Raw genomic sequence first — 57671 nt, 5'->3', positions numbered from 1 at the left:
GTTGTATCTTATTCTGCGCAATCGGTGCGTTGTTTATGAGCAGCTTAAAGAATCGTTAGGAGATTAGGATGAATAGTTCAGCTTTAATCATGATGATCGTTGCAATCACCTTGTTGTGGGGCGGATTGGCACTTTCAATTATACATTTGATGCGTCATCCCGAACAAAAGGACGATAGCGTATAAAAATACGTAGATCAGAATTCAGAAAGCCATACATCGATGTATGGCTTTCTTGTTTGTGTTAGGCAATCTTCTGGATACGACAATAATAAAAACCATCACCTGATTGATCAGAAGGTAAAAGCTGACGACCATGCATCTGCTCAATGCCCCAATCCGCAGTGATTTTGATCTCTTTGGCATTTGGATGTTCAGCAAAGAATTTGACCATTTGATGTTCATTCTCTGTTTTTAAAATTGAGCAGGTGATGTAGAGCAATGTGCCACCGACTTTAAGCTGTTGCCACATCTGTTGCAAAATTTGTTGCTGTAGCGCAACCGTTTGAGCAATGTCTGTAGATTGTCTGAGTAGGCGAATATCTGGATGGCGACGAATGACACCTGTTGCAGAACACGGCGCATCCAGCACGATGCAATCGACAGGTTCTTGCGCCTGCCACGTGGTGGCATCAGCAACTAAAATCTCAACATTATCTAGATTTAAAGCCAAGCGCTCTAGGTTCTCACCAATACGAACAATACGTTTAGGGTCTTGGTCGATCGCAATCAGCTTTTTAGGATTAAACCGTTCTAGAATATGTGCGGTTTTACCCCCTGGCGCAGCACATGCATCGACCACAACTTTGCCATCTAAATCGGGTAACAGAGTGGCACACAACTGCGCATGTTCATCCTGAACTGAAAATCCGCCTGCTTCGAAACCTGGTAAAAGCGTTATATTGCCAGTTTGCCTAAGAACAATACCGACATCAGAAAATTCGCATTCACGAGCATCGATTTGCTCTTCATCCAAAATATCTAGATATTCGTCACGACTGACTTGGCGTTCATTGACGCGCAGAGTCAGTGGCGCGACTTGTTTTAAGGCTTGGCAGAGTGGCTCTACTTGCTCAGGCCAATCTTTTTTGAGTCGTTTGAATAACCAACTTGGTAAACCATGGGTATTATTCAAAGCTGTTTCAAATTCATCTGTTTCACGTGAAACACGACGCAGAATCGCATTGACCAAACCACTCATTGGCTCGAAACCGAGTTGCTTAGCAGCATTTACCGTTTCTGAAATTGCAGCATGTACAGGAATACGTGTACATAAAATTTGATATAAACCAAGATATAAACAACTTTCTAGGGCTTCATTGTCTAACGGTTTGGTGAGCAATGGTAAGGTAATGGCTTTTAAAGAATACCATTGGCGTAAACAACCTAAAGTAAGCTCGTGATATAAACCACGGTCACGTTCAGAAACCATATTGATATGTTGATTCAAAACGGAAGACAAAGATTGCCCATTTTGAACAGCCAAAAGTGTTTTGATCACCTGCGCACGCAGATTCAAATTTTTTGCAGATGATTGATTTGATGGGTTCATGGGAGAATTTGTCCAATGTTCAATTTTTGTGTTTGGGCAATTTGTACAGGATTAAGCGCCTTACCCCCTGACCACTGTAAACTGGTTAAGCACACGGTACTGTTATCACCACAAGCGACATGTACACCTTGTTTATCAATCGCTAAGATTTCACCGATTTGCGCATCTGCTTTGCTATGTTGAGAGCGCATAGATCCCCAAACACGTAGCGCATTATTTTCATCAAGCTGGATAAAAGCCACAGGCCAAGGATTGAAGGCACGAATATTGCGATCGATTTGGATTGCCGTTTGTGTCCAGTCGATGCGTGCTTCTGTTTTGACTAATTTGTGTGCGTAAACAGTGTGTGTTTCATCTTGCACTTCACGTTTGGCAATGAAGTCCTGTAGGCTTTGTTCTGATTCAAGTACGGTACAAATGGCTTCAGCACCTTGCGTTGCCAGTTTGTCATGCAATGTTGCAGAGGTATCTGTTGCAGTGATTGGGCAATAGGTTTTATACATCATATCGCCTGTGTCCAAGCCGGCTGCCATTTGCATGATGGTAATCCCTGTTTCATCGTCACCAGTGGCAATGGCACGTTGAATCGGTGCAGCACCACGCCAACGAGGTAACAGAGAGCCGTGAATATTTAAGCAACCGTATTTGGGTGTATCTAATACGGATTGTGGCAAGATTAGGCCGTAAGCAGCGACCACCATGACATCCGCGCCTAAAGCTGCCAAATCTTGTTGAGCAGCTAAACCTTCTTCAGTCGACGCTTTAAAATGCAGTGGTTGAAAAACAGGTAAACCATGTTCAAGTGCGAGTTGCTTTACAGGAGAGGGTGTTAGTTTTTGCCCACGTCCTGATTTACGATCAGGTTGAGTGTAAACCGCTATAATCTGGTGTGATGTTTTTAATAATGCCGCCAATGCGGTTGCCGCAAATTCGGGCGTACCAGCAAAAATGATTTTCACGAAGATAATCCAAAGAAAATTTACCGCAAATTATAAGCCAAAAAGCCCATAGCCCCTAATTGAACGGAAGGAATAGCTTTTGAGCAAAAAAAGATAGGTTCTGTGGTCATCAGTTAAGCGATAACTTGTAGTATGATGGGTTTAGCTCAGTATCATTTCGCCAGAGAGAATGTCCCATTCATCTCGAGCACAAACTTGTTGGGAATACAAAATGCCTGATTATCGTTCGAAAACATCAACACATGGAAGAAATATGGCTGGCGCGCGCGGTTTATGGCGTGCGACAGGTATGAAAGATGAAGATTTTGGCAAACCAATTATTGCGGTGGTCAACTCATTTACCCAATTTGTTCCAGGCCACGTGCATCTTAAAGATCTAGGGCAACTGGTTGCGCGAGAAATTGAAGCATCGGGTGGAGTTGCTAAAGAATTTAATACCATTGCTGTTGATGATGGCATTGCGATGGGTCATGACGGCATGTTGTATTCATTGCCTTCGCGTGATTTGATCGCGGACTCAGTGGAATACATGGTCAATGCACACTGTGCTGATGCAATGGTATGTATCTCGAACTGTGACAAGATCACACCGGGCATGTTGATGGCAGCGATGCGTTTGAACATTCCAGTGGTGTTCGTATCAGGCGGCCCAATGGAAGCGGGTAAAGTTAAATTCCGTGGCGATGAGAAGGCGATTGACCTTGTCGATGCGATGGTAGTTGCGGCAGACGAAAGCTATACCGATGAAGAAGTCGCAGCGTTCGAACGCTCTGCATGTCCTACTTGTGGTTCATGTTCAGGTATGTTTACCGCCAACTCAATGAACTGTTTAACGGAAGCACTTGGTTTATCGCTTCCAGGCAATGGTTCAATCGTGGCAACCCACGCCAATCGTGAAAAGTTGTTCTTAAGAGCGGGTCGCTTAGTGGTTGAACTTGCGAAACGTTATTATGAACAAAATGATGACAGCATTTTGCCACGTTCAATTGCAACTAAAGCTGCGTTTGAAAATGCAATGACGCTTGATATTGCAATGGGTGGTTCAACTAATACGGTATTACATTTACTTGCAGCTGCACATGAAGCTGAAGTTGATTTCACCATGGATGATATTGATCGCTTGTCTCGCCAAGTACCAGTGTTGTCTAAAGTTGCCCCTGCAAAATCTGATGTGCATATGGAAGATGTGCACCGTGCAGGTGGCATCATGGCGATCTTAGGTGAGCTTGATCGTGCCAATTTATTGAATACCTCATGCCCAACTGTACATGAAAAAACCCTCAAAGATGCTTTAGACAAATGGGATATTATTCGCACTGAAGATGCGGATGTATATGAGTTCTACCGCTCTTCACCGGGTGGCATTCCAACGCAAGTAGCATTCTCGCAAAACCGTTATTATTCAACACTTGATGGTGACCGTGAAAAAGGTGTGATTCGTAATGCAGAACACGCCTTCTCTAAAGATGGTGGCTTGGCAGTGCTTTACGGCAACATTGCGTTAGATGGGTGTATCGTAAAAACTGCAGGTGTGGATGAATCAATCCTCAAATTCACAGGCACAGCACGTGTTTTTGAAAGCCAAGATTCCGCTGTGGAAGCGATTTTGGATCATAAAATTGTGGCAGGTGATATTGTTGTGATTCGCTACGAAGGCCCACGTGGTGGACCGGGTATGCAAGAAATGTTGTATCCGACCAGTTACTTGAAGTCGAAAGGCTTAGGTAAGGATTGTGCCTTGATTACCGATGGCCGTTTCTCAGGTGGTTCTTCAGGTTTGTCAATTGGTCACGTATCACCAGAAGCGGCTGAAGGCGGTGCAATTGGTTTGGTTGAAGATGGCGATACTATTCAAATCGATATTCCAAACCGTACCATTCACCTCGATGTTGATGATGCCACCATGGCGCATCGTCGTACCGTTCAAGAGGCAAAAGGTTGGCATCCTGCCGAAGAACGTAAACGTAAAGTTTCTAAGTCATTGAAGATTTACGCGTTGCATTCAACTAGTGCAGCCAAAGGTGCAGTACGAGTTTTGTAAGCCAACTCAGTCCCTCTTACTTGCGATGCTATAATCGCATCTCAGGGGGACTTTTTTTTCATTTTATAAGATACTGAATAGCCTTATTTACTCACTTGTTTGATTGCAAGTCTGAGTACAACCTACCCATCATCTATTTGAGACCATTAGAGGCGATCGACATGTCTTTGTTACGTCGTTGGTTTGATCCCATCCGATCGAGTTGGTTTTACCAAAAACCTTCGCGTCAGGCGGTACTACCTACGGAGCAGGGTTTAAGCATTTACCTACGTTTAGACGATGTCTATAGCTATCTAGCTGTACAGCAATTGGCTCAACTGAATGAGATCTTGAGTGATGAGCTGAAGCCATTAAAGGTCATCATTTCCAAACAAGATGCTGAACCACCAAATGGAATGTCACCACAGGACTGGCAGCGTTACTGTTTAAATGACGCTAAGATTTTGGCGAAACAACATCGTTTTGGCTTTGATGAAACACCCGAAATTCCTCGTCCAGAAGCATTACAACAAGCAGAAACGATTCTAAGAAATACACCGTTAAGAGAACAGAATTTTTTGCACTTGCTGGAAGATGTTTTTCATATGTTATGGCAACAGCAATATGGAAAACTACGTACTTTATATGCAATGGCGAGTCGACATCAAAAGCCACAGGATTATCCTGAGCGGATTTTTAAAGATGTTCCTGTCGCTGCCAGCTATTTCGAATTGAGTGAGCGGAAGTACCACGCGGTTGATGATTTATTGCGTTTAACACGACGGTTAAAACAACAAAAATTATTAACGGGAACACCTATTTTTCTGATTAATCATATCGAATGGCGTGAGCATTTAATTAACGATACCGAATCCTTAACAGAAATTCAGGCCATGCATGCTGAATTAGATTTGTATATCGCGCTTGAAGATCCAATGAGCTGGTTATTATTGGCGTATATCAAAGAAGAGCTTGCAGATTATTACAATATTCAGCTCACGATTTATCCATTGAGTTATCAAGGGCGTGATTGGTTTGACTGGAGCTTGGCGACGCGTGTTTCAAAACGAACAGAAGTGATGTTTACGCCGTTTTGTCGTCCAACCAAAGAAGCCACCTATGATATGGCGAAGCTATTCTATAGTGTGCCGAAAGACGAGCAAGTGGATTGTATTCATCAAATTTTGGAGGCAGTTTGGACGCGAGGTAAAGATCTTTCGTTCAAAGCACACTTCCAACGCATGCAGCGACATTTGGGTATCAAGGAGTTGACAGAGCAGGATGTTGAGTTGCTATTAAAACAAAATGATGAACTTTGTCAGCAGAAACATCAACCTGATTTTCCTGTTTTAGAACTACGTATAGATGAGCAAAGCTATGTGTTTAATAGTTTGTATCGAGTTTGGATGATTGAAAGTATTTTAAGTAATGTACTCGAAGAAAAATACAAAATGGCCTCAAGCTCTCATTGAGGCCTCCTTCCAAAATAAAGAATAGGGTAAGTTTCTGTTTTTGCTTAACATGATTTCGATAACAGATCGGAGTTAAGCAGTGACTTTTTTAGCCATTATCGTGTTGGTTTTTGCTTTTGCGGGCATGATTAAAGGCATGATTGGTCTAGGTCTACCCGCGGTTTCAATGGGATTGCTCACCATTGCGATGAGTCCATTTCAAGCAGCAGCGTTGCTCATCGTGCCTTCTATGGTCACTAATATCTGGCAACTTTTTGCTGAAGGACAAGTGTGGGCGTTTATTCGCCGTTTTTGGTCTTTATTGCTAGGGATCGTGATTGGTTCGGTTTGGAGTTTTCTACCCACATTGAATCAAAGTCATGGTCAAAGTAGTGAGTTACTTCTAGGCAGTATGTTGGCGATTTATGGGCTTTATGGTTTATGTGTGAATAAACTTCCACAATTGACTGCGCATGAACGCTGGTTATCTCCTGTGATTGGGTATTTGGGAGGGGCTGTGACAGTAGCAACAGGGGTGATCATTATTCCTGTTGTGCCGTATTTACAATCCTTACAGCTTAAACGAGATGAGTTGGTACAAGCACTTGGGCTTACTTTTACGGTTTCTACGATTTGTTTGGCTGTTTTTTTACATCATAACCCGATGTCAGGCGTAGTCTTAGATTATCGATTGTCTATTTTAGCGTTATTGGCGGCATTGATTGGGATGTGGTTTGGAAAAAAAATACGTTATCAGTTAGATGAACAGAAGTTTCGCCGTATTTTTTTTATGGGTTTAGTGGCGCTGGGCGGCTATATGTTTTTACATTGAGCGATCTCTAAGGGCGATGTTGCAATAAAAAATCTGCAAATTGTTGATAACATAATGGAAGTTGCTTGAAATCCTGTGTTGCCAAAAGCAGTTTACGATTTGCCCATGCACCGAGTAATTGCACCGAATGAAAATGATAATTTGCATGTAAGCGCTGTGCAGCACGTGCAGGCATGATGGCAATCCCGACGCCTTTGGTGACCACCTCAGCAATCGCAGAAAAGTTGGGGAGTCGTAGACGATATTGGATGTCAAAACCTAACAATTTAGCTTGGGTGTCAATCGATTGCTGCAAAGAGTGGTGTGGCATCAAACCAATAAAGCTATAGTTCAATGTATCCAGTAGATTGATATGATCATGTTGTGCTAAAGCATGTGAGATCGGACAAATCAACACCAAAGGATCACTGGCAAAGTCTTTGGTTTGTAAGTGTCGGGTGTCAAAAAAACTGGACACTAGACCTAATGTGGCGCTGCCTTGGGTGAGCGCATCAACAATTTCTGAGCTTTCCGCTTCATGCAGGTCTAGATTGATTTCAGGATGATGTACAAGGTACTGTGGCAAAAGTGTGGGTAAATATTCACTCTGTGCCGAAGAATTACACCACAATGTCAAGGATTGAGGTGTGATGTCCCGAAAACGTTGCATGTGTTGCTCTAATTGATTTTTTTGTGACAGAAGGCATTGAGCATGTTCAACGAAAGCGTGTCCTGCGGTAGTCAACTCAACCCCTGTCGCATGCCGAATAAATAACGGAGTTTCAAAATATTGTTCCAGTTTCTTTATCCGCTCACTGGCGGCTTGTAGCGAGATTGCGGAACGCTCAGCACCTTTGGTCAAACTCCCTGTGCTGACGATATGAAGAACCAGTTGCAAATCAAAAAAATCAAAACGCATGAGCGAATGTATTAAAAGTTAAAAATTCATCATACCTTAGATTAATGCAAGATAGCGGGATAATGATATGAATAAAAAAGGCAGCTTAGCGCTGCCTTGAAGTTTAGTTTTTATCTTTTATGCTAAACAATAAGTTTAATAAAATGGCTGCAAAAGTAGCGGTACCAATTCCGCCTAAATTAAAGTTACCGAACAGTAGTTCAAAGTTTCCTGCACCAAGAATCACGGTAACAGAGGCAACAATTAGATTTTTATTATTGGAGAAATCAACTTTATTTTCGATCCAGATTTTAGCCCCAGCAATGGTAATCAAACCAAATACCACGATCGAAGCACCCGTCAATACGGCAGTTGGAATGGTACTGATTACGGCACCAAACTTAGGCGAAAGCCCGAGGAAAATCGCGAATACACCAGCGATGACAAAAATAATGGTGGAATAAACACGCGTGACAGCCATGACCCCAATATTTTCACCATAGGTGGTCATACCTGGTGCACCGACACTCCCTGATAAGGTGGTCGCAACGCCATCCGCGACGAAAGCTTTACCCAGATGAGGCGTAAGATTTTCTCCAGTCATCGCACCGACTGCTTTAATGTGACCCAAATTTTCGGCGACTAAAATTAAGGCAACAGGGGCAATGATCAACATTGCATTCAACTCAAAGGTCGGATGTGAAAAACTTGGAATACCAAACCAAGGCGCCGCTGCGATTTGCGAGAAATCAATGGCTTTGCCGAGTCCCAAAACATTAGTGGCAATCGCATAAATTGCATATGCAACCAATAAACCGACGAGCAGGAGTAAACGCTGTAATAGGCCTTTGGTAAAGACAGCAATCAGTCCCATACTCAAGACCGTGATCAATGCCATCCACATTTCAAAAGGTTGTCCTGCAACGCTTTTGATGGTGATTGGTGCGAGATTTAAACCGATAATCATCACCACAGCACCTGTTACTACAGGTGGCATTAATTTTTCAATCCAGCGTGTTCCTGTCAGCATCACCGCAAAACCAATCAGTGTATACAGTACACCACATGCAATGATGCCACCTAAAGCGACCGATAAATTGGGGTTGGCTCCTGAACCCGTGATGTGTCCTGTTGCAGCTGCGACTACACCAATAAAAGCAAAGCTTGAGCCTAAATAACTCGGAACACGTCCACCTGTCATGAAGAAGAACAGGATGGTACAAATCCCTGACATCAGAATGGCCAGATTTGGGCTAAAGCCCATGAGTAACGGTGCCAATACCGTTGCTCCGAACATTGCAAATGCGTGTTGAACCCCTAGCACCGCACTTTGTAAGGGCGGTAAATATTCATTGGTCGCAACAGGGCGATGATCAATCTTTCCCTGATACGGTTGCCATTTTGGAAACCAACTGGACATAAATTAGACTCATGATGTGATATCAGCGCGTATCATACTCTTTATTAAAACCCGCTTTAACCTATTGATCTGGGAGAGATGGGGAAGATGAGGCTTTGAAGTTTGATATTTTTACCTTTTGGTAAAATATGTTTCAAAATAACTTATCGGATTTATTCTTTATTTTGCTTAGATTGCTTGAAAAGTTAACTATCTTATTTTCAAAATAATTTTTTAAATTTTTTCTAAAAATTTTCATAGAAATGGAATATTTTGCCAATGCTGCCATCAACAGCGATGATTTCTGTTGATGGCAACCTTGTGTATAAGGGCTTAGCCTGTGTTGCGTAAGCCTGCTGCGATCCCCGCGATGCTCACCATCAAGGCATGATCAACAGGGCTATGTTCGGTCTGATGCTCAGCCAGATAAACACGACGACGTTTCATCAATTCTGCTTGTAGTAAATGCAAGGGGAGTAAATAAGGCTTGCGCACCTGCATTGATTGATCCAATACCTCATTGTTGCTCAGTAGTTTTGATTCACCTTTGAGTCTCAATAAGGTATCCACCGCATTTTGCAAGCGTTGGCGCAGTTCTACGCCCAATACTTTGAGATCCTGATCCTGTGTGAGATGAGATTCGTAATACAAGGCAATATCAGCATCGGATTTGGACAACACCATTTCCAACATATCAATCAACGTTTGGAAATAAGGCCACTGCTCCAGCATCTCATCCAAGGTTTTCTTGTGTTGTTCGTGAACTTGATTAATCGCCGTGCCTGTACCGAGCCAAGCGGGAAGCATCAAGCGAATCTGGGTCCATGCGAATACCCACGGAATTGCACGAAGTGATTCGATTCCACCACTGACTTTACGTTTCGCTGGACGAGAACCGAGTGGTAACATTTGCAACTCTAATTCTGGTGTAACGGTTCGAAGATAACGCACAAAGTTTGGATTTTCACGTACGGTCTGACGATAGACTTGAACCGATAAATCCGTCATTTGATTCATCAAAGCGCGCCACTCTTGCTTTGGTACAGGAGGGGGAAGCAAGGTCGCTTCAAGTGTCGCAGCGGTATAAATCTCTAAGTTTTGTAAGGCAATTCCTTCTAACCCAAACTTAAAGCGAATCATTTCACCTTGTTCAGTCACCCGAATCGCCCCTGAGATCGACCCCGGTGGCTGAGAGAATAAAGCTTGTTGGGTTGGAGCACCACCACGACTGATCGAGCCGCCTCGACCATGGAATAAGGTCAGTTGTACGCCATGTTTTTTGGCAATTGCAGTCAATTCTTCTTGTGCACGATATTGTGCCCAGTTGGCAGACATAAAACCTGCATCTTTAGCAGAATCCGAATAACCAATCATGAGTTCATGTTTAGCTTGAATATGCTGTTTGTACCAATGCATATTGAACAAGGTATCCATGGTTTTGGCTGCGCCATCGAGATCTTTTAACGTTTCAAATAAAGGCACTACACGAAGCGGATGTTGAATGCCGGCCTCTTTTTGCAGTAATAAAACTGCCAATACATCGCTTGGATATTCTGCCATGGAGATAATATAGGCACCTAAGCTCTCTGCTGGTTGTTCAGCTAAAGTACGCATGGTGGCAAACACTTCCAATACATCAGGATGCTGAATGAGGCTGCCTTCAGGCTCATTAAAAAATTTTGGAAGTAATGGACGTTTACTTTGAAGTTCTTGAATCAAGAAGTTTTGCCGTGCCTGTTCTGTCCATGACTCAAAATTACCTAAGCCTAAATATTCAGTAATGGCTGAAACAGCTTGGCGATGGCGCCCTGATTCTTGGCGAATATCGAGTTTTAGCAGCTCAATACCAAAGCAGTTCACACGGTAAATAAAATCCAGCAATTGTCCATTGGCAATCTCGGCGAGATTACGGTCCATCAGTGAGCGGTAGCAAAGCAATAAGGGCGCTAACAGTTCATCCTTGGTTCGGATAATATTGCTGTCATCCGCTTCAATGCCCTGAAGACGCTGTCCTAACCAAGTTCGGGTGGCTTTTAAACGTTCACGGGTGTCACGCAAATATTCTCGATAAGGCTCAGGATGAACATAACCCAGCGCATCGGTTAATTCTTGCGAGCAACTTTGGATGGAGAGTTCCCAGCGTAAATTTTCGATATCACGGAGATATAAATCAGCCGCTTGCCAGCGTGATAACCACAGCACCTCTTGAGTCACTTGATGGGTGACATTTGGATTACCATCACGATCTCCACCCATCCAAGATGCAAAACGGATTGGGGCGATGTCGAGTGGTAGAGCTTTTTGACAATGTTGCTGAGTAAGCTCATTCAGCTCACGGATAAATTTAGGCACTGCATTCCATAACGATTGTTCAATGGTTGCAAAGCCCCATTTGGCCTCATCTACTGGGGTTGGACGGTGTTGTCGAATCTCATCCGTTTGCCAAGCAGAACTGATAAGCTGCTTGAGTACTGCGATGGCTTGCTGACGCTCTCTTGGTGTTAACTTTTGTTGATCCAGTCGAGAAAGACAATCGGTAATATCATCATATTTTTGAATCAAGGTGCGACGGCTAATCTCCGTTGGATGAGCGGTCAATACCAATTCAATATTCAGGTCACAAATTTGTTGGAATAGTTGTTGTGCCGAGATTTGTTGTGTTTTGAACTTTTCAAATAGTGGGGCGAGAGGGTTAGGGTTGGGGACTTGCTCGTCAAACTCAGCCTGACGACGATTGCGTACCACATGGTACTGCTCGGCAATATTCGCGAAGTTTAAAAAATGTGAGAATGCACGCGTCAGTGGCAAGATTTCTTCATCTTTTAAACCAAGGAAAAGTTGTTCTAATTGCTTTTCTGCTTCGATTTGACCGTCACGAGCGCCTTTGGCTAATGCGCGAATTTGTTCGATTTGATTAAACAAATCTTGCCCTGCATGTTGTTTTAGGGTCTCACCGAGTAGATTGCCCAATAAGCGGACATCTTCACGTAATGGAGCAGTGATTTGCTGAATCATTCTATTTCTCCTGATGTTCTCATTTGACTATAGCGTGATTGAGCAACAATCCAAGAGCAGAACGTAAAAAAATGTGAAAATTCTCTAACTTTTAGTTTGATATTTAAGCAAAAATATCTCGATTGCTTGTTGGATCACCTGATCTAATTCATCGGCTGAAGGAACCGTATCTAGCCCGAGTAAAACGCTGTGGTGACGTACCCCTAGCATCAACGATATAATGAGTGATGTCTGCTTGAGTGGATCATCTGCCTGAATAAATTGCAGCCTAATCGCTTGCTCAAAAAAATCACACCACACATGGCTCATACGCGTGTGTGATGCATCAAAAAATTGTTTCGTTAATGGACTATTTTCGGCAGCTAATTCAAATAGGACGCGGTCTAACTTAATCGCTTCAGGTAAATAAATAATACTGAGGGCACGATGACACATTAGATAAAGCGCTTGTTCAAAATTGGTTTCTGCTGTGAGTACAAATTCTTTTGCACAAATTGATTCTTCACAGGTTTCCTCAATCGCACAAATAAACAAATTGGCTTTATCTTGGAAGTGGTTATACACCGTCAGTTTAGTCACACCTGCTTCTTTGGCAATTTGATTCATATTGGCAGCGTCATAACCCATTTTTAAGAAAATAGCTTTTGCAGCCTGTAAGATTTTGGCTCTTTTCTCTAAATCTTTGGGACGACCACTTTGATTTTGCACGTTATCTTTCTCTTTAAATTTAACCAAAAATCATAAACCTAGATTTAATTTTTAATTAATGTACTTATGGGTATATTAATTAAAAATTAAACAATTTATGATGGTAACTGTCAACAGACTTATTGTGCCTTAAAAAATTTATTTGAATAAGAGCGAAAAAAGATGAATTTGCTAAATCATGTCATTGTGGGGTTGCTCGTACTCAGCAGTGTCACTTTATCAGCATGCCAAAAAGAGCTTCCTAAAACCGAGGAAATTCCTTATGTCATGGTGACGCAACCGAGTCGTAATCACACAGATCAAAAAAGTTATGCTGGTGATGTACAAGCAAGACAGCAAACTGCTTTGGCGTTTCGTGTCGGGGGACAGGTAACGGAGCGTTATGTTGAGGTGGGTGATCGTGTCAATGTTGGGCAAGTCTTGGCTAAACTTGATGTAAAAGATGCTCAATTGCAAATGAATGCAGCGAAGGCACAATTACAAAGTGCTGAGGCGGCAGCCAAAATTGCTACAGAAGAATACCAACGATACCAGCAATTGTTACCTGTCAATGCGGTGAGCCGTTCACAGTTTGATGCCGTGAAAAATCAATATGAATCCGCTCAAGCAAATTTGCAGCAAGCGCGCTCTAACTATCAAGTTTCTGCAAATCAAACCGGTTATAACCAGCTGATCTCCAATAAGAAAGGGGTGATTACTCAGCGTCAAATTGAGATTGGACAGGTGGTGGCTGCGGGACAAGCAGCATATCAGTTGGCGATTGATGGCGAGCGTGAGGTCGTTTTTGGTGTACCTGAACAAGCAGTAAGTGCAATCAAAGTTGGACAACCTGTGTGGGTAACTTTATGGTCACAACCCGATGCTCGTTTTGCTGCAAAGGTTCGTGAAGTATCACCAGCAGCAGATCAATCCCGTACTTTCACTGTTAAAGTTTCCTTACTCGAAGGTCAGTCCAGTATCCAGTTGGGTCAAAGTGCTCGCGTATTCTTTGTATCGAATGAAAATGATGTATTGAGTGTACCTTTATCGAGTGTTACTGCGACGGATCAACAGGCCTATGTATGGGTGGTCAATACGGATAAAACATTACGTAAAGTTCCTGTGACTTTAGGTGCTTATGCACGCGATAGTGTGCCCGTTGTTTCTGGTTTAAAGGCAACAGATTGGGTTGTTGTTGGGGGGGTACATTTGTTACGAGATCAACAAAAAATCCATCCAATTGACCGTGAAAATCGCGAAGTTCGTTTTAAAGCGGGGGGTTAAACATGAAATTTAACCTTTCAGAATGGGCACTCAACAATAAAGGAATTGTGCTCTACTTTATGTTGGTACTAGGCATTATTGGCATAATGTCTTATTCGAAACTCTCTCAAAGTGAAGATCCTCCATTCACATTTAAAGTGATGGTGGTGCAAACCTTCTGGCCTGGAGCAACTGCAAAAGAAGTTTCGACGCTGGTCACAGATCGAATCGAAAAAGAACTGATGACGACAGGGCAATATGACCGCATTATGGCGTATTCACGTCCTGGGGAGTCATTGGTTACCTTTGTGGCAAAAGACTCTTTGCCTGCGAATCAGATTCCTGATGTCTGGTACAACGTCCGTAAAAAGATCAATGATATTCGTGCTGAGTTGCCAAATGGCGTACAAGGACCATTTTTCAATGATGAGTTTGGTGATACTTTCGGCAATATCTACGTTCTGACAGGTCAGGATTTTGATTATGCGGTAATGAAAGAATACGCTGATCGTTTGCAGTTACAACTGCAACGCGTCAAAGATGTGAGCAAAGTTAACTTAGTCGGTTTGCAAGACCAAAAGATTTGGATTGAGCTGTCAAATACCAAGGCAGTGCAACTCGGTGTGCCGGTTACTGCGATACAAGAAGCGATACAAAAGCAAAATGACATGGCCAGTGCGGGTTTCTTTGAAACAGGTACAGATCGTATTCAGATTCGCGTCAGTGGACATCTACATAGTGTGGATGAACTAAGAAAAATGCCGTTGTTGGTCGGGGACAAAACCATCCAACTCGGTGATGTCGCAGATGTGTATCGTGGTTTTAGCGAGCCTGCTCAGCCACGTATGCGCTTTATGGGTGAAAATGGGATCGGTATTGCTGTCTCGATGCGTAAAGGTGGAGACATTATTGCTCTGGGCAAAAACCTTGAAACCGAATTTACCCGCCTACAAAAAAGTTTACCCCTCGGGATGAAACTGCAAAAAGTCTCTGATCAACCTGTCGCAGTAAAACGCAGTATCCAAGAGTTTTTAAAAGTATTGGCCGAAGCCGTAATCATCGTGTTATTGGTGAGCTTTTTCTCTTTGGGTTTTCGCACTGGACTGGTGGTGGCATTGTCAATTCCGCTGGTGTTGGCCATGACATTTGCGGGCATGAGCCTATTTGATGTCGGGTTGCATAAGATCTCGCTAGGGGCGCTGATTCTCGCGCTTGGCTTGTTGGTCGATGATGCCATTATCGCCGTTGAAATGATGGCGATTAAGATGGAGCAGGGCTACAGCAGACTCAAAGCAGCGGGTTTTGCATGGCAGACCACCGCCTTTCCGATGCTAACGGGGACATTGATTACCGCAGCAGGTTTTTTACCGATTGCAACTGCACAATCGGGAACAGGTGAATATACCCGTTCGATTTTCCAAGTGGTGACGATTGCCTTAGTGGTGTCTTGGATTGCAGCGGTATTATTTGTACCGTACTTGGGTGAAAAATTATTACCTGATTTTAGCAAGCAACAGCAAAAGGCTGCATGGTATCTACGTTTGTGGGCACGACTACGTAAGCAGCCAGCACCAGTCGTACAGGCGCATGGTGCACATCATGATCCCTATCAAACCAAATTTTATCAGTCTTTCCGTAGGGCTGTAGAAATCTGTATTACCTATCGCAAGACGGTCATTGCGACGACGGTTGGCATATTTGTACTTTCAGTGATGATGTTTAAGTTTGTGCCACAGCAATTCTTTCCACCCTCTAACCGCGCTGAAATTTTAGTGGATTTAAAACTTGAAGAAGGTGCATCTCTGACTGCGACTGAGCAAGCTGTACAAAAAGTAGAGCAGTTCTTGGCCAAGCAAGAGGGAATTGATAATTATGTGGCTTATGTGGGAACAGGCTCACCTCGTTTCTATTTGCCTTTAGATCAACAACTCCCGCAGGCGAGCTTTGCGCAATTTGTCGTTTTGGCTTCATCTTTGGATGATCGAGATGAAATTCGTCGTTCTTTAGAACAACAGATTAAGCAATTGCTGCCACAAGTGCGGACGCGTGTTTCATTGTTAGAAAATGGTCCACCTGTGGGGTATCCATTGCAATATCGAGTTTCAGGTGAGGATTTAGCAACCGTACGTCAATGGGCACAAAAAGTTGCACGAGTGGTGGGTGAGGATCCAAATACCACCAACGTGCATCTGGATTGGGGAGAGCCGAGTAAGATTATTGCAATCGAGATTGATCAAGATCGTGCGCGTCAGATGGGAGTGAGTAGTGTCGATTTGGCAAACTTCCTCAATGCTTCGGTGACTGGGGCTGTCATGAATCAGTATCGTGAAAAACGTGAATTGATTGAAATCCGTTTACGTGGTGATGAGACGGAGCGTGCAGAAGTTGCCTCTTTAGCCAGTTTAGCTGTACCGACCAGTAAAGGAACAACTGTACCATTGGCACAAATTGCACAAATTGAGTCACGTTTTGAAGAGGGATTGATTTGGCATCGTAACCGTTTACCCACCATTACTGTGAGAGCAGATATCCGCACACAACTTCAACCAGCCACCGTGGTTCAACAATTGGCGGATCAGATGCAAACTTTGCGTGAGGATCTTCCAAGTGGTTATCTACTTGAAGTGGGCGGAACGGTTGAAGAGTCGGCACGAGGTCAGAGCTCTGTCAATGCCGGTATGCCATTATTCTTAGTCGTGGTGATGACATTGTTAATGATCCAACTTCGTAGCATGTCTCGAGCAACGATTGTATTGCTGACAGCTCCTCTGGGTTTAATCGGAGTTGTCGCGTTCTTATTATTGTTCAATAAACCTTTTGGTTTTGTGGCCATGCTAGGAACAATTGCGCTGTCTGGTATGATTATGCGTAACTCGCTGATTCTGATTGACCAAATTGAACAGGATATTCGAGCAGGACAAGCAGCTTGGGACGCAGTGATCGATGCAACTATGCGTCGTTTTCGTCCAATTGTGTTAACCGCACTTGCCGCAGTGTTAGCAATGATTCCGCTCTCCCGCAGTATTTTCTTCGGGCCGATGGCGGTGGCGATTATGGGGGGATTGATTGTTGCAACATTACTCACCTTATTTTTCCTTCCTGCACTCTATGCAACATGGTTTAAGGTTAAGAAAGCAACACCTAGCACATAATTTTTTTGCGAATAGAGGTGCGAAATATTGAAAATTTCAATATAGTAGCACCTATATTTTAATATTAAAAAATAATGGAATCCCATTGCATAGTCGATTTGGCAAAATGTGATGAATGAGGTGATATCAAGCATGGGGCAAGATAAGGTTGAGCAGCATCGCCGTTACGTGGCGATTTCTTACGTGTTCATGTTTCTTGCATTGTTTACAATCGTATTTGCGGCCTTCGCCTATGTATTAGCGCGAAAAGTTGCTGTTGTGGATGATGCAGAGGTATGGATTCATGCGCACGCACTCTGGATTATGCGTAATGTGCTGTTATTCATCATAATGGCTTTTTTTGCTGCTTTGTGGTTTATTCCATTGTTCTTCTTTGCATGGGACAGCACACTTTGGGTAACTGCCTTGACGGTTGCTGGTGTGGTATTTAGTGCAATTGCATGGCTATTTTTACTCAATGCGTGGTTAAAAGGCATCGCTAAGTATTTTAGAAACAAGGCAGTTTTCTAAATTTATTGTTTTTTTATCGGAATTACCCTTGTAAATAGATAAGATCGTCCTTATTAAGGCTCTGTTGGCTTTTATAAATAAAATGCCAGCAGAGCCTATTTTATGTTTTTTTAGATTTAAATACATTCCGTGAGGAGCATCGCCAACCATGGCTAAACGTGATTATTATGAGGTTTTAGGCGTTTCGAAAACCGCAAGTGATGATGAGATCAAGAAAGCCTATCGTAAGTTGGCGATGAAGTATCATCCAGATCGAAATCCTGACAACGCTGAAGCAGAAGAAAAATTCAAAGAAGCATCGGAAGCTTACGAAGTACTTTCGGATAGCGAAAAGCGTAGTATGTACGATCGTGCTGGGCACAGTGCTTTTGAAGGCGGCTTTGGTGGTGGCGGTGGCTTCGGTGGCGGTTTTAGCGCAGAAGATATTTTTAGCCAGTTTGGTGATATTTTCGGTGGTGCTTTCGGTGGTGGCGGTCGTCAACAACAACGTCAACGTCGTGGTTCAGATCTCCGCTATGTGATGGAACTGACGCTCGAAGAAGCGGTAAAAGGGGTGAAAAAGACCATTACCTTTACTGCACCTGCACCATGCGAAACCTGTGATGGTAAAGGTTCGAAAAATCCAAATGACGTTGAAACCTGTCGTACATGTCACGGTACGGGTCAAATCCGTATGCAACAGGGTTTCTTCTCGGTTCAGCAAACCTGTAGTACTTGTCGTGGACAAGGAAAAATCATTAAGAACCCATGTAATACCTGTCATGGTTCAGGGGTAGCAGATCGTCAACAAACTCTTGAAGTCACCATTCCAGCGGGTGTGGATAATGGAGATCGCGTACGCTTAACCGGTAAAGGTGAGGCGATTCGTGATGGTCAGTCTGGTGATTTATATGTAGAAGTTGTCGTGCGTGAACACGAAATCTTCCAGCGTGATGGTGCAGATCTTTATATGGATGTGCCTGTTAGTATTGCCGATGCTGCTTTAGGTAAAGAAATTGAAATTCCAACGCTTGAAGGGCGTGTCAGCTTGAAGATTCCTGAAGGTACGCAAACAGGTAAACTGTTCCGCTTACGTGGTAAAGGTGTCCGTCCAGTACGTAGTAGCATGGTTGGTGATTTACTATGTCGTATCGTTATTGAAACGCCTGTGAACTTAACCAGCCGTCAGCGTGAGTTATTAAAAGAATTACAAGCATCTTTGGATGGAGATGGTCATGCATCGTCGCCAAAGAAAAAATCATTCTTTGATCGCCTATTTGATTAATCGGCATCAACAAAAAAAACCTGCTTCGGCAGGTTTTTTTATGGGAATTTTTTAGCGGAATGTGAGAGTTTTGCTATAGTAGCAGGATTGTTTAAATAAAAGACTGGGAAATATTATGTCAACTTCTCCACGCATTGGGATCTTGGGTGCAGGCGGACGCATGGGGCGTATTCTGATTCAAGCAGTACAACAGGCTGGCTATCAACTTGCCGCAGCAGTAGAGCGTCCTGAAAGCAGCTTGGTTGGTGCAGATGCGGGTGAGCTTGCAGGCATTGGCAACATCGGTGTCAAAGTTGTGGGAAGTTTGAGTGAAGTGCTGAAAGACTGTGATGTGGTGATTGACTTTACCGCACCTGTTGCGACTGAACAGCATTTAAAGCTTTGTCGTGAAGCCGGTGTGGCGATGGTGATTGGGACCACAGGCATGTCGGATGAGCAAAAGGCATTTTTAGATGAAACTGCAACACATACCCCAGTCGTATATGCTGCAAATTATTCAGTGGGTGTAAATGTATCAATTAAATTACTTGAGTTGGCTGCAAAGGTATTCGGTGATACGGTTGATATCGAAATTATTGAAGCCCACCACCGTCACAAAGTAGATGCACCATCAGGCACAGCCTTTATGATGGGTGAGGCGATTGCGGATACTTTAGGTCGTAACTTAAAAGAAGTAGCGGTTTATGGCCGTGAAGGTTATACAGGACCTCGTGATCGTCAAACGATTGGCTTTGAAACCATTCGTGGTGGTGATATCGTAGGCGAGCATACGGTGATGTTTATTGGCGAGGGTGAGCGTGTTGAAGTGACACACAAAGCTACAAATCGTATGAACTTTGCTGCAGGTGCGGTACGCGCTGCTGCATGGGTAGTAGGACGTAAAGCTCAAAAATATGATATGAAGGATGTTTTGGGTTTTAATGAAATTGAAGTATAAAATCTTAAATATTACGTGATAAAAGAGCTTGTAATGTCGATCTTTAGGCGATACAAGCTCGAGTAATGATGAAAAGAATTGAGCATGACATGAAAAAAAAATATATCGTTCTTGCTGCGTTACTTAGTACCGCGAGTCTAGTCACCAGTGCTGCAACAGCGCCTAAACTCAGTTTACACCGTAATGACATTAAAGTTTGGACCTATCAAACAGAAAATAATCCAGTCATTCAATACAAAGCAGAAACCACTTTTGATGTGCCATTAGAACGTGCTGTGGCTGTGGTATTGGATGTTGAACGCACACCACAATGGGTACCCTACGTAGGCAAAGCGCAATTGTTATCACGAGACGATCAAAAAGGTGAGTTCATCTTATATATGGTTTTGGATTTTCCATTTCCGCTAAAAGATCGTGATGTGGTGATTAAAGGAAAAATGAATAAGAATGCGGATGGCAGTATTAGTATCAAAAATCAGGCAATTAAGCATGATTATCCAGTGCAACCCGATATTATTCGTTTGAGTCGTTATGAAGGGGATTGGATTTTCCAAAAAGTGGCTGACAACAAAGTGAAAGTTTCAACCCGTGGTTATGCTGATCCAGCAGGTGCAATTCCATTAAGTTTTGTGAATATGTTTGTACAACAGCAGCCTTATCAGATGCTGATGAAAATGAAAAAAGAAGTACAAAACCCTTTATATAAGCAACCGACATTACCGGATTTGCTAAAATAATCATAATAAAAAGCCTGATTTTACATCAGGCTTTTACTCGTTTAAGTTTGAGAACACTGTTGATACCGCGTATTTTTTTTAGTGGCTAATTTTATTTGGATGAAAACTAAAACTAATCCAATCGCAGCCAGTAATGCTCCAATCATTGAAACTGCAGCATAATTTAAACCCAAACTTAAGACGGCACCTCCTGCTGCTGCACCGATGGCGTTGCCCAAGTTAAATGCGCCGATATTGACTGAGGAAGCGAGTCCAGAAGCCTCTCGTGCAACAGATATCACACGCATTTGAAGCGGTGGTACGATTGCAAAGGCTGCAGTACCCCAAAGTACTAAACCAATCGCTGCCCCTAACTGTGTTTGAGCCAAGATTGGGAAAATCACCATTAAGCCAATCAGTAATCCTAAGAATCCGATCAGCGTTTTATCCATCGATACATCTGCAAATTTTCCTCCAAAATGATTGCCAAGAGAGAAACCAATTCCAATTAAGACCAACATCATGGTGATAAAGCTCGGTGACGCATGGGTAAATTCGACTAAGCTCGGGGCAATGTAAGTGTAGAGAGTAAACATTGCTGAAGCCCCGAATACAGTGGTGAGCAGTGCTAATACCACAGGTAAACGGGTGAGGACTTTCAGTTCCATTTTTATATTGGGCTTTTGCCCGACCGAACCGACGGGTAGGGCTTTCCACAGCGCCAGCATGGTAATCAGACCGAGCGCTGAAATCGCAAGAAATGACATGCGCCAACCAATATTTTGTCCTACCCATGTGGCAAGTGGTACACCGCCGATATTTGCAATGGTCAGCCCCATAAACATACTTGCAACCGCACTGGCTTGTTTATTTGCAGGAACGACACTTGCGGCAACCACTGATCCAATTCCAAAAAATGCACCGTGGTTCAAGCTGGTAATCAACCGCGCCCCCATTAAACTCATATAGCTGGGTGCAAAGGCTGCTATAAGGTTTCCAATGGTAAAAATCGCCATCAACAGAATGAGTGCATTGCGGCGCGCATAGCCACAAAACCAGAGTGTCATGATTGGAGCGCCTATCATGACACCTAATGCATAACCTGTGATGAGTAGACCTGCACTGGGGATGGATACCCCTAGATCGTTGGCAATATTAGGCAATAGTCCCATAGGGGAGAATTCGGTTGTACCTATTGCAAATGCACCAATCGCTAGCGCGAGCAAAGTAAAATGAACGTGACGGTTCATATTATTGATCCCATTCAGGTGCCTATTGTTCAGGATTGACTTCACGACCATTACGTTCAAGCTGAGCAATCAATTGCATTTCTTCAGAACTCAGCGTTAGATCTTGTGCTTTTAAGTTACTGATTAAATTTTCACGTTTGGTTGAAGAAGGGATCACGGCATAACCCTGCTGTAAAGCCCAAGCCAATGCAACTTGTGCGGTGGTTGCTTGATGTTGTGCTGCGATTTCAAGCAAGGTTGGATCATTCAGGACTTTGCCATAGGCAAGCGTCATGTAAGAAGTCACATCAATGTGTTGCTGAGTTAGATAATTCGCAAGCTTCAGATTTTGTAGATAAGGACTTAATTCAATTTGATTGGTCGCAATGTGTTCGGCACCAATGGTGTCAATCGCTTGCTGGGTTAAGGCAATATTAAAGTTCGAGATCCCTATTTGCTGAGTCAAACCTTGTTGTTTTGCTTCTAATAGCAACTGCATCACTGCTGGAATGGATACACCCAATTGTGGTGCGGGCCAGTGAATCAAGGTAAGGTCGACCGCATCAGTGCGAAGTTTCTGTAAGCTGTCTTTTAAGCTTGGGATCAATTTTTCTTCTGCAAAGTGATCAACCCAAATTTTTGTGGTTAAAAATAAATCTTGGCGTGCAACACCACTTTCGGCAATCGCTTGCCCGACTGCGGCTTCATTCTCATAAATTTGTGCTGTATCAATTGCACGATAACCGACTTCCAACGCCGTTTTAACTGAATCAATCACCACTTGATCTTTAAGACGGAAAGTACCTAAACCAAACTGTGGGATATGCATGCTTCACCTCATCTTGTTGTGCTCGATAGAGCCTATTTTGTTGATGATGTGATTGTGCGACGATTATTGTTGCTAAAAAATAGATGAATTTGCAAAATATAGTTGACTCAATATCAATAATGATCCGCTATGAAATCAAGTATTGAAGAACTACTGGCTTTTATTACCATTGTCGATACAGGTTCTTTTGTTGCTGCAGCAGAGCGGTTAGGACAAACTGCATCTGGACTCAGTCGTTCGCTCAGCCGTTTAGAATCAAAATTAGATGTTACTTTACTCGAGCGCACGACGCGGAAATTAAAATTAACGCAGGAAGGCCAACAGTTTTTAAATCACGCGCGTAAAATTCTCAATGATCTCAACGCAGCCGAAGAAGCCTTACTTCGATCTGATCAGGATACGTCTGGCATCATTCGGGTAGACTCAGCCGTACCCTTTATCTTGCATGTGATTGCACCGTTAATGCAGTTATTTCATCAACGCTACCCAAATATCGAGATTGAGTTAAATAGTAATGATCAGGTGATTGATTTACTTGAACATAAAACCGATGTCGCATTTCGTTTCGGTGAGTTACATGATTCAAGTTTGCATGCCAAATTGGTGTGTCAAAGCCGTTTATATCTTGTTGCTAGCCCTGCATATCTTACTCAGCGTGGTACGCCACAACATCCGCAACAACTGGTGATGCATGATGTGATTGGTTTTACTCGTCCACTTTATATCAATAAATGGCCGATAAAAGTCGATGGTGAATACTTTGTGGCGCAATCGAGTATTAAAGCGTCGAGTGGAGAAACGGTACGACAATTATGTTTACGTGGTTTAGGTATCGCCCGATTATCTGAGTTTGAAATCTGGAAAGATTTAGAAGAGGGTCGCTTGGTGGCTTTGTTTGAAGACCAAATCGAACATTCTTATCAACGCATCCATGCGGTTTATTATCAACAAGAACATTTACCCAAACGAGTCCGCCTATTTATCGAATTTTTGACTGAGCAACTTGAACAAGGTTTCTCGGTATGTCGTTAGTTGCATCAGGTAGTTGAACCTCTAAAACACGAACCTGTTTACCTGCTGCCTGAATGAGCGACACCATAATCTGTTGCTGTTCTAAAGTACACTCCAACTCAACGGTTGGCAAAAGCAGACCTGATAAAATCAGTCCATTTTCATTGGGTTTTTTATAGGTCAGCTTGATTGTATGTTGCTGCCCTTGTGTTGGGCTTTGTTCAAGTTTCCAAAACTCATACATTTGTTGGTTTTGAGTGGTTAAATACCCCTCAGCAAGTCTTTTACAGATCTGTTGCTGTTGATAAACGGTCTGGTCGGTAAATTGGCAGCCAGTAAATAGGACGCTACATACTATAAATAAGAGTTTATTTTTCATTGCCTTATCCTCCTGTAGTTGATTTTTATAGCTTAATAGTGTTGTATAAACCAATACAGATACAGAAATTTATAAAAAAGCAGTACAGAATGACTTTTCAATATCAGCGTCTCGCCGAACAGTTGGCACATAAGATTTATCACCATGAGCTGCAACCACAGCAGAAGCTCAGCTCTTTACGTGAGTTTGCACGTCAGCAAGAGATCAGTTTGAGTACGGCACAACAATGCTATGAGTTGTTGGAAGCAAAAGGGCTGATTTATGTCAAAGCCAAGTCAGGTTATTTTGTCAGCTCTAGACAGTATCAAAGTCCTGCGCCTGACAGTCCTCAGTTTGAATCGATGCCACGACAAGTTTCCAATTTGGATCTACAAAATCAAATTCAAACTGCCTCCATTCAAAGCCATTTGACACCACTCGGGGCAATACAACTTTCACCTCATCTCATTCCTGTTGATGGGTTGCGCCGTTCTTTGCAACGGGCGTTGAAGCATTGCCAGCCTGAAGATTTTCTGTATTGCAATAAACAAGGGCATCACGTGTTGAGACAGGCGCTTGCGGATCATTGGCGTGAGGATGGGATTTATATTGCGGCAGAGGATATTTTTATTACCAATGGCTGTTTGCCTGCGATTTCGCTACTGATCCAGCAAATGAGCAAAGAGGGCGATAGTATTCTGATTCCGACCCCGACCTTTAATGGTCAGCTACAAATGCTGGCCAGTTTAAAACGTAAAATTATTGAAATCCCCGCAGACCATCAGGGAATAGATCTAGAACGCTTAGAGCATTTTATGCAGCAGGGCAGTGCCAAACTGTGTTTATTGACGGCAAACTATCAAAATCCGTTAGGATATTGTCTCAGTAACCAGCAGAAACAACGGATTGCTGAACTGGCGCAGCAGTATCAATGTTTCATTATTGAAGATGATATTTATGCGGAGTGTAGTTTCCAAAATGAACGCCCATTACCGATTCGTTATTGGGATCAACAGGGCTATGTGGTCTGGTGTGCATCAGTTTCAAAGTCATTATCCAGTGCTTATCGAGTCGGTTGGTTCTGTTTGGGGCAACAACTTGAATTCTTACGCCCCCAATTATTGGCAAATAACGTTGGTGTGAATACGCCTTTACAGCTTGGTTTGGCTGATTTTATCTATAGTCGTGGTTATAGAGAACATTTAGATCAATTAAGACCCAAGCTCATGCAGCAGGTGGAACAGTATCGTGCCTGTATTTTAGAAACTTTTCAGGGGATTCCGATTGCATTAAGTCAATCACAAGGAGGCTATGCTTTATGGATGCAGCTGCCTGACACGATTACAGGGCTTGATCTATATTATCTCGCACAAGCTAAAGGTATCAATATTGTACCGGGTGAAGTATTTGGTGAAGATCAGCGCTATCGGCATTTTATCCGTTTAAATGCGGGGCATGCTTTTACACAAGAAATCCGCCAAGCGATTCAGCAATTGGCGGATTGGGTAAAACAGAGCTTAGACTCGTCTTCAGCCTAATCAAAATCAGCTTTGAGAACAATTCGATAGCGGGCTTGACCAGAATGAAGTCGCTCAATGGCTTCATTAAGTTGTGACATAGGATATAGTTCAATTTGTGGTGCAATATTTTTACGTGCAGCAAACTTTAAAAGCTGACGTAATGCCAAAGGAGAACCTGTTGGAGAGCCTGTGACAGATTTGGCACCATCAATGAGCGCACCGACTGAAACAGGAACTGGCTCTAAAGTAAGACCTAAGAAATGGAGACTGCCATGGGGTGCAAGGGTGCTCAAATAGGCTTGCCAATTCAGTGTGACATTGACCGTACTTAATAATAAATCAAACTTACCACGTTGTGCTTTAATCGCTTGAGCATCACGACTATTCACGACATGATCTGCGCCCATCGCTTTAAGTTCTTCCGTTTTTTCTGGATTAGAACTAAACGCGGTGATTTCACAACCCCAAGCTTTGAGCAGTTTAATTGCGATATGACCTAAGCCACCAATACCGATCACACCGACATGATGTGTGGCTTGGATTTTATGTTTAAGTAATGGATCAAACACGGTAATCCCACCACAAAGGAGTGGACCCGCACTTTCAGGCGCTAAATCATCGGGTAGAGGAATAACCCATTGCCAACCAGCCCGTACTTTTTCTGCAAAGCCCCCCGCATGACCCACGATGGTCGCCACGTTTTCACCTGTACAGAGCACCTGATTGCCTCCAATACACGGATCACATGCTTGGCAACTTTCAGCTGTCCAACCGATCCCAACACGTTGACCCAGTTTGAGCCCCTTTGCTTCCGTGCCGAGCGCCGTGATTGTGCCAATGATTTCGTGACCAGCAATGACAGGGTAGGTTGAAGAATGCCAATCATTGTTGATGACTGAAAGATCAGAATGACATAAACCACAGTATTCAACTTTGACTTCCACCTGATGGGCTTGTAATTCACCTGCATCAAATTGGTAAGGAACCAGCTGTTCACCTGCTTGCATCGCTGCATAAGCGCGAATTTGATTATTGCTCATGAAAGGACTCCTTTGGAGGGGATCGTTTTATTTAAAATGACAATGGTTTTCATGGTCATTGACCATACCTACCGCTTGCATGAAGGCATAGCAGGTGGTTGGCCCAACAAATTTGAAACCACGCTTTTTTAATGTTTTGGAAAGTATTTGACTGATTTCAGTTTGGGCGGGTGCTTCACGATAATTGATCACATCGTTGTTTGGTGCTTGATGATTGACGAAGTTCCAAAACCAAGCTGAGACATCTTGAACTTCATCTTTGAGTTTTTGCCATGCGATCGCATTGTCTCGAATGGCTTTGAGTTTACCGATATGACGGATTAACCCTGAATCATTGAGCTTATTTTCTAGTTGATCATCGGTGAGTGCTGCGATGTGTGCAACTGGATATTGAAAGAAATGAGTACGATAACATTCACGTTTTTTTAGAACAGTAATCCATGATAAGCCAGCTTGTTGACCTTCAAGGCAAAGCATTTCAAATAAACGTGCTTCATCATGTTCAGCCTTGCCCCATTCTTCATCATGGTAAGCTATATACAAAGGGTCGTTAGAGCACCAACCACAGCGTTGAATCGTCATATGTGTTGCTCCTGAATACTGTGAATTTTAGAGTTTGAATTCAACCCACTCATCACTATGATTATCCCAATAATACAGTGTGGCACTATCCAAATCATCAAACTTTAGCCAAAAGTCTTTACCTGATTTATCTGCAAAACCTGTACTGATTAGCAGTGCATCTTCGGTAATCTCCATGATCCAGCCTTGATAACTGGTTCCATTGAGAATGATTTTTTGTTGATTCCCTGACTCTGCAAATTCAACCAGTCGTTCGATCAATGCTTCTGACATTGTGTGTTCCTAACGTAAATAAGGGAATGGATTGACTGCGCCACGCCCTTTGCCATTTAAATAAATACCATAGTGTAGATGTGGAGCTGTATGGCGTGCATTGCCTGTATTGCCCACATATCCAATGTGCTCGCCTTTGCGAACATAATCACCGACATTGAGCCCACGTTTATGACGATCTAGATGTGCATAGTAATGCCATGATCCTGATGGTCCCAAAATCCAGACCACTTTTCCACCCAGATTGTTGTTGCGTAAGTCTGCGACGAGCCCGTCAGTTGCACTATACACTTTCGTTCCTCGTGCTGCCATGATGTCAATTCCTTCGTGACGACGACCTTGACTACGAGCAGCTCCCCACGTGTCGCTCAACTCACTTCGACTGACACCTTTGACCGGTATTGGTAATCGGCTATCGAGGCGCATATTTTGTAGTTTTTTGACTTGGGTATTTGGTAGCGGTGTTGGTTTTTGAGGTGTGCTGGCACATGCTGAGAGTAAGATCGTCAATACACCGAGAAGGGCATAGCGGATTGAATGATGCATACTGGCTCCTTGCATTTTTATAGAAAGTTGGAACGACTAAACACAGCGCTAACACTCATAATGACTTAATCTTATTTAGGCATCTGCGGCCTTGATCATTTTCTTCATTGCAGTAGGAATCCCTTTGGCTATGGCTTGATCTGGGCTAAGCCAGTGACCATTCAACTCAATACTGAGTTGTTCTTTTTGGTCATGTTCCACGTGGAACACTTTTCCGTCTAGCAACCATGTAAAGTGGGTAAAGCTATGGCTAATCTGCAATGATGATACTTGAGCTTGTAGTTTAAAGTGTTGCTCAATCTGTTGTAATTCGGTTGCTTGCTCAATAATGGGTAGGCAGTATAATCCTCCCCACAAACCTTGTGCTTCTCTTTGCTGCCATAGCCATTGATCGCCTGATTGTATGAGCAAAACATGGGCTGTTTTAATCGGAACAGGCTTTTTAGCTTTCTTAAATGGAAGCTCTTGTTCTAATCCTTGTTGATAGGCCTGACAGTGTTGTTGCATTGGACAATATAAACATAATGGCTTTTTGGGCGTGCAAACAGTCGCACCTAAATCCATGATGGCCTGTGTGTAGTCATGATTGCGTTGTTGAGGGCATAGATCCTCTGCAATTTGCCATAAAGCACGTTCATGTTGTGGTTTAGATAGATCATCTTCAATCGAAAAAAAACGTGCTAAAACACGTTTCACATTGCCATCCATAATGACGCCATATTGGCGTAAACCGAGTGACATCAGCGCGCCTGCTGTGGAGCGTCCAATCCCTGGAAGTTCAATCCATTGTTCTAATGTTTCAGGGAATTTACCTTGCTGACTGACGATGCCTGCTGCTTTATGTAAGTTTCTTGCTCTTGCGTAATATCCAAGCCCTGCCCAATAAGGCGCAACATCATCCCAACTGGCTTGTCCTAAGTCCTGTACAGTAGGAAAGCGTTCGATAAAACGATCAAAATATTGTAATACCGTTTTGACTTGTGTCTGCTGCAACATGATTTCTGATACCCAAACTTTATAAGGATCATCCGCAATTTGCCAAGGTAGATCATGGCGACCATGTTGGTCGTACCAAGTGAGCAGTGCATCAGAAAATGAAAAATCAGACATGAATCAGAACAATCAAAAGCAGAGGGCTAGTATAGCGGAAAAGCAGAGAGGAGTTGCTGCATAGAAACAAATTTGTTATTCAATCCTTATTCATATTTGCTCGTGCAAGGCGACATCCTTGTCGCCTTGGACTAGTCGAAATTGTTAGGAATTAAACAAACGAGATATTCATTTAATTCCATATTTATGGATTTTAGAGATAGTTTTTTTAATCACTTTAAATGTTTATCTAATAACTCATACATGGCTTCAAGGCCTTGGCGTTCTGCTTCTGCATTATAACCGAGGTCAACATTATTCGCCTTCGCACGTTCATCCGCGAGAGGATTGCTGAATCCATGTTTAGCATCTTCGAAAATGATGACTTCATGGCTGACCTCAGCATCATGCATTTCTTGGCGGAAACTCGCGACGTTATCTAAGGTGACCATGCTATCAAGCTCACCATGTAAAACTAAAATTTCAGCTTTGATCTGATCTTTTTGTGCTGGTGTACTTGTTGCTAATACGGCATGGAAGGTGGCAACTGCTTTGATATCTGCACCAGAGCGAGCTAAATCAAGTACAACCTTACCACCATAGCAAAAGCCAATAGCTGCTAGTTTTTCAGCATTGACTTCGGGTTGAGCTGCTAAGGTTGCTAACCCTGCTTTCGCACGATTAACAATCGTATCTGGTTGTTCAAAGGTCTGATTCATCCACTCTGAGGCTTGCGGTACAGCAGTGGTGACTTTTTTATCACCATACATATCGATTGCTAAGGCAGCAAAACCATGTTCTGCAAGCTCACGTGCGCGTTGTTCAGTATATTCGTTACGACCCCACCATTCAGGTGCAACAATGACACCTGCAATCGGCTGATCTGTATGTGGTGTTGCAAAATAACCAATTAAGCGTTGACCATCTGGAGCGGTATATTCAATTTCACGAGTTATAATTTGAGAGCTCATTTTAAAGTCCTAGTCTTTTTAAAACGTATCGATTAAAACATAAAATATTGTAATTGATGGCATCTTAAAACAACAAAAATGAGTCTCTTGGTAACTGGATTTTTAGTGATAAAAAAAGAAGAATCTTTCGATTCTTCTTTTGATTGCAGGATGAATAAACTTAAACCTTACCGCGAGATAAAAAACCCACCACTGCTAGGATTGCTGCGATAATCAACAAGATAACGGCAAAGTCTTTGGATAAACCTGCAACACCACCAAAGCCAAGTAAACTCGCAATTAATGCAATCACAGCAAAAATAATTGCCCAACGGAACATGTTGTATTCTCCTATTTTTAGTTATTTCTCTATCTATCCTATTGTATATTTTTTAATCCTTATATTGTTTTTCTGTGGTGCTAATGTTCGATCACGCGCTGTTCAATAGGTGAAATGTGTTGTTTAAATAAAGAATGTGACACAAAAATGCTATAATGGATTGCTCGTTTGAAATGGTTTTGTTGCACAAAGATTTGAAATGCAAAGCGCCCCTAATTGAGCCAAATTTAAGGCGTAACTTGGGTAAGTGGTCGACCTAATTCCGTAAACCTGTTGAGGACTGCTACACGTGCATGAATTTCATTCACCTGACTAGGAAAGCTTCTTGCCATTAATTTATCGCCTAATAATTTAATGCAATGCATCTTGGTTTCCACCAAACTTCGTCGATGATAGCCTGACCATTTTTTCCATAGTCTCCTGCCTAAACGTTTAACTGTTCGAAGTAATTCATTTCGTTCTAGCGAGCTGATCTTTGTATCTTTCCATGGTTTCGCATTTTTTCTAGGTGGAATCACCGCATGCGCTTGCCGATCTGCAATGACCTGACGGCATTGCTTGGTGTCATAAGCTCCATCGGTATAAACAGAGTCAATCTGCTCATCTTGTGGAATCTGATCGAGTAAATCACCAAGCACTTGTGAATCACTGACATTATTTGTAGTGAGTTGAATAGCGCGTATTTGAAGGGTTTCAGCATCTATACCAATATGTAGTTTACGCCATTGGCGACGATATTCAGGTCCATGTTTCTTGCGTTTCCATTCGCCCTCACCTAGAAACTTCATGCCTGTAGAGTCTATGAGTAGATGCAGCCCATCGCTACTTTTTTGGTAGCTGATTGCAATATCAATATGCTTTTGTCTTCTACAAAGCGTACTGTAATCTGGTGCGGTCCAATTTAATCCACAAAGTTTAATCAGACTTTGCACAAAGCCAGTGACCATACGTAAAGATAGACGGAATAAGGATTTAATCATTAAGCAGCATTGGATAGCTGCGTCGGAGTAGGTTTGATTTCGCCCTTGTTTGCCTTTTGATGGAGCATACCATTGCGTAGCAGGATCAAACCAAATGGCAATATTTCCGCGACTCATGAGTGCTCGGTTATATGCGGGCCAATTGGTTGTGCGGTAGATTTTGTGTGTAGGCTTCTTCATTTGAAAATTATATCGCTGAAAAAGCTTTTACAGATAGGTTTGTGCAACAAAGCCGTTTGAAATTGAAAACATCATGATGTCCACTGTGCTACGCCCCAACTTTTGGAAACAATATTCGCTTGATCAGCTGAACCAAGCGGAATGGGAAGCTTTGTGCGATGGCTGTGGATTGTGCTGCCTAATTAAGCTGGAAGATGAAGACACAGCTGAGGTGGCATACACCAAGGTGGCATGTAAGTTATTAGATTGTAAAACAGCTCAATGCTCAGATTATGCTCATCGGCAACAACAAGTTCCTGATTGTATCCAACTCACCTTTGAACAATTACAAAATATTTCATGGTTGCCATCAAGTTGTGCCTATCGTCGTTTAAGCGAGGGTAAAAATCTACCCTCATGGCATTATTTGGTGACAGGCTCACGCAAAAGTGTGATCAATGCGAAAAAATCAGTCGCAGGTCGTTGTATTTCAGAAACTGAAATCGATGAAGAGCAAATCGAAGAATATATTGTGCGCTGGGTTCGTTAGTGGTGTTGATCATTTGTAGTTGAATGGGCACGTATAATAAAAACAACACTTTTATAGCAGTTTTTCAGATAAATCCCCGTACTATGAGAAAAGACAATAAGAGGGAGAAAAGGAATGATCAAGCACATCGTCACCCCACTTTTATGTAGTGGTTTTATATTTTTACAAGCCTGCGGTACAAACAATAGCAATCCTAAAACCACAGATCAAAGTACAGCGCAACATAGCAGACAAGCGAGTCTTCAGACTTACCATATAGAAAACATTGCACAATTTAATGAACCTTGGGCAATCACATCATTACCTGATCAACGCTTGCTCATTACAGAACGCAGAGGTCAGTTAAAGATATTCGATCCTAAGACCAAACAAAGCTTGAGTGTTGAGGGGATCCCTGCGGTTAGTTATGGGGGACAAGGTGGTTTAGGGGATGTGATTTTACACCCAGACTTTCAGAACAATCACTGGATTTATCTGAGTTATGCTGTAAAAGGACAAGGTGGCTATGGAGCTGTTATTTCACGTGCCAAACTCGATTTGTCCAGTGCCACACAACCTAAACTCAGTGATGTAAAGGTAATTTGGCAACAAGTTCCAAAGGTATCAGGACAGGGACACTATGGACATCGCATGGTATTTGGTGCCGATGGAAAATTATGGGTGAGTTCAGGAGAGAGACAGAAATTTGATCCTGCCCAAGATATGAAAAGCAATTTGGGTAAAGTATTGCGATTAAATGAAGACGGTACACCTGCTGAAGGAAATCCATTTAGTCAACAAGGTGGAGTAAGCGCTGAAATTTGGTCATTAGGACATCGTAATCCGCTTGGCATCGCATTTGATACCCAAGGACAACTTTGGGTCGTTGAAATGGGTCCAGAGGGTGGTGATGAGCTAAATCTGATTGTCAAAGGTGCAAATTATGGTTATCCAATTGTTTCAAATGGCAATCACTATTCAGGCCTACCGATCCCAGACCATAGCACCCGACCCGAATTTAAAGCGCCTGAAATTGATTGGACTCCAGTAATCTCACCTTCAAGCATGATTGTTTATACAGGTGATCAATTTCCGCTATGGCGCCAAAAGGCTCTGATTGGAGGTTTATCATCTAAATCTATTGTTGTGGTAGATCTCAACGCACAGCCTGTTAAAGAAGTGCAACGTTTAGATATGAAACAACGAATCCGTGGTCTACATCAGGCCCAAGATGGATCGATTTGGGTCATTGAAGATGGACCACAGGCAAAACTACTTAAGCTCAATGCAAATTAAATCTTAACTTAAAGTGAAATGATGAATGACTAAGCCGAATGACTTTTCGAGAACTTTTAAAAAATTGCTGATGGTGGCAGGACTAATATCTTTCAGTTCAGCGCTTTGGGCTGAAAACCTGACTGAGCAACAGGTAAAAGCTGTGATTGATCAGCAATTTAAGCCTTTATTGACGCAATATAAAGTACCGGGAATGGCGGTAGCAGTGACCTTGAATGGTAAACACTATTTTGTCAATTATGGGCTAGCCTCTAAACAAAGCCAGCAAGCTGTGAGCAATAAGACCTTATTTGAACTTGGCTCGGTGAGTAAGGTCTTCAATGCGACTTTGGCAGGCTATGCGCAGGCACAAGGGCAGTTGTCATTCTCTGATCATCCAGCCCAGTATTTTCCTGAACTTAAAAATACGGCAGTGAATCGTGCCACGATACTCAATCTTGGGACCTATAATGCAGGTGGCTTTCCACTACAATTTCCTGATGATGTTGTGAAACAGCAGGATATGATTCGATATTTTCAAGAATGGCAATCAAAAACAAAAATCGGTGCTGCACGTCAATATTCCAATCCGAGTATTGGTTTGATGGGTTATGTGACTGCTTTAGCCATGAAAAAACCTTATGTAGAATTGATCGAGCAAACGCTTTTTCCTCAATTGGGCATGACGCAAAGTTTTATCAATGTACCTGAACCGCACATACCACAATATGCATGGGGGTACAAAGCCGATCAAGCCATGCGTGTATCACCAGGTATGTTTGATGCAGAAGCGTATGGTGTGAAAAGTAGCAGTGCAGATATGTTGAAGTTTCTAGATGCGCAGATCAATGTGCAACAGTTGCAACAGCCTATCCGTAAAGCCATTGAAAATACCCATGTGGGCTATTTTAAAGTGGGGGCAATGACGCAAGGTTTAGGCTGGGAACAATATGCTTATCCTGTGAAATTAGAAACCTTGTTAGAGGGCAATTCAAGCAAAATGGCACTGGAAAGCCATGTGATTACTCCAATCAAACAGCCGAAGATTGTTTCACCAGCAACCTATTTTAATAAAACAGGGGCGACCAATGGCTTTGGAGCGTATGTTGCTTTTATTCCGCAGCAAAAAATCGGTATGGTGATGCTCGCCAATACCAATTTCCCGAATGAAGCACGTATTACCGCAACCTATCAAGCGATGCAGCAAATTCTCAAACAGAATGCAGCTCAATAGACTGATCATTTGTTTTGCAGATTCAAATTGTAGATTTGTGTCAGACACAATAGACTAGGACAAAACAGCATAAAGCCAGTGATGATGTCAGATACGCATATTCCTTTACCTGAACGTTTACGCCCTCGTGATTTGTCTGAAATTATTGGACAGGATCATTTGCTGGGTGACAATGCACCTTTGCGTCAGATGATTGATCAAGGGCATTTGCCTTCGATTATCTTTTGGGGCCCACCAGGGGTAGGAAAAACCACGATCGCATTGTTATTGGCACAAGCTGTGGATCGTCCATTCATTAGCTTATCTGCGCTCAATACAGGGGTGAAAGAGCTGCGTGAGGTGATTGCTGAAAGCGGTGATCTACTTACACCCGTGGTCTTCATTGATGAGATCCACCGTTTTAATAAATCGCAGCAAGACGCCTTACTCAATGCAGTGGAGAAAGGCAAAATCACGCTGATTGGGGCAACCACAGAAAACCCATCTTTTGAAGTTAATAGTGCATTACTGTCACGGTGTCAGGTGTATACATTGAAGAGTTTGGATGCGGAAGCCATTCAAACCTTACTCAATAAAGCCATTCAAACGGATAAGTTTCTAAAAGAGCGTTTTATCCAGATTGAGGAATATGATGCACTGATTCAATTCGCTGCTGGAGATGCACGTAAGGCACTCAATCTGATTGATTTAATTGCCAGCACCTTTGAGGCAGATGTTGAAAATGTTGTCACCAATGCGATTGTGGTCAAAGTGGCGCAACAGAATATTGCCCGTTATGATAAATCGGGTGAGCAGCATTATGATTTGGTTTCAGCATTTATCAAATCGATCCGCGGTAGTGATCCAGACGCGACCTTGTACTGGATGGCACGTATGCTTAAAGGCGGCGAAGATCCTGTGTTTATCGCGCGTCGGATGTTGATTGCGGCATCGGAAGATATCGGCAACTCTAATCCAAATGCATTATTGTTAGCAGGTGAATGTTTCCGCTCGGTGCAAGCCGTAGGTATGCCTGAGGCGCGTATTATCTTGGGACAGTGTGCGGTTTATTTGGCAACCAGCCCAAAAAGTAACAGCACTTATTTAGCAATTAATCGTGCTTTAGAACTGGCAGAAAAAACAGCGAATTTACCTGTGCCATTACATTTACGTAATGCGCCAACCAAACTCATGAAGCAGCAAGGTTATGGCGTAGATTATTTGTATCCTCATAATTACCCTGAACATTTCGTGTTACAAGCGTATTTACCGCCAGAACTACATGGAACCAAGCTCTATGAGCGGGCTTTAAATAAGCGAGAGGTTGAGGCTGAACGCTTGCAGCAACGACGTTGGTATCAAGAGCAACAACAGCAACAATAATGAACTCAAAAAAAGCCACACTCATTGGATTAGTTGCGATCTTGCTTTGGAGTTTGATCGTTGCTTTGATCAAGGATGTTAGTAGTCATTTTGGCGCAGTGGGTGGTGCAGCACTGATCTATACGCTCGCTTCAATCTTTCTATTTTTCTCGGTTGGTTGGAGCAGCCTCAGAACCTTCCCTAGAACATATTTAATTTGGGGAAGTTTTTTATTTGTTGCCTATGAAATATGTTTATCACTTTCAATTGGATATAGCCAAAATAACAGGCAAGCGATTGAAGTGGGAATGGTGAACTATCTCTGGCCGACCTTTACCATGGTTGCTGCAATTTTGTTTAATCAGCAGAAAGCCAATGTCTTAATTATTCCTGGTTTTGCTATTTCTTTATTGGGGATTGGCTGGGTGCTGGGTGGCGAGCAAGGTTTTGATTTACCGAATATGTGGGGCAATATTCAAAGCAACCCACTGAGCTATGGTCTGGCCTTTGTTGGAACACTGTTATGGGCGGCTTATTGCACATTGACAGCCAGAATTGCACAGGGTGCGAATGGCATCACTTTGTTTTTTGTTCTGGTGGCAGTTGTACTTTGGATTAAGTATCTCTTGATGGGCGGAGGCGGATTAAATTTTGATTGGTCATCTTCTGTTTCCTTGGTTATGGCGGCTGCAGCTATGGGCTTTGGCTATGCAGCTTGGAATGTCGGGATTTTACATGGCAATGTAACTTTATTGGCAGGTGCGTCTTATTTTATTCCAGTACTGTCGGCATTTTTTGCAGCACTTTTACTGAGTACACCACTTGGATTATCCTTTTGGTATGGTGCATTTATGGTTTGTGTTGGTTCAATTTTATGTTGGTTTTCGACTAGGGCTTCGTAGTAGATTTTTTTTATTTTTAATAGATTTAAATCAATGGCACCAGTATGTTTCTAAAAATAAAGCTGTTTGCAGATCTTAGAATTTATCAAACATTACAAAAATGACGAGTTAAGACTTTTTATATTGGCAAGAATACGGTTTAATTCAAAAAGGCATAATAAAAATATGGTTTTAAGTAATGACTTTTAAAAATCTAAATAAACTGACTTTGGCAACGATCATTGGACTCGCTTTATCAGGCTGTGTTACAACCCCAAATGAGACCGTAAGCGCTGAAAAATTGTTTTATGGTGGTCCGATTTTAACAATGGAAGGTATGACGCCTGAGTATGTGGAGGCATTGCTGGTTAAAGATGGGAAGATTGTTTATGCAGGCCCTAAAAAACAAGCAGAAAGCTTAATTGAGGCTCGAGCTCAATATATTGATTTAAAAAATCGAACACTTTTACCGAGTTTTATTGATGCACATAGTCACGTAAACATGGTCGGTTTTCATCAGATGGTCGCCAATTTATATCCAGCGCCAGATGGTCAGGTTTCTGATATTGATTCATTGGTTCAGGTCTTAACGCAATGGAAAAAACAAAATCCTCAAGTCATTGAAACCATGGGGGGATGGATTTTAGGAAATGGCTATGATGATGCACAATTAAGCGAACAGCGGCATCCTACAGCAACTGATTTAGATCGAGTCTCAAAAGATCAACCTGTAATGGTCTTACATCAATCTGGACACTTGGCTTCTGTGAATCACAAGGCATTAGCGTTATTAAAGATTGATCAAAATACGACAAATCCAGCAGGTGGCGTGATTCGTCGGGAAGCCAACTCGAATGTACCTAATGGAGTATTAGAGGAATCTGCATTATTTACAGCGATTGGTTCTATCTTTAAAGATGTACCCGCTGAAGTGATGTTTGAAATTGCTCGTAAAGGTCTTGATGCTTATGTCAAGAATGGTTTCACGACAGTGCAAGAGGGGCGTGCTGATCAGGGTACAACAGAAATGTGGCAGGCTCTTGCCAAGCAAAATCAACTTCCGATAGATGTCGTGTCTTATCCTGATATCACCACTAGCCAAGACTATATGCTGAAACAAGGAAGTAGCCGACAATACGATCAGCACTTCCGTATAGGTGGCGTTAAAATCAGTCTTGATGGTTCACCACAAGGCAAAACGGCATGGTTGACTCAAGCTTATGTTATTCCTCCAGAGGGTAAAGATCAAAATTACAAAGGTTATCCTGCGATAAAGGATGATCAACAGGTCAATCAATATATTAATTTGGCCTTTGAACAGGGATGGCAAGTGCTTGCTCATGCAAATGGTGATGCTGCGATTGATCAGTTTATTGGTGCTGTCAAAGATGCTACGGCAAAACAAGGTAAAGCAGACCGCAGAAGTGCATTGATTCACTCGCAAACGATTCGAGATGATCAACTAGACCAATTGAAGGCTTTAGATATTATTCCTTCGTTCTTCTCATTACATACCTATTATTGGGGTGATTGGCATCGCCAACAAACACTAGGCGAGACGCGAGCAGCACATATTTCCCCAACAGCAACTGCACTAAAGAAAAATTTAATCTTTACCGAACACCATGATGCACCCGTGGTACCACCACACAGCATGATGATGATTGATGCTACAGTGAATCGATTAACTAGAACTAATTATGTGTTAGGCAAAAATGAGCGAGTCAGTCCTTATTTTGCTTTGAAATCAATAACGGATTGGGCTGCTTATCAATACTTTGAAGAACAGACCAAAGGTACACTGACGAAAGGAAAGTTAGCCGATTTAGTTATTCTTGAGCACAATCCGCTGACGGTTCCGAACCGAAATATTAAAGATATCCAGATTTTGGCAACTTATAAAGAAGGCCAATTAATTTATACAAATTCAAAGAATTAAGGGACATAAAAAAACCAGCATTTGCTGGTTTTTTTACTTTAGCTTTGTTTAAAGGTCATCTAAGTTAATGCCTAAACGTGCTGCAACTTCTTCATAAGCTTCAACCACACCACCTAGACCTTGGCGGAAACGGTCTTTATCTAATTTCTTCTTGGTGTCTTTATCCCATAAACGGCAACCGTCTGGAGAGAATTCATCACCCAGTACGATGCGATCGTGGAACACACCAAATTCAAGTTTGAAATCAACGAGGATCATATTACCTGCATCGAATAATGCTTTTAGCACGTCGTTTACTTGGTAAGTAAGTTCTTTCATTTTTTCAAGTTGATCAGCTGTTGCCCAGCCTAAAGCAATTGCTTGTGACTCATTGACCATTGGATCGCCAAGAGCGTCATCTTTGAAGAACAATTCGAATGTAGGCGGAGTGAGTTCTTTACCTTCTTCAACACCTAGACGACGGCAGAGTGAACCAGCAGCATAGTTGCGGATCACACACTCAACAGGGATCATCTGAAGCTTTTTAACCAATACTTCAGTAGGAGAAAGTAATTTTTCGAAGTGGGTTTCGATTCCTGCTTCAGCCAACTTTTCCATGATAAAGGCGTTAAAACGGTTGTTGACCTTGCCTTTACGATCTAGCTGCTCGATTTTTTCGCCATTAAATGCCGAGGCATCATCACGAAAGACTAAAATCAGATGATCAGCGTTATCTGTCTCATATACAGATTTTGCTTTACCAGTATAGAGCAAGGTTTGTTTTAACATGGGGGAACCTTTTGAAAAATATGCCTAGTAAACGACTAGGCTGGCCAATTTTGGTAAATCTGGGCTAACACCTCGGTTGCAATCGCTTGGTCTGCAAAGGTGGCGTCAGGTTTAAATAGAGCGATGGTATTGTTTGAACCAACAGCAGACAGCTTTAACACATAGGTTTGATTGTCAACCTGAATTGTTGCCTCATAGCCGTTATTGGCTTGAGAAATCACTTTGTAGTTAAGACTATTCAATGTAGCAAAGGTATATTGCCATGCTTCAGCAGTTGGACCTTCCACTTTCAGTAATGGATTGCGGTTTCCATCCATAACCAGTTGTGGTCGACCTAGCGTCACCACGTTATCATCTGGATTACTTGCTGTCGTTTGCATCGACTCAGGACGTGGTAAGGCGTAGCGGTTGCCTGTCTTATTCTCAAAAGTCGGTGCGTGTTGAATCGCTAATGGATCCACTGTTGGAGCTGGATACAAAGGTGTAAATGGTCTGACCGTTGCTCCTTCAGGGAATTTGAGTGGTTCAAGTGCTTCCGCTTTTTTATAATCTAAAGAGTGATTATTTAAGGCAAAGCGACCACAACCAGCCAAGCTCAATGCTGAAATGACTAGGACTATACCAACACGTAATTGCATCATAAATTGCTCGTATTAAATAATTCCCGCAACTTTTAAGTCAGCGCGGAGAGGTTCACGATATTGTTCTGCCAGAGTGGTTAGTGGTAGGCGTACACCCGTTCCAATATATCCCATCTCATGCAATGCCCATTTCACAGGAATTGGGTTTGATTCGCAAAACAAAATATTGTGTAGATTTGCAATTTGTTGATTCAAACTTTGCGCTTTTTCTTTATCGCCAGCGAGTGCTGCTTCACAAACGTCGCTCATTTGTTTAGGTGCAACATTGGCAGTAACTGAAATATTACCTTTTGCGCCGAGCAAGATTAATTCCCAAGCGGTTTCATCATCGCCAGAGTAAACAGCGATTTTACCATTTAAGCCATCGATCAGTGCTTTACCACGTGGTACATCACCCGTTGCGTCTTTAATACCAACAATGTTTTTCACATCAGCAAGACGAATTACGGTTTCGTTTTGCATATCAACACCAGTACGACCTGGAACATTATAAAGAATTTGTGGAATATCAACAGCTTCAGCAATCGCTTTGTAGTGTTGATATAAGCCTTCTTGAGTTGGTTTATTATAATAGGGTGTCACGAGCAAAGCTGCATCAGCACCAAGTTCTTTGGCTGCTTTGGTGAGTTCAATCGCTTCGTGAGTTGAGTTTGCACCTGTACCTGCAATAATCGGGATGCGTTTATTGGCAACACGAATCACTTCTTTGATGACTTGTGTATGTTCTTCCATGCTTAATGTAGACGCTTCGCCCGTTGTGCCAACAGCAACAATACTATGTGTACCTTGTTGGATGTGCCACTCAACGAGCTTCTCAAGGCTCTTCCAATCTACGCGACCATCTTCAAACATAGGGGTGACGAGTGCGACAATTGAGCCTTGAATATTCTGTGCTAGCTGAGTCATTTTAAAAAAATATCCTATTTTTCCATCCGAGATTGAGATAATTAAAAACGAATATGGGATGGATGCAGTATTTTGATTCGTCGTTCAACAATAGAGTAGAAGTTGAATGACAATTATGCAAATTATGACTGATCGGAGACATAAGAACAATATGCTTTGGTGAAACTGTCGAAAACTTTAAGTCATCTTTCCACGAATTTCGTTTTGATCAATGCGATGATCGGTGTAGTCTGATCTATAAGCAGGGTTACAATTCACGTAAGGAGTTGAGGGTGAGTCATCAAACATCAAAATTATTGAAAAATGCTGCATTGATTGTGGTGGATGTCCAAAATGGTTTCACACCCGGCGGGAACTTAGCAGTTGCCGATGCGGATCAAATTATTCCCTTGATTAATCGACTTGCGCCTCAGTTTGAACATGTCGTACTGACCCAAGATTGGCATCCAGATCAGCATGTTTCTTTTGCGGATAATCATAAAAACAAGCAGCCTTTTGAGACAATTGAATTGAGCTATGGGACTCAAGTGCTATGGCCAAAACATTGTGTTCAAGGGACACATGATGCTGAATTTCATTCTGACCTTCAGATCCCAACAGCACAGTTGATCATTCGAAAAGGTGTTCATCAGCATATTGATAGTTACTCTGCTTTTATAGAGGCTGATCGTCAAACACCAACGGGATTGAATGGCTATCTCAAAGAGCATCAGATCGATACAGTGTATATTGTAGGAATTGCCACAGATTTTTGTGTAGCGTGGACAGCAATTGATGCTGCGGATTTTGGCTTTAAAACCTATGTGATTGAAGATGCTTGTAAGGCGATTGATTTGAATGGCTCTTTATCCGAGGCATGGCAGCAGATGTTAGCGAAAGGCATTATTCGTATCCAGTCGGGACCAATTTTTAACGAAACTCGTGACAACTAGGCTCAAAAGGTTAAACTTTTGAGAAGTGTTGAATATCGCCTATACACTTTACCCCCATGCCTATCTAGATTTGAAAATTGAGAATTTTATGATTGAAGAGCTGGATGAATTTGACCGGAAAATTATTCATCATTTACAGTTAAATGGACGTTTAGCAAACCAAGAGTTAGCTGAATTGGTGGGGTTATCTACTTCTCAATGCTCACGTCGCCGTATTCAACTGGAACAGAAAAAAATTATTACGGGTTACTATGCTCAGGTTGCTTTGAGTGCCGACCCGATGCCTATCATGGGAATTATTGAAGTGAAGTTGCAGAATTATAATGATGCAACCCATGACCGATTTGTTGATTTCCTTTTACACGAGCCTGCAGTTAAAGATATTCATAAATTAACAGGCAGTTATGACTTCGCACTTAAAGTTGCAGTCCGAAATCTGGATGACATGGTCAAGTTAATTGGAACATTATCTTCAAGTGACTTTGGGGTGAGTAATTTAAACACCTCGATTGTCTTAGAAAAGCTTAAAGAGAACGGGATTGCCACGAAGTAACCCACATTATAATACGTGCAACTCGGATGGCTAGATAGGTCGTAAAGCACCATTGCATTAAAATGGGGCAGTACATACCCAATCTATTATTATGAACATAAATTGCATTTATGATAAAAATATAAGAATAAATTGCGAAAATTAAATAAAAATGATCAAATATGCCACATCTTTCTTTGAAAGATGTCTCTCCCTGTGTTGTTCTCCTATTGAGTTTTTCCCGTATGAATACCGAGCAAAATATATCTTTGGTAAGTGCCGTCGCGCCTGTGGTTGAGCAACATTCCAAGATAGAAGATGCACTTGCGATGTTAATTGGCACATTTATTCTTTCTTTTGCCATGATCTTGTTGAAACAAGCAGGAATCATGACAGGTGGAACTGCGGGTTTATCATTGTTAATTCATTACATTACTGATGTTCAGTTCGGAATTTTATTTTTCTTGATTAATATCCCTTTTTATTATTTTGCGTATAAAAAAATGGGACTGGCTTTGGTGGTCAAGACCTTTATTGCAGTTGCTTTATTGGCGGGTTTTACTGAAATCATTCCTCACTTTGTACAGCTTTCGACTGTACATCCGATCTATGCAACCGTTTTCGCGAATGTGTTGATGGGCGTCAGTTTTTTAATTCTATTTAGACATCGTTCTAGCTTAGGTGGAATTAATTTGTTGGTACTGTATTTGCAAGAGCGCTTTCAGTTGCCTGCTGGAAAGGTACAAATGGGAATAGATGTTGCCATTTTATTAACGTCTTTATTTTTTGTGGAATGGCATCTCATTTTAATTTCAATATTGGGTGTAGTGATCTTAAATTCGATTATTTTATTGAATCATAAAACAACACGTTATGTTGCTTAAAAGCTGGGCAGCATAGATAAAAAAAGATAAAAGGAGGTGTTGAAATGTGGTTAAGTAATAAAGTTGCATCCTGAAATTAACATAAGTTGTTGATTTTAGGTTTTTAACAAAACTGTTTAAAAAATAAAGTATCATCGTATAATTTGGTCTGATTCTAAAATTTTACTAAAATCAGTAATAAAGTATCATCCTAAATTTTTAGGTATATTTAATGTTCTTTAAGTGGACACTCATCTAAAGTACCGCAGCAAGATTTTCCTTTAAAATCTACCCAAAAATTTGCCTCTTCTATTTTCCAATGGTAATAGTTTATCGCAAAATCAACAAAATATTTTTGGTGCAATTGGTTACTACAATTTCGCAAAGTACTCTTATAATGTTTTCTATTCTTAGAGCCACACAGGCATTTTTGTCTTAATATAGCTACTCTTTGAAATTTTTCCCATACTACATACCATAGTAGACCATTTCTAAATACTTTATAATAGCTACCGTTGCCCTTATTAGTTTTATGATAAGTGACTTGTATAGAGTCTGAAAAAACTAAAGTTTTAAAATTTGCTCCAACTTGATCAAGTGCTGATAAAGCATCTCTTTGAAATTTGGCTGCTGAACCATGAGCCCAAGCATTTTGGTCAGGCCATTGTCTTTTTTTATGAACTCGTTCTTGTTTAAGTAAGAAGCCAATAAGTGTTTGCCACCAAAAAGCTGCTTTCTCAATATCAATAATACTTAAATCAATATCATCCTGCCAAGATAAGCAAAAAGTACCATCTGAATTGATATGTCGTTCTGGACAACATTTGGGTAATAACTGGGTTAACTCAGATACTACAACTTTATTATTTTTAACAGCATGAATCTCTAATTGGTAGGGAACGGTTTTACCATCGACTCTTTTCAAATTAATTAAAACATTTAAATAAGAAAGCTCTTGACTCCGAATTATGATTTCAGAGTCAGGAGTATCGTTTAGAGCACTGACTAATAGTTCAATTGAGCTCATTTACAATAAGGTCTTACAACTTGTGTGCTTGCTTTCTGCATTAATGTAGAAGCACTATCATAGGCAGCTTCTTTTACGGAAGTGGCTGAGGCATTTTTAGAATCAGCCAAAGACTCAATAATTTCATTGTAATCAAGGTGATTAGCTTTTCTATGATGGTTAAATAATTTTTTGACATCATCAGGAGCATGTCTGTAAGCCGCCTCACCCAAAGCAGTTTGATTCCCATCACATCGCATTTGAGCATTTTCTGATTCAATAACAGCACGGCTGATACAACAACGTATTTTATTGCCTTGTTTCCCCAAGCGACTGATAACAATTGGTCCGTATTCTAAACCGATTTGTAGACCTAAATCTCCTGTATCAATACCATTTTGAGCGAGTATTTCAAGTGCTAAGTCAAAACTACTTCTCATAGCACTGGCACAAATTACAGCAGTAGTGATAGTTTCGGGAATATTAGTAGATTGTGATGTTCCCTCACATATTACGCCATGAACACAATCTCCAATAAAGCGAATACGACGACCTCCAAAATCATTTGTTAATACACGTTCAAGTTCTGAACGGAGTACATGCAATACTTTTACCACCGCTTCAGGGTTGCTATAGATATGTTCAGTTACATAGTTGGTAAAGCCATCAATATCTGCATATATAGAAACAGCCTCTTGACGTTTTGAATTTCCTGGTGTCAGATTCAAAATGTCCATATCTTTAAGTGGAGGTGTTTGACGAGTAAATTTAAACTTACCAATAGGGTGAGAATTTAGATCATTACGCCAGCATTCAATAATTTGATCAACAGTTACAGGAATTTTTGTTTGTGAAACAATTTGATTAATATCAATATTATTTAGAGCTGTATTTTTTTCTGAACCAACCCGATTGAGACCAATTACTTCTCTGGCTCGATTAGTCATAAAAATACCTGATGAGTTACCACCACTTGCTATTTTAGCAGCGTGATTAGCTGGATCGCCTAGAAACAAGGGTTCGCGATGTCCATTACGCCCGTTGTTTACAGTTAAAGCAATTCCGCTATCAATACCAACTCTCATTTTTGCTTGGGGAAGAGATGTATTGTCTTCATCTCGTTCATCATCAAGTTGGTTACTTACGTCTAAAATGGTTTTTGCAATAGCTACAGCTTTATAAATACGTTTTGATTCTGCATCACTTTCTGTATTATAAGGTTGCGTTATAACTGCATGAAGCCGTTGGTTATGATAGTCAACACGGATGGCCCCACAGCTTTCTAGTATCTTATCAATAGCTCGGTAGTGTAGGGATAAAAACTGTAATACACGCTTATGACATGTTTCTCCCTCAGAGATTGTAGTACCTAATAAGCCATCCATATTTAGTATATCAATATATAGATGAACCCCATCTAGGACACATGCTTCGGCAGTTTTAATCTTGCTTAAATCCCTTCGTTTGGCATATTCAGTAATTGAAATATTGTTGACGTCTTTTAAGCGATTCTCAATAGAATTTAGTGCATTTTCATGATTCCAAACTTTAGTCATGATGAAATACCATCCGTAAAATTATCTTCTTCATGGATAAGGGTTGTACATTCAAAATTCAAGCCAAATAAAAATTTTATTTGGCTTGAATTACATGAATAAACCACCATAAGTTATGTAACCAGTCTAATAGATTGTCAGTTATATAAGATTTTCATAACTAAGATGTTGATTAATATGTAATATTTCATAGGTGTAAAATGAAGCTAATCGAACGTTTTATCTCAAACGAAACAGCAGTGATTAATGCATTGTTAAACCAAAAATCTATTCCAAGTCAAGAGATTGCTAAGGATATTGCTGAAAAGGGAGAGGTAGTATCTTATCAGTCAGGGGAATATATTATTAAACAGGGTGATTACGATCAAGATGTCTATTACATTTTGGCTGGAAAGGTAGAGCTGCATATTAATGGTGTTGTACTGCCCTATGAACGTGGTGAAGATGTCAGTGTTGGTGAGTTATCAGCAATTAATGCAAGTCAAGCTCGTACAGCATCATTATTGGTTACTTCAGAAACTGTAGCTCTCAAGATTAAGCCAGATGACTTTCAAACTATTCTTAGAAAACATCCAGAAGTCTCTATGTTTTTACTAAAAGATGTAAGCTCACGACTTGCTCAGCGTAATGACTTAATTAACAAGTGTAATGAAAGACCTAAACTTTTTATTATTAGTACAGTGGAGGCATTAGAGGTTGCACGTCAAATTAAACTGGATTTCAATCATGACCCAATTGATGTAACTATTTGGAATGCTGCGTTTGCTCCAGGTACTTATACACTAGAAGCCCTTGAGCAAGCTGTAAAAGAGTCTGATTTTGGACTTGCAATTATGCAAGGTGATGATTTGACAACATCTAGGGGCGTTGAGTATTCAGCCCCTCGTGATAATGTAATATTTGAATTAGGCCTATTTATGGGGCATCTTTCTAGATCGAGAACTTTGATCGCTGTACCACAAGGTGGAAAAGTAAAACTGGCCTCTGATTTACAGGGGCTAACGATTTTAGATTACAAAATTGAGTCCGATCAAAAAGTTGATGTGATTAACTTAGCTACGGCACTTCGCAATCATATCAAGACCTTAGGTCCTAAAAAAATTGTATTATCTCATTAATCTAATATTGAATTTTAAAGACTAGCAAATAGCTGGTCTTTTCCCAAATAGTTTGACTAATAAAGTGTCTCCAAAACCTCCCCAAACCGTCTCCCCCAATTTTTAAACTCTTCATCAGACTCAGCCATTTCAACTAGATTTCGTGGATGATTAAAGGTTTTCCTTATCCCTATATTTTGTAGAGATTTAGCGGTTGGCCAACGTAAAGAGCGTTTAACGATTTGCTTCCGAAAAGTTGGAAAATATGAGTTCCATGTGTCTGTATCTGAGATTTTGAGAATCAGTGTAGAAAGAGGCTTTAGGTTATCGCTGGTATCTATTTCCAGAATGACAAATTTTTTGCCTTGAAAGTTAAGTTGGACTTCAATAATACACCTCGGATTACCATTATGGGTTCTATGTAGCTTGGAACGATTGACCGCAGGTAGCTTATGTACATGAATGATGGGCTGAATACGATGTTGTGATGCAAATTGTTCAACCATGACTTTGAATGCTTCAAATCTTTTCATGAAAAATTCAAGGTCATCACTATCATCATGGACATTCTCAAATTCCCCACGCCCAATGTCACCAAAGATTGTGGCTTCACCTGTACTCACACCATGATCGGGTAGAATTTCAACATCATTCTGATTCGGTATACCTTTTTTACCTGAACGTTTAAGTGTTGCCTTTTTTGTTCCATAAGGATTGGCAAGGGACATAGTGATTTTTGGAGATTCAATTTGGGTAATTTTCCGATCACTATCCGCTTCTTTTTCATCATCAATGGTTGGATCATCGTTGGAGGTATTACGTCCTCCAGAGTTTCCACCTGTTTTTTCATAACTATTTTTTACGGTAAATTTTGGACTACAAAAAATCACTTCATTAGAAATATCAGTCGGTAAATTAGCAATCCCAATGATTTCATTCACATAATATTGTTGGCTTTTTTCACTGAAGTAAACTTTCATTGTAATTTCAGCCCCTATTAGTGAGGGCGGTGCAAAATTGAAATTCCAAAAGGTTTGTGTTTTAGTTTTAACTTGCTCAATCGAAAAATGTTTGGAGATACTTTCATAGGACGCTCGTGCCTCAGTATCAAGTAATATCCATGACAGTAGGCGACGCATACCAACACTATCATATTGATTGGGTGGAAAGTCGCATAACTCATCAACGTGAATAATGGTTTGATGTTCTTCTGGGACAATATAATATTCTGTTGTTAGCTTTCTTTGATCTAAAGCTGCCTTAGATAAATAAGCATTATGGAAAAACAAGACTCGTGCCAGTTCTATGTGTGGTAAATGGATTTGAATATCCTTGTGTGTACCTTTTAAGTCGCTCACAATGTAGCTAAATATGTACTGTCCTGATTTATTTGTTGTTATTTTCCAATTGTTAAAATCATCAATTTGAATGGTGATGATCGATTCATTGTAGGAGGGGACGTCTTTGGTTTGATTAAATCTTCTATTTTTTGCCAACAGTGGCATATTGGAAAAACGAGCATGTCTTACCATATATTTTTCATAATCGGCTAAATGGTTATAGTGATTTTCTAAACCAATATGAATATTCCATTCACTATTTTTATGATCCTTAAAAATAGAGCCGAGAAAGGTAATTCGGGCATTTTCTGGAAAGTTTCTAATCTTTATCATATTGCAGTCCCTATTATTGATTTACTTAAATTGTATTGTCAGAAATAATGGATCTATGCCCTATAAGAACACTATTGCCAGATTCTTTAAGAGTAGAAACCTTTTTATAAATTAACCACTACCTCATAAATTTGTCTTAGCTGCTGACAAAATTCCTGCATCTGTGCCTCTGTCATGTCTGAGGTGCTGATTCTGATTGCTGATATATCTTGATTCACTCTAAAGTCTTGTCCTGAACGTACTAACCAGCCTCGCTGCCGTAGAATTTGAGTCATTTTATCTGCATAAGGGAGTGATAACCAGACATTTAGCCCATCATAATGGGTTGCACAGGGGATGCTAAACTTTTGTAAATAATGAACAAATTTTTGATTTTGTTGTTGATAGTAAGATTTGGCAGTTTGTAGTGTTTCAGGGAACTGTTCTGAGCTGAATAGTTGATAAACCATTTCCTGAATAATATGACTGACCCATGTTGAACCTGCATTTAGTTTAAGATGCAGTTTTTCTGAAGTTTCAGAGTCGCAACATACAAATGCAAAACGAAAATCAGGAGATAAATATTTCGATACTGAACGAATGAGTGCCCAGTGCTTTGTTGAGGGGGGAATAATATGCTGGTATTGAGCCTGAGCTAATAATGAGAAATGATCATCGACAATGACCAGTACATGCGGATAGTCTTCAAGGATATTATAAATTTTTTCAGCCTGTACTGTGTCCAGACTATAACCTGTCGGATTCTGCGAGCGTGGCGTAATAATTACTGCTTGCACATTTGCCTGTAATGCTTGCAGCAATTCATTGAGATCAAAACCATGCTCACTGACTGTAAAGGGATACATTTTAAACTGTTGTTGTTCAATGGCAGAAATACTGGTGATAAAGCCAGGCTGTTCTACCGCAATCATATCTGATGAAACCAAGTAGGTAGCTAGAATCCTTTCGATGGCATCCACTGCACCATAAGTAAATTCAATGCTAAAGTTCTGTGGAATATCGGCAAATATTTTTTCCTGCGTGATTTTTAATAGTTCAGGATGGTAAATATTTTCCCCATAGAGTGCACAGTTAAAATTAGCTAAATTAATGTGCTTGAGAGAAGGCAACAATTCACGTTTTGGATTGCCATGTGCTAAATCAATAGTTCCTTGTAATAGGGGTTGAAAGCCTTCTAATAGACGTGAAGATTGATAGGATTTAACCTGTGTCCCTAAACGTCCTTTGGAGATCACAATCCCCATCGCAACTAGATTCTTATAGGCAGCCGCAACTGTATTACGATTAACACCGAGCTGTTCAGCTAATTCCCGTACACTCGGTAAAAAGTCGCCCTCTTGAAGCTGTCCCTCTTTAATCAGTGTACGGATATTATCCTGAATATCTTGAGCGGTATTGCCTGTAATGTTCATAAAAATTTCTATCTCAGGGGGTTATACAGGGATTAAATTGCTGAGCCAGTCACGGAGTAACAGGTTCGCTTTTTCCTGTAATGGTTTGCCATAGTATGTATTCTCTTGGCGTAAGGTTAAAATATCAACCTGTGCCTGATTTAATTCAGCCGTGTGTCCGATCAGCCAGCGTTCAAAAGTATGTGGATCAACTTCGGCATGGAACTGTAGTGCCAGAATATTTAAACCCACAGAAAATGCCTGATTTGGGTAATACATTGAACCTGCTAAACGCTTTGCAGATTCGGGAATATCAAATGTATCGCCATGCCAATGCAGCACATGCACATTTTCCAGATGTCTTAATGGTGAGGCTAAGCCCTGATTATTGAGGACTAAACGACTCCAGCCAATTTCCTTGACATGTCCCTTGTAGACCTCTGCACCCAAAGCAGTGGCAATCAATTGTGCACCCAGACAAATGCCTAAAGTTGGATAATTCTTTTTTAAACGTTGAGTCAGTGCTGCAATAAAATCTGTTAAGTAGGGATAAGTTTCAGTTTCATATACGCCAATAGGACCGCCTAATACAATGACAGGTTGTTTCGATGCCAATGCCTCATTCAGTACATCAACACCAAGCTGTAAATATTGAATTTGATAGCCTAAATCTTTCAGGACTGGAACAAAACTTCCCAAGTCCTCAAATGCCAAACTTTGAATTGCATAAATCGTTTTCATGGCTGTGGCTCCACATAATTCTGACTTAACTCTTTTAATAACAGCGAAATTTGTTGGGCTAAATATTCAACTTGGTCATCACTCATAATCAGAGGTGGTAATAAGCGAATGACTTTGCCTTGTGTCACATTTAGCAATACCCCGAATTTTTCACTTGCCAATTGAGGAATATTGGCAACAGGATGAATCAGTTCAATTCCAATCATTAAACCTGCACCACGCACTGATTGAATGTTTTTCAGTCCTGTTAATTTGGACTGTAATAAATCCAGTAGCTTATAACCCCTGTGATGTGTGCTTAAAAAACAGGAGGGTTTAACTTGGTAAACTATACATACTCATTAGGAGTTTACCATGAGCAAGAAACAGAAGACTTACACCGCAGAATTTAAAGCTGAAGCCATAAAAGCCATTGAAGAGAACCAAGGTAATGTATCGGAATCCGCTAGACAACTTGGCATTTCAATGCAAACCCTTTCGAACTGGAATAACAAAGCAAAGGCTGGAACTTTAGCAGGCACAAAACAGTATTCGCCCGATCTAAACGCCTTACTCGAAGAAAATAAGAAGCTTAAACAACAGCTCAAAACAGCTGAAATGGAACGTGAATTTTTAAAAAAGGCAGCAGCGTACTTTGCCAAAGAAAGTCAGTGAGGTACGCCTATATGAAATCGCAAAGCCACTTATTTCCGATTATTTTAATGGCTCGATTACTTCGTGTATCCGTTTCTCGCTTTTATGATTGGCTAAAGCGAGGCATGAGTAAAAGATCAATTCAGCGAAATCAGCAGACAATTTTGGTCAAAATAGCCCATGAAGAAACCAAACAAAGCTATGGCTATGTTCGATTAACCAAGCATTTACAAGCGCAAAGTATCAAAATAAGTATGTATGCTGTGCGCCAAATAAAAAAATCAAATCAGTTGTATTGTAAGCGCCATAAGCGTTTCAAAAGAACCACGGACAGTGATCACAACCGTTCTATTTATGACAATTTACTCAAGCAACAGTTTTCAATGACGAAGCCTAATCTTGCGTGGTCGAGTGACATTACCTACATTTGGACGGCTGAGGGCTGGTTGTACTTGGCAGCTGTCAAAGATCTTTACACGAAACAGGTTGTTGGCTATAGCTTAAATGAGCGCATGACAGCCAAGCTTGTTTGTGATGCATTGAATATGGCTATTCGCAATCAGAAACCTGCTAAAGATCTCATTGTACATTCAGACAGAGGCAGCCAATATTGCAGTAATGAATATCGAAACTTACTTGAGAAATTTGATTTTCAGGGTTCAATGAGCAAAAAAGGCGACTGCTTCGATAATGCACCGATAGAGAGTTTCTGGGGCATACTCAAAAATGAACTAGTCCATCATCGCAACTACAAAACAAGGGAAGAAGCCAAAGCGGATATTACAAAATATATAGAGTTATTTTATAATCAGCGAAGAATTCAAAAAGGCTTGGATTTTAAGACACCAAATCAAATGGCAGAAGACTTTTATCGGTTAGCTGCCTAGAATCTCCCAAGTGAAAGTCTCCTGCTAATTCAGCACACATCACTGTCATTAACAGTCTGTAAATACTGTTTTTCCAGTAAATCCAGAACGGTATAAGCAACTCGACATGCCAATGGATTCCCTCCAAAGGTTGAACCATGTAAACCTGATTGCAATAAATGCCCCAATTTTTCGTGGGTTAGACAGGCACCAATCGGAACACCATTAGCTAAACCTTTGGCAATAGTTAAAATATCGGGACAGATTCCAGCCTGTTGATAGAAAAACCATGTTCCTGTACGCCCAAGTCCACACTGGATTTCATCCAGGATGAGCAACCAGTGTTGTTGGTCACATAATTTTCTTAATTGCTTTAAGTATAGTGGTGAGGCAATATTAATCCCTGCTTCACCCTGAATTGGTTCAAGTAAGACAGCAACCACATCGGGATCATCCTGATAATGTTCAATAGCCGCCAGATCGTGAAAAGGTACAAACTCAAAGCCTTCTAATAAAGGTCCGAATGCCTCTCGATATGCTGGTTTTGCTGTTGCAGATAACGCCCCAAGTGTTCGACCATGAAAGGCATTTTGCATCACAATAATTTTAGGCCGTTGTATACCCCGATGATGACCATAGGCACGAGCGATTTTAATCGCAGCTTCATTGGCTTCTGTCCCAGAGTTACAGAAGAATGCCTGTGTTAAGCCTGTAATCTCTGCTAATTTTTCTGCCAGGCGTTCGTTCCAACCATGTTTAAACAGATTGGAAAGATGCAAAAAGGTTTGTGACTGTGCCACGATTTCTGCATGAATCACTGGATGGACATGTCCTAGTAATGTGACGCCAACGCCTGAAATGGCATCGAAATAACATTTATCCTGTGTGTCCCATAAATAACAACCCTCTCCACGCTGGAACTCGATTGCCAAAGGTTGATAAATCGGCATTAAATAACTCATGTGGTTAGCTCTTTCAAAATATCCATAGAACAAGGTTGATAAAGATGCTTGCTACCCAGCAATTGCATTGCACCATCTTTTTGCATTAAAAATCGTGTATCTTCAATGACCTGATAAAGTTCAAAACTTAAATCATCATGGGGTTGTAAATATTCCACTAAGGTCTTCATGTCTTTCAACGGCTGCAAGGAGCTGGTCTGAAAATTACCCATTAACTTGCCATGCTGATAGATTGTCAGTTGATAGCTTTGGCTCATATTTTATTGCTCCGACCAGTAATAGTTATCAGGTAAAGCCCTTGCTCCAAAAATCGCCTGTCCAACTCGAATATCGGTTGCGCCTTCTTCAATGGCAATCTCAAAATCCCCTGACATACCCATCGATAAACGCTGGATGTCGGGATAAGTTTTTTGAATATCATCCCGTAATAAACGTAAAGTTTGAAAACAACGTCTGACTTCAGTAGGGTCTTGGCTATGAATAGCGAGGGTCATTAAGCCAATGATTTTTAATTGTGGAAATTGTTGGCATTGTTCAATAAGAGTTAAAGCCTGTTCTGGTTTTACCCCGAATTTACTCTGTTCATTGGAAGTATTAACCTGAATAAATACAGGAAGTATTCGCTGAACCTCTACTAAACGATGGTTCAGTTTTTCTGCCAGTTTAATACTGTCTAGAGCATGGAACTCATCAATAAACTTCGCTACATACTTCACTTTATTACTCTGTAGATGTCCAATTAAGATCCAATGAATTGGTAAATGCTGCAAGGCTTCATATTTACCTTTGGCCTCTAATACCTTGTTTTCACCAAAGCAGTGGAAACCCAACTGATAGGCTTGTTCAACTCGCTCAGCAGGTAAGGTCTTGGTCACAGGCAATAAGCGAACTTCTGTTGGACTACGTCCTATTCTTTGGCAAACAGCATCAACCTGTTGCTGAATTTCTTGAATATTCTCTTTTAATTCAACAAGACTATGTGGCGTATTATATTGGCTCATCTTGCAACCTATGACATATATATATTGTCATAGGACAATATTGGAATTTAAAAAAAAGTGCAAGTATTTTGCACATATTTTCTTGGACAAGAATAAAGTTTTCTGAGTAGTGCAGTTTTTCAATTCAGAAATTTAAAAATTGTTCCCAGTAATAAAATAGTTGTTGCCCCGAGTTCTGCAACAATTAAACCGACCATTGCAAAGGTCATCATCCAGTTGGGAAGTGACCAGCGTCCAAGTTGATGAGGTTGTTTAAATTGATTGGTGGTGTCTTGAAGAAGACCATGCAAAATATAGGACAGAATGGCAAAGGTAAAAAAGAACAAATTTGCCAGTACACAAAGCAAGGCAACCAAATGAGATAACACCGTAAAATGGCTAAGTGCTGCCAGGATTAAGCTTGCGGCTGCATACAGTAAGCTACTGCGATGGGCAATATCGACATAGTAATGCGCTCTTGCTCGTTCGGTATGTCGAATCTGGTAATATTTCCAAACCCCAGTCAACATCCCCACCCATAAAAAAATACCACTAAATACAATCGCCCATTGTGTTGCAATAGTTAAAATATACATCTCATTCCCTGAAAAATGAATTTGAATCACTACTACCCAGACAAGGAAAAATTTTGACTAGGTAGCAGTATATTGTCTCAGTTTAAGTTGCCATTGCCATTTTCATTAATGACTTCAATTGATTCACCTCAGATGGATTGGCTTTCTGTAATGGCTTTCTTGGGTCACCCACACTAAAGCCTAGTTCATTTAAACCTGCTTTAATGGTTTTTGGTAAACCACCTTGTACGATAAAACGTAATAAAGGAAGCTGTTTATAAAACAGGCTTTGTGCCAGAGCTAAATCCCCATTTTTCGCTGCCTGATACAGTTGATTTGGCAATTTACCCAACAGATTTGGAGCAACAGTACACCAACCGCTTGCACCAGCACAGAATGCTTCCAGTGCCAGAGGATTGCAACCATTATAAAATGGTAATTTTCCTTGCGTAAGTTCATGGAATTTGTGCATACGCTGAATATCACCCGTACTGTCCTTGACCATACAAATGTTTTCAATCTCTTGGAACATCTTGGCAATCAATTCTGGTGACATATCTACGCCACTGGTGGCAGGGTTGTTATAGACCATCATTGGCAGTTTAGTAGCTGCTGCGATTTGCTGATAATAATCATAAATTTCTTGATCTGTCAGTTTCCAGTAAGAAATCGGCATGACCATAATCACATCTGCACCCAATTCTTCTGCCTTTTTGGCTTTCTGAATTGCCATTGTGGTGGTGAGTTCGGAAATCCCTAAAATTACAGGCACACGATGATTGACCACTTCAATACTTTTTTCGGCAACCTGTTGCCATTCCTGCCAAGACAGATAAGCACTTTCACCAGCACTGCCTAAAGGTGCAATCGCATCACATTGATGTTCCAGTAGTGCATTTAGGGTAATGGTCAGGGCGTCAAAATCAACTTCCTGATTCTCAGCTTTAAAGGGAGTTATCGGATAAGCAATGATGCCTTCTAATTTCATCGTGATTATCCCTCAATGCAATCTGAATGATTTTTCAAAGCTTTACGAGCGTAATAGGCAAAATTGACCTTATTACGTTTATCGGTTGAAAGCCAGTCGTGAGCTTCTTTGGCAAGTTCGTGTGGAATCTGCTGAACTTGTCCTGCTGCCATTGCCAAAAGCTGTAAACGTGCTGCACGTTCAATCAGAATGGCTAAATTACAGGCTTCCTCAATGGTTTTTCCTGCCACCAACTGACCATGATGCGAGAGTAGAACTGCACGTTTTTGACCTAGTGCTGCCGAGATAAAAATCCCTTCTTCATTACCAACAGGTACACCTGGCCAGTCACTGACAAAAGAACAATCTTCATATAAGGCACAAGTGTCCATGTGTGACACAATCAAGGGAACACGCAGCATCGATAGGGCAGCGATATGCGTTGGGTGGGTATGAATAATACAGTTCACTTCAGGATGTTCTTTATAAATCCATGTATGAAAACGATTGGCAGGATTTGCCATGCCCTCACCATTTAAAGGTTTAAGGTCTTGGTCAACTTCCAGTAGATTGGCTGCGGTAATCTCATCAAAACCTAAACCGAAACGTTGGGTAATAAAGGTATTGCCTTTTTCGGTACGGCTAGTAATTTGCCCAGCAAGTCCAGAATCATGACCATGCTCAAATAAGATGCGACACGTTAAAGCAAGTTTTTGTTGATCGGTGTAGCCTTCATCCTGAAAAAGCTGTTGCATACTCTGTTGGGCATTTTGCATCAACTGTTGCTTATCAAGTAGTGCAGTTTCCATAAGATCTCCTATTCGGTTGATTTGTCATTGCGACATGGGCAGAATAAGAAATCTGTGGATGGTTTAAAATATCCAGTTCTTAAAACTTATATGGTCCAGTAAATCATGCAACAACCGTGGAAAATGCGACTACATCTTGCTGAACGTGAAGAAAAAACCATTTTTCTTAAACTGGCAAATCAAATTATTCAGGAAATTTTGTCTGGTCGATTAAGGCAAGGTACACGTTTACAGGGTTCACGTACCTTAGCAGATGAACTGGGGATTAACCGAAAAACTGTACAATCGGTGTATGAAGACTTAGAAGCACAAGGGTGGCTAGTATCAAAACCGAGACAAGGGACTTTTGTTTCTGAACATTTGCCCGATCTCAAACTTGATTCACCATATATCATGATGACATCTGTTCAACCTCATACCGAATCACACACCTCACAGGAAGCCATTAAGAATGATGGTGTTCCAGATACCAGACTGATTCCCTACGAGCTATTTTCCCGTGCCTATCGTCATGCCCTGATTAAGGTGACTCGACAGCAAATTATGGGTTATGGTGATCCACAAGGATGTCTTGAGTTACGTCAAGCCTTATTGAATATGCTGTCAATGGAACGCTTTATTCAAACCACTCTAGAGCATATCTGCGTAGTTCGTGGTAGCCAAATGGGGATATTTCTTGCGGCTCGTGTACTTGCCAAATCACAACTGCAACGTCAGGTCATTGTGGTGGAACAATGGTCTTATCCGCCAGCAGTAGAAACGTTTTTATCCAATCATTTTCAAATTATTCTTGTTCGATTAGACCAACATGGTCTGGACACTGACCACCTAGTCAAAATATTGGAAAATCATGCGGTTGCAGCAGTATATACCACGCCACATCACCAATATCCGACCACTGTTTCCATGTCGATGGATAGGCGATTAAAACTTCTGGAACTGTCTAAGACCTTTGATTTCTATATTATTGAAGATGATTATGACCATGAATTTCATTATGACAGCCGTCCTATTCCACCTCTAATCAGCTTGCCA

At 41.3% G+C, this 57671-nt stretch carries 57 protein-coding genes (2 of these 57 running past the window's edge); 25 read left to right on the top strand and 32 right to left on the bottom strand.

Annotated features, from left to right (window positions below; genetic code table 11):
* On the top strand, positions 1-59 hold the final stretch of the coding sequence (locus F927_RS16645; protein ID WP_005087411.1) for a sodium-dependent transporter. 1420 nt of this gene lie to the left of the window's left edge; 59 of the gene's 1479 nt are visible here — the last part of the coding sequence; its start codon lies beyond the left edge, outside the window; the stop codon is at positions 57-59.
* Positions 60-68: 9 nt separating this feature from the next.
* Entirely contained in the window at positions 69-185 is a 117-nt protein-coding gene (locus F927_RS16975; protein WP_005087409.1) for a methionine/alanine import family NSS transporter small subunit, read from the top strand.
* Between the two features lie 58 nt (positions 186-243).
* Here the strand turns inward: F927_RS16975 and rsmB are convergent, their stop codons facing one another.
* The gene (rsmB, locus tag F927_RS16640; RefSeq protein WP_005087407.1) at positions 244-1551 is read right to left on the bottom strand and encodes a 16S rRNA (cytosine(967)-C(5))-methyltransferase RsmB; all 1308 of its coding nucleotides are present in this window, start codon (positions 1549-1551) and stop codon (positions 244-246) included.
* Entirely contained in the window at positions 1548-2510 is a 963-nt protein-coding gene (fmt, locus tag F927_RS16635; protein WP_005087405.1) for a methionyl-tRNA formyltransferase, read from the bottom strand. The genes rsmB and fmt overlap by 4 nt, the downstream gene beginning before the upstream one ends.
* A 211-nt stretch (positions 2511-2721) precedes the next feature.
* Between fmt and ilvD the strand changes: the two genes are divergently transcribed.
* From ilvD to F927_RS16620, 3 genes are all read left to right on the top strand, one after another.
* A complete protein-coding gene (gene ilvD, locus F927_RS16630) occupies positions 2722-4551 on the top strand; it encodes a dihydroxy-acid dehydratase (RefSeq protein ID WP_005087404.1) in 1830 nt (609 codons plus the stop codon).
* A 161-nt stretch (positions 4552-4712) separates the two neighbouring features.
* Positions 4713-6002, top strand: a complete 1290-nt coding sequence (locus F927_RS16625; protein WP_005087402.1) for a hypothetical protein — start codon at positions 4713-4715, stop codon at positions 6000-6002.
* Between the two features lie 79 nt (positions 6003-6081).
* Positions 6082-6813, top strand: coding sequence for a sulfite exporter TauE/SafE family protein (locus tag F927_RS16620; RefSeq protein WP_005087398.1), 732 nt, complete (start codon positions 6082-6084; stop codon positions 6811-6813).
* A gap of 7 nt (positions 6814-6820) precedes the next feature.
* On the opposite strand, the gene F927_RS16615 is transcribed toward F927_RS16620, so the two are convergent.
* The 4 genes from F927_RS16615 to F927_RS16600 form a co-directional block, all read right to left on the bottom strand.
* The gene (locus F927_RS16615; RefSeq protein ID WP_005087395.1) at positions 6821-7711 is read right to left on the bottom strand and encodes a LysR family transcriptional regulator; all 891 of its coding nucleotides are present in this window, start codon (positions 7709-7711) and stop codon (positions 6821-6823) included.
* 103 nt (positions 7712-7814) lie between these two features.
* Positions 7815-9110 carry a solute carrier family 23 protein gene (locus F927_RS16610; RefSeq protein WP_004637285.1) on the bottom strand — a complete coding sequence of 432 codons (1296 nt, stop codon included), beginning with the start codon at positions 9108-9110 and terminating at the stop codon, positions 7815-7817.
* 312 nt (positions 9111-9422) lie between these two features.
* The gene (gene ppc, locus F927_RS16605) at positions 9423-12104 is read right to left on the bottom strand and encodes a phosphoenolpyruvate carboxylase (RefSeq protein ID WP_005087393.1); all 2682 of its coding nucleotides are present in this window, start codon (positions 12102-12104) and stop codon (positions 9423-9425) included.
* A gap of 84 nt (positions 12105-12188) precedes the next feature.
* Entirely contained in the window at positions 12189-12812 is a 624-nt protein-coding gene (locus F927_RS16600; RefSeq protein WP_017394733.1) for a TetR/AcrR family transcriptional regulator, read from the bottom strand.
* 162 nt (positions 12813-12974) lie between these two features.
* Here F927_RS16600 and F927_RS16595 point away from each other — a divergent pair, with 162 nt between their 5' ends.
* The 6 genes from F927_RS16595 to F927_RS16570 all read left to right on the top strand — a co-directional run bounded on the left by F927_RS16595 (position 12975) and on the right by F927_RS16570 (position 20654).
* The gene (locus F927_RS16595) at positions 12975-14075 is read left to right on the top strand and encodes an efflux RND transporter periplasmic adaptor subunit (protein ID WP_005087389.1); all 1101 of its coding nucleotides are present in this window, start codon (positions 12975-12977) and stop codon (positions 14073-14075) included.
* Positions 14076-14077: 2 nt separating this feature from the next.
* Entirely contained in the window at positions 14078-17206 is a 3129-nt protein-coding gene (locus tag F927_RS16590; protein ID WP_005087387.1) for an efflux RND transporter permease subunit, read from the top strand.
* 132 nt (positions 17207-17338) lie between these two features.
* Positions 17339-17716 carry a hypothetical protein gene (locus tag F927_RS16585; RefSeq protein WP_005087385.1) on the top strand — a complete coding sequence of 126 codons (378 nt, stop codon included), beginning with the start codon at positions 17339-17341 and terminating at the stop codon, positions 17714-17716.
* Positions 17717-17864: 148 nt separating this feature from the next.
* Positions 17865-18980, top strand: a complete 1116-nt coding sequence (gene dnaJ, locus F927_RS16580; protein ID WP_004637270.1) for a molecular chaperone DnaJ — start codon at positions 17865-17867, stop codon at positions 18978-18980.
* Positions 18981-19095: 115 nt separating this feature from the next.
* Positions 19096-19917: a 4-hydroxy-tetrahydrodipicolinate reductase gene (gene dapB / locus F927_RS16575; RefSeq protein WP_004637269.1), complete on the top strand. Its 822-nt coding sequence runs from the start codon at positions 19096-19098 to the stop codon at positions 19915-19917.
* Positions 19918-20006: 89 nt separating this feature from the next.
* The gene (locus F927_RS16570) at positions 20007-20654 is read left to right on the top strand and encodes an START domain-containing protein (RefSeq protein ID WP_017394732.1); all 648 of its coding nucleotides are present in this window, start codon (positions 20007-20009) and stop codon (positions 20652-20654) included.
* Positions 20655-20695: 41 nt separating this feature from the next.
* Here the strand turns inward: F927_RS16570 and F927_RS16565 are convergent, their stop codons facing one another.
* Together F927_RS16565 and dkgB are read right to left on the bottom strand one after the other, a co-directional pair.
* Positions 20696-21883, bottom strand: a complete 1188-nt coding sequence (locus F927_RS16565; RefSeq protein ID WP_005087378.1) for an MFS transporter — start codon at positions 21881-21883, stop codon at positions 20696-20698.
* 22 nt (positions 21884-21905) lie between these two features.
* Positions 21906-22691 (bottom strand): 2,5-didehydrogluconate reductase DkgB, encoded by a 786-nt coding sequence (dkgB, locus tag F927_RS16560; RefSeq protein WP_005087375.1) that lies wholly within the window; start codon positions 22689-22691, stop codon positions 21906-21908.
* Positions 22692-22820: 129 nt separating this feature from the next.
* Between dkgB and F927_RS16555 the strand changes: the two genes are divergently transcribed.
* A complete protein-coding gene (locus tag F927_RS16555) occupies positions 22821-23723 on the top strand; it encodes a LysR family transcriptional regulator (RefSeq protein WP_005087373.1) in 903 nt (300 codons plus the stop codon).
* Here F927_RS16555 and F927_RS16550 read toward each other — a convergent pair.
* Positions 23671-24081, bottom strand: coding sequence for a hypothetical protein (locus F927_RS16550; protein ID WP_005087371.1), 411 nt, complete (start codon positions 24079-24081; stop codon positions 23671-23673). The two genes, F927_RS16555 and F927_RS16550, sit on opposite strands and share 53 nt — an antisense overlap.
* Positions 24082-24170: 89 nt before the next feature.
* Here F927_RS16550 and F927_RS16545 point away from each other — a divergent pair, with 89 nt between their 5' ends.
* Positions 24171-25598, top strand: coding sequence for an aminotransferase-like domain-containing protein (locus F927_RS16545; RefSeq protein ID WP_005087369.1), 1428 nt, complete (start codon positions 24171-24173; stop codon positions 25596-25598).
* Here the strand turns inward: F927_RS16545 and ahr are convergent.
* The 8 genes from ahr to F927_RS16505 all read right to left on the bottom strand — a co-directional run bounded on the left by ahr (position 25595) and on the right by F927_RS16505 (position 31560).
* Positions 25595-26620, bottom strand: a complete 1026-nt coding sequence (ahr, locus tag F927_RS16540; protein WP_005087366.1) for an NADPH-dependent aldehyde reductase Ahr — start codon at positions 26618-26620, stop codon at positions 25595-25597. The genes F927_RS16545 and ahr overlap by 4 nt on opposite strands.
* 27 nt (positions 26621-26647) lie before the next feature.
* Positions 26648-27202, bottom strand: coding sequence for a DNA-3-methyladenine glycosylase I (locus tag F927_RS16535; protein ID WP_004637256.1), 555 nt, complete (start codon positions 27200-27202; stop codon positions 26648-26650).
* Between the two features lie 27 nt (positions 27203-27229).
* A complete protein-coding gene (locus F927_RS16530; RefSeq protein ID WP_005087363.1) occupies positions 27230-27475 on the bottom strand; it encodes a hypothetical protein in 246 nt (81 codons plus the stop codon).
* 9 nt (positions 27476-27484) lie between these two features.
* The gene (locus tag F927_RS16525; protein WP_005087361.1) at positions 27485-28021 is read right to left on the bottom strand and encodes a M23 family metallopeptidase; all 537 of its coding nucleotides are present in this window, start codon (positions 28019-28021) and stop codon (positions 27485-27487) included.
* Between the two features lie 75 nt (positions 28022-28096).
* A complete protein-coding gene (mutY, locus tag F927_RS16520) occupies positions 28097-29131 on the bottom strand; it encodes an A/G-specific adenine glycosylase (protein WP_005087359.1) in 1035 nt (344 codons plus the stop codon).
* 212 nt (positions 29132-29343) lie between these two features.
* On the bottom strand, positions 29344-30081 hold the full coding sequence (locus tag F927_RS16515) for a dienelactone hydrolase family protein (RefSeq protein ID WP_004637252.1): 738 nt from the start codon (positions 30079-30081) through the stop codon (positions 29344-29346).
* Between the two features lie 160 nt (positions 30082-30241).
* Entirely contained in the window at positions 30242-30400 is a 159-nt protein-coding gene (locus F927_RS16970) for a DUF1328 domain-containing protein (RefSeq protein ID WP_004637251.1), read from the bottom strand.
* A 227-nt stretch (positions 30401-30627) separates the two neighbouring features.
* Positions 30628-31560, bottom strand: coding sequence for an IS5-like element IS17 family transposase (locus F927_RS16505; RefSeq protein WP_020846310.1), 933 nt, complete (start codon positions 31558-31560; stop codon positions 30628-30630).
* A gap of 76 nt (positions 31561-31636) precedes the next feature.
* Here F927_RS16505 and F927_RS16500 point away from each other — a divergent pair, with 76 nt between their 5' ends.
* The 6 genes from F927_RS16500 (at position 31637) to F927_RS16475 (ending at position 38738) form a co-directional block, all read left to right on the top strand.
* A complete protein-coding gene (locus tag F927_RS16500) occupies positions 31637-32089 on the top strand; it encodes a YcgN family cysteine cluster protein (protein WP_026057260.1) in 453 nt (150 codons plus the stop codon).
* A 114-nt stretch (positions 32090-32203) separates the two neighbouring features.
* Complete coding sequence (locus tag F927_RS16495) at positions 32204-33364, top strand: PQQ-dependent sugar dehydrogenase (protein WP_005087354.1); 1161 nt, start codon at positions 32204-32206, stop codon at positions 33362-33364.
* A 25-nt stretch (positions 33365-33389) separates the two neighbouring features.
* Complete coding sequence (ampC, locus tag F927_RS16490; RefSeq protein WP_005087351.1) at positions 33390-34577, top strand: class C beta-lactamase; 1188 nt, start codon at positions 33390-33392, stop codon at positions 34575-34577.
* 84 nt (positions 34578-34661) lie between these two features.
* Entirely contained in the window at positions 34662-35939 is a 1278-nt protein-coding gene (locus F927_RS16485) for a replication-associated recombination protein A (RefSeq protein ID WP_017394486.1), read from the top strand.
* Positions 35939-36820 carry an aromatic amino acid DMT transporter YddG gene (gene yddG / locus F927_RS16480; protein ID WP_005087347.1) on the top strand — a complete coding sequence of 294 codons (882 nt, stop codon included), beginning with the start codon at positions 35939-35941 and terminating at the stop codon, positions 36818-36820. The genes F927_RS16485 and yddG overlap by 1 nt, the downstream gene beginning before the upstream one ends.
* Before the next feature lie 178 nt (positions 36821-36998).
* Positions 36999-38738 carry an amidohydrolase gene (locus tag F927_RS16475; protein WP_005087345.1) on the top strand — a complete coding sequence of 580 codons (1740 nt, stop codon included), beginning with the start codon at positions 36999-37001 and terminating at the stop codon, positions 38736-38738.
* Positions 38739-38786: 48 nt separating this feature from the next.
* On the opposite strand, the gene purC is transcribed toward F927_RS16475, so the two are convergent.
* Genes purC through dapA form a run of 3 tightly spaced genes read right to left on the bottom strand, consistent with a single transcriptional unit; the run spans position 38787 to position 41053 of the window.
* On the bottom strand, positions 38787-39506 hold the full coding sequence (purC, locus tag F927_RS16470) for a phosphoribosylaminoimidazolesuccinocarboxamide synthase (RefSeq protein WP_004637244.1): 720 nt from the start codon (positions 39504-39506) through the stop codon (positions 38787-38789).
* Between the two features lie 35 nt (positions 39507-39541).
* Positions 39542-40144: a hypothetical protein gene (locus F927_RS16465; RefSeq protein WP_005087342.1), complete on the bottom strand. Its 603-nt coding sequence runs from the start codon at positions 40142-40144 to the stop codon at positions 39542-39544.
* A 15-nt stretch (positions 40145-40159) separates the two neighbouring features.
* Complete coding sequence (gene dapA, locus F927_RS16460) at positions 40160-41053, bottom strand: 4-hydroxy-tetrahydrodipicolinate synthase (RefSeq protein ID WP_005087340.1); 894 nt, start codon at positions 41051-41053, stop codon at positions 40160-40162.
* 272 nt (positions 41054-41325) lie between these two features.
* Here dapA and pncA point away from each other — a divergent pair, with 272 nt between their 5' ends.
* The 3 genes from pncA (at position 41326) to F927_RS16445 (ending at position 43401) form a co-directional block, all read left to right on the top strand.
* Complete coding sequence (pncA, locus tag F927_RS16455; RefSeq protein WP_005087338.1) at positions 41326-41985, top strand: bifunctional nicotinamidase/pyrazinamidase; 660 nt, start codon at positions 41326-41328, stop codon at positions 41983-41985.
* An 88-nt stretch (positions 41986-42073) separates the two neighbouring features.
* A complete protein-coding gene (locus F927_RS16450; RefSeq protein WP_005087336.1) occupies positions 42074-42538 on the top strand; it encodes an Lrp/AsnC family transcriptional regulator in 465 nt (154 codons plus the stop codon).
* A 224-nt stretch (positions 42539-42762) separates the two neighbouring features.
* Positions 42763-43401, top strand: a complete 639-nt coding sequence (locus F927_RS16445; RefSeq protein WP_005087334.1) for a YitT family protein — start codon at positions 42763-42765, stop codon at positions 43399-43401.
* 208 nt (positions 43402-43609) lie between these two features.
* Here the strand turns inward: F927_RS16445 and F927_RS16440 are convergent, their stop codons facing one another.
* Together F927_RS16440 and F927_RS16435 are read right to left on the bottom strand one after the other, a co-directional pair.
* Positions 43610-44407, bottom strand: coding sequence for an E2 domain-containing protein (locus F927_RS16440; protein WP_004910181.1), 798 nt, complete (start codon positions 44405-44407; stop codon positions 43610-43612).
* Positions 44404-45942 (bottom strand): adenylate/guanylate cyclase domain-containing protein, encoded by a 1539-nt coding sequence (locus tag F927_RS16435; protein ID WP_004910179.1) that lies wholly within the window; start codon positions 45940-45942, stop codon positions 44404-44406. Before F927_RS16435 ends, F927_RS16440 begins: the two co-directional genes overlap by 4 nt.
* Before the next feature lie 200 nt (positions 45943-46142).
* Here F927_RS16435 and F927_RS16430 point away from each other — a divergent pair, with 200 nt between their 5' ends.
* Positions 46143-47060, top strand: coding sequence for a TIR domain-containing protein (locus tag F927_RS16430; RefSeq protein ID WP_004910175.1), 918 nt, complete (start codon positions 46143-46145; stop codon positions 47058-47060).
* A 56-nt stretch (positions 47061-47116) separates the two neighbouring features.
* Here the strand turns inward: F927_RS16430 and F927_RS16425 are convergent, their stop codons facing one another.
* The 4 genes from F927_RS16425 to F927_RS16410 form a co-directional block, all read right to left on the bottom strand.
* On the bottom strand, positions 47117-48712 hold the full coding sequence (locus F927_RS16425; RefSeq protein ID WP_005087331.1) for a Tn7-like element transposition protein TnsE: 1596 nt from the start codon (positions 48710-48712) through the stop codon (positions 47117-47119).
* A gap of 104 nt (positions 48713-48816) precedes the next feature.
* Positions 48817-50124, bottom strand: a complete 1308-nt coding sequence (locus tag F927_RS16420) for an aminotransferase class I/II-fold pyridoxal phosphate-dependent enzyme (protein WP_005087329.1) — start codon at positions 50122-50124, stop codon at positions 48817-48819.
* Positions 50125-50145: 21 nt separating this feature from the next.
* A complete protein-coding gene (locus F927_RS16415) occupies positions 50146-50844 on the bottom strand; it encodes a glutamine amidotransferase (RefSeq protein ID WP_005087327.1) in 699 nt (232 codons plus the stop codon).
* Positions 50841-51116, bottom strand: a complete 276-nt coding sequence (locus F927_RS16410; RefSeq protein WP_228127905.1) for an aminotransferase class III-fold pyridoxal phosphate-dependent enzyme — start codon at positions 51114-51116, stop codon at positions 50841-50843. The genes F927_RS16415 and F927_RS16410 overlap by 4 nt, the downstream gene beginning before the upstream one ends.
* Before the next feature lie 82 nt (positions 51117-51198).
* On the opposite strand from F927_RS16410, the gene F927_RS16400 reads away from it, so the two are divergent.
* Positions 51199-52364, top strand: a protein-coding gene (locus F927_RS16400) for an IS3 family transposase (RefSeq protein ID WP_100223926.1) whose coding sequence is annotated in 2 segments (ribosomal slippage) — positions 51199-51457 and positions 51457-52364 — 1167 coding nt in all. Because the reading frame shifts where the segments join, the coding sequence is not laid out codon by codon here.
* A gap of 29 nt (positions 52365-52393) precedes the next feature.
* Here F927_RS16400 and F927_RS16395 read toward each other — a convergent pair.
* The 6 genes from F927_RS16395 to F927_RS16370 all read right to left on the bottom strand — a co-directional run bounded on the left by F927_RS16395 (position 52394) and on the right by F927_RS16370 (position 56636).
* Positions 52394-53305, bottom strand: a complete 912-nt coding sequence (locus F927_RS16395) for an aminotransferase class III-fold pyridoxal phosphate-dependent enzyme (protein ID WP_005087323.1) — start codon at positions 53303-53305, stop codon at positions 52394-52396.
* Positions 53302-53562: a hypothetical protein gene (locus F927_RS16390; protein WP_004910162.1), complete on the bottom strand. Its 261-nt coding sequence runs from the start codon at positions 53560-53562 to the stop codon at positions 53302-53304. The genes F927_RS16395 and F927_RS16390 overlap by 4 nt, the downstream gene beginning before the upstream one ends.
* A gap of 3 nt (positions 53563-53565) precedes the next feature.
* Entirely contained in the window at positions 53566-54306 is a 741-nt protein-coding gene (locus F927_RS16385; RefSeq protein ID WP_005087320.1) for a YggS family pyridoxal phosphate-dependent enzyme, read from the bottom strand.
* Between the two features lie 119 nt (positions 54307-54425).
* Positions 54426-54881 carry a hypothetical protein gene (locus tag F927_RS16380; RefSeq protein WP_005087319.1) on the bottom strand — a complete coding sequence of 152 codons (456 nt, stop codon included), beginning with the start codon at positions 54879-54881 and terminating at the stop codon, positions 54426-54428.
* A gap of 82 nt (positions 54882-54963) precedes the next feature.
* Positions 54964-55848, bottom strand: coding sequence for a dihydrodipicolinate synthase family protein (locus F927_RS16375; RefSeq protein ID WP_005087317.1), 885 nt, complete (start codon positions 55846-55848; stop codon positions 54964-54966).
* Positions 55849-55853: 5 nt separating this feature from the next.
* On the bottom strand, positions 55854-56636 hold the full coding sequence (locus tag F927_RS16370) for an aldolase (RefSeq protein ID WP_005087316.1): 783 nt from the start codon (positions 56634-56636) through the stop codon (positions 55854-55856).
* 105 nt (positions 56637-56741) lie between these two features.
* On the opposite strand from F927_RS16370, the gene pdxR reads away from it, so the two are divergent.
* Positions 56742-57671 carry the 5' portion of a MocR-like pyridoxine biosynthesis transcription factor PdxR gene (pdxR, locus tag F927_RS16365; protein ID WP_005087314.1) on the top strand. It continues 510 nt past the right edge of the window, so 930 of the gene's 1440 nt are visible here — the first part of the coding sequence; it begins with the start codon at positions 56742-56744; the stop codon falls past the right edge of the window.

Source organism: Acinetobacter haemolyticus CIP 64.3 = MTCC 9819 (assembly GCF_000369065.1).
In the GTDB taxonomy this organism is placed as follows: domain Bacteria; phylum Pseudomonadota; class Gammaproteobacteria; order Pseudomonadales; family Moraxellaceae; genus Acinetobacter; species Acinetobacter haemolyticus.
Note: the sequence above shows the minus strand (reverse complement) of the source record. Positions and strands in the feature narration are given on the sequence as shown.

What these genes read in the sequence shown, in the direction of transcription:
- F927_RS16495 (WP_005087354.1), top strand. Translation starts at nt 32,204, where the DNA reads ATGATCAAGCACATCGTCACCCCACTTTTATGTAGTGGTTTTATATTT.
- F927_RS16425 (WP_005087331.1), bottom strand. Translation starts at nt 48,712, where the DNA reads ATGATAAAGATTAGAAACTTTCCAGAAAATGCCCGAATTACCTTTCTC.
- ahr (WP_005087366.1), bottom strand. Translation starts at nt 26,620, where the DNA reads ATGAGCAATAATCAAATTCGCGCTTATGCAGCGATGCAAGCAGGTGAA.
- F927_RS16380 (WP_005087319.1), bottom strand. Translation starts at nt 54,881, where the DNA reads ATGTATATTTTAACTATTGCAACACAATGGGCGATTGTATTTAGTGGT.
- F927_RS16395 (WP_005087323.1), bottom strand. Translation starts at nt 53,305, where the DNA reads ATGAGTTATTTAATGCCGATTTATCAACCTTTGGCAATCGAGTTCCAG.
- dapB (WP_004637269.1), top strand. Translation starts at nt 19,096, where the DNA reads ATGTCAACTTCTCCACGCATTGGGATCTTGGGTGCAGGCGGACGCATG.
- ampC (WP_005087351.1), top strand. Translation starts at nt 33,390, where the DNA reads ATGACTAAGCCGAATGACTTTTCGAGAACTTTTAAAAAATTGCTGATG.
- yddG (WP_005087347.1), top strand. Translation starts at nt 35,939, where the DNA reads ATGAACTCAAAAAAAGCCACACTCATTGGATTAGTTGCGATCTTGCTT.
- F927_RS16485 (WP_017394486.1), top strand. Translation starts at nt 34,662, where the DNA reads ATGTCAGATACGCATATTCCTTTACCTGAACGTTTACGCCCTCGTGAT.
- F927_RS16445 (WP_005087334.1), top strand. Translation starts at nt 42,763, where the DNA reads ATGAATACCGAGCAAAATATATCTTTGGTAAGTGCCGTCGCGCCTGTG.
- F927_RS16615 (WP_005087395.1), bottom strand. Translation starts at nt 7,711, where the DNA reads ATGCGTTTTGATTTTTTTGATTTGCAACTGGTTCTTCATATCGTCAGC.
- F927_RS16515 (WP_004637252.1), bottom strand. Translation starts at nt 30,081, where the DNA reads ATGAGCTCTCAAATTATAACTCGTGAAATTGAATATACCGCTCCAGAT.
- dapA (WP_005087340.1), bottom strand. Translation starts at nt 41,053, where the DNA reads ATGACTCAGCTAGCACAGAATATTCAAGGCTCAATTGTCGCACTCGTC.
- F927_RS16610 (WP_004637285.1), bottom strand. Translation starts at nt 9,110, where the DNA reads ATGTCCAGTTGGTTTCCAAAATGGCAACCGTATCAGGGAAAGATTGAT.
- F927_RS16475 (WP_005087345.1), top strand. Translation starts at nt 36,999, where the DNA reads ATGACTTTTAAAAATCTAAATAAACTGACTTTGGCAACGATCATTGGA.
- purC (WP_004637244.1), bottom strand. Translation starts at nt 39,506, where the DNA reads ATGTTAAAACAAACCTTGCTCTATACTGGTAAAGCAAAATCTGTATAT.
- F927_RS16415 (WP_005087327.1), bottom strand. Translation starts at nt 50,844, where the DNA reads ATGAAAACGATTTATGCAATTCAAAGTTTGGCATTTGAGGACTTGGGA.
- rsmB (WP_005087407.1), bottom strand. Translation starts at nt 1,551, where the DNA reads ATGAACCCATCAAATCAATCATCTGCAAAAAATTTGAATCTGCGTGCG.
- F927_RS16525 (WP_005087361.1), bottom strand. Translation starts at nt 28,021, where the DNA reads ATGCATCATTCAATCCGCTATGCCCTTCTCGGTGTATTGACGATCTTA.
- F927_RS16375 (WP_005087317.1), bottom strand. Translation starts at nt 55,848, where the DNA reads ATGAAATTAGAAGGCATCATTGCTTATCCGATAACTCCCTTTAAAGCT.
- F927_RS16545 (WP_005087369.1), top strand. Translation starts at nt 24,171, where the DNA reads ATGACTTTTCAATATCAGCGTCTCGCCGAACAGTTGGCACATAAGATT.
- F927_RS16565 (WP_005087378.1), bottom strand. Translation starts at nt 21,883, where the DNA reads ATGAACCGTCACGTTCATTTTACTTTGCTCGCGCTAGCGATTGGTGCA.
- F927_RS16970 (WP_004637251.1), bottom strand. Translation starts at nt 30,400, where the DNA reads ATGTTCCGTTGGGCAATTATTTTTGCTGTGATTGCATTAATTGCGAGT.
- F927_RS16595 (WP_005087389.1), top strand. Translation starts at nt 12,975, where the DNA reads ATGAATTTGCTAAATCATGTCATTGTGGGGTTGCTCGTACTCAGCAGT.
- ilvD (WP_005087404.1), top strand. Translation starts at nt 2,722, where the DNA reads ATGCCTGATTATCGTTCGAAAACATCAACACATGGAAGAAATATGGCT.
- F927_RS16465 (WP_005087342.1), bottom strand. Translation starts at nt 40,144, where the DNA reads ATGCAATTACGTGTTGGTATAGTCCTAGTCATTTCAGCATTGAGCTTG.
- F927_RS16390 (WP_004910162.1), bottom strand. Translation starts at nt 53,562, where the DNA reads ATGAGCCAAAGCTATCAACTGACAATCTATCAGCATGGCAAGTTAATG.
- F927_RS16555 (WP_005087373.1), top strand. Translation starts at nt 22,821, where the DNA reads ATGAAATCAAGTATTGAAGAACTACTGGCTTTTATTACCATTGTCGAT.
- F927_RS16450 (WP_005087336.1), top strand. Translation starts at nt 42,074, where the DNA reads ATGATTGAAGAGCTGGATGAATTTGACCGGAAAATTATTCATCATTTA.
- F927_RS16370 (WP_005087316.1), bottom strand. Translation starts at nt 56,636, where the DNA reads ATGGAAACTGCACTACTTGATAAGCAACAGTTGATGCAAAATGCCCAA.
- F927_RS16500 (WP_026057260.1), top strand. Translation starts at nt 31,637, where the DNA reads ATGTCCACTGTGCTACGCCCCAACTTTTGGAAACAATATTCGCTTGAT.
- F927_RS16570 (WP_017394732.1), top strand. Translation starts at nt 20,007, where the DNA reads ATGAAAAAAAAATATATCGTTCTTGCTGCGTTACTTAGTACCGCGAGT.
- mutY (WP_005087359.1), bottom strand. Translation starts at nt 29,131, where the DNA reads ATGTCTGATTTTTCATTTTCTGATGCACTGCTCACTTGGTACGACCAA.
- dnaJ (WP_004637270.1), top strand. Translation starts at nt 17,865, where the DNA reads ATGGCTAAACGTGATTATTATGAGGTTTTAGGCGTTTCGAAAACCGCA.
- F927_RS16435 (WP_004910179.1), bottom strand. Translation starts at nt 45,942, where the DNA reads ATGACTAAAGTTTGGAATCATGAAAATGCACTAAATTCTATTGAGAAT.
- F927_RS16385 (WP_005087320.1), bottom strand. Translation starts at nt 54,306, where the DNA reads ATGAGCCAATATAATACGCCACATAGTCTTGTTGAATTAAAAGAGAAT.
- F927_RS16530 (WP_005087363.1), bottom strand. Translation starts at nt 27,475, where the DNA reads ATGTCAGAAGCATTGATCGAACGACTGGTTGAATTTGCAGAGTCAGGG.
- F927_RS16550 (WP_005087371.1), bottom strand. Translation starts at nt 24,081, where the DNA reads ATGAAAAATAAACTCTTATTTATAGTATGTAGCGTCCTATTTACTGGC.
- F927_RS16590 (WP_005087387.1), top strand. Translation starts at nt 14,078, where the DNA reads ATGAAATTTAACCTTTCAGAATGGGCACTCAACAATAAAGGAATTGTG.
- F927_RS16625 (WP_005087402.1), top strand. Translation starts at nt 4,713, where the DNA reads ATGTCTTTGTTACGTCGTTGGTTTGATCCCATCCGATCGAGTTGGTTT.
- F927_RS16535 (WP_004637256.1), bottom strand. Translation starts at nt 27,202, where the DNA reads ATGACGATTCAACGCTGTGGTTGGTGCTCTAACGACCCTTTGTATATA.
- dkgB (WP_005087375.1), bottom strand. Translation starts at nt 22,691, where the DNA reads ATGCATATCCCACAGTTTGGTTTAGGTACTTTCCGTCTTAAAGATCAA.
- F927_RS16975 (WP_005087409.1), top strand. Translation starts at nt 69, where the DNA reads ATGAATAGTTCAGCTTTAATCATGATGATCGTTGCAATCACCTTGTTG.
- F927_RS16430 (WP_004910175.1), top strand. Translation starts at nt 46,143, where the DNA reads ATGAAGCTAATCGAACGTTTTATCTCAAACGAAACAGCAGTGATTAAT.
- F927_RS16440 (WP_004910181.1), bottom strand. Translation starts at nt 44,407, where the DNA reads ATGAGCTCAATTGAACTATTAGTCAGTGCTCTAAACGATACTCCTGAC.
- F927_RS16420 (WP_005087329.1), bottom strand. Translation starts at nt 50,124, where the DNA reads ATGAACATTACAGGCAATACCGCTCAAGATATTCAGGATAATATCCGT.
- ppc (WP_005087393.1), bottom strand. Translation starts at nt 12,104, where the DNA reads ATGATTCAGCAAATCACTGCTCCATTACGTGAAGATGTCCGCTTATTG.
- F927_RS16505 (WP_020846310.1), bottom strand. Translation starts at nt 31,560, where the DNA reads ATGAAGAAGCCTACACACAAAATCTACCGCACAACCAATTGGCCCGCA.
- F927_RS16585 (WP_005087385.1), top strand. Translation starts at nt 17,339, where the DNA reads ATGGGGCAAGATAAGGTTGAGCAGCATCGCCGTTACGTGGCGATTTCT.